The organism is Sphingomonas glacialis (assembly GCF_014653575.1).
GTDB lineage: Bacteria > Pseudomonadota > Alphaproteobacteria > Sphingomonadales > Sphingomonadaceae > Sphingomonas > Sphingomonas glacialis.
This window is the reverse complement of the sequence record NZ_BNAQ01000010.1, coordinates 1-56734: the sequence shown is the minus strand read 5'-3', so window position 1 is coordinate 56734 and position 56734 is coordinate 1. Positions and strand designations below refer to the sequence as shown.

Annotated in this window: 54 protein-coding genes and 3 pseudogenes (1 of these 57 cut by a window edge); 33 read left to right on the top strand and 24 right to left on the bottom strand. The window is 61.8% G+C overall.

Annotated features, from left to right (window positions below; translation table 11 throughout):
* The 4 genes from IE187_RS19700 to repC form a co-directional block, all read right to left on the bottom strand.
* Positions 1–262, bottom strand: partial view of a single-stranded DNA-binding protein gene (locus tag IE187_RS19700; RefSeq protein ID WP_189677708.1) — the 5' portion only. 65 nt of this gene lie to the left of the window's left edge; only the first 262 of its 327 coding nucleotides appear in the window; its start codon is at positions 260–262; its stop codon lies beyond the left edge, outside the window.
* A 51-nt stretch (positions 263–313) separates the two neighbouring features.
* The gene (locus tag IE187_RS19695; RefSeq protein WP_229839575.1) at positions 314–961 is read right to left on the bottom strand and encodes a hypothetical protein; all 648 of its coding nucleotides are present in this window, start codon (positions 959–961) and stop codon (positions 314–316) included.
* A gap of 348 nt (positions 962–1309) precedes the next feature.
* Entirely contained in the window at positions 1310–2209 is a 900-nt protein-coding gene (locus IE187_RS19690; RefSeq protein ID WP_010219642.1) for a replication initiator protein A, read from the bottom strand.
* 222 nt (positions 2210–2431) lie between these two features.
* Positions 2432–3784: a plasmid replication protein RepC gene (repC, locus tag IE187_RS19685; RefSeq protein WP_189677707.1), complete on the bottom strand. Its 1353-nt coding sequence runs from the start codon at positions 3782–3784 to the stop codon at positions 2432–2434.
* A 581-nt stretch (positions 3785–4365) separates the two neighbouring features.
* Here repC and IE187_RS19680 point away from each other — a divergent pair.
* A complete protein-coding gene (locus IE187_RS19680) occupies positions 4366–4656 on the top strand; it encodes a helix-turn-helix domain-containing protein (RefSeq protein ID WP_010219640.1) in 291 nt (96 codons plus the stop codon).
* A 136-nt stretch (positions 4657–4792) separates the two neighbouring features.
* On the opposite strand, the gene IE187_RS19675 is transcribed toward IE187_RS19680, so the two are convergent.
* From IE187_RS19675 to IE187_RS19655, 5 genes are all read right to left on the bottom strand, one after another.
* Positions 4793–5026 carry a hypothetical protein gene (locus IE187_RS19675; protein ID WP_189677706.1) on the bottom strand — a complete coding sequence of 78 codons (234 nt, stop codon included), beginning with the start codon at positions 5024–5026 and terminating at the stop codon, positions 4793–4795.
* Complete coding sequence (gene tnpC, locus IE187_RS19670; protein WP_189677705.1) at positions 5026–6672, bottom strand: IS66 family transposase; 1647 nt, start codon at positions 6670–6672, stop codon at positions 5026–5028. The genes IE187_RS19675 and tnpC (IE187_RS19670) overlap by 1 nt, the downstream gene beginning before the upstream one ends.
* A 49-nt stretch (positions 6673–6721) precedes the next feature.
* Entirely contained in the window at positions 6722–7063 is a 342-nt protein-coding gene (gene tnpB / locus IE187_RS19665; RefSeq protein WP_140850199.1) for an IS66 family insertion sequence element accessory protein TnpB, read from the bottom strand.
* The gene (gene tnpA, locus IE187_RS19660; RefSeq protein WP_189677704.1) at positions 7060–7401 is read right to left on the bottom strand and encodes an IS66-like element accessory protein TnpA; all 342 of its coding nucleotides are present in this window, start codon (positions 7399–7401) and stop codon (positions 7060–7062) included. Before tnpA ends, tnpB (IE187_RS19665) begins: the two co-directional genes overlap by 4 nt.
* An 85-nt stretch (positions 7402–7486) precedes the next feature.
* Positions 7487–8494 carry a LysR family transcriptional regulator gene (locus IE187_RS19655; RefSeq protein ID WP_189677703.1) on the bottom strand — a complete coding sequence of 336 codons (1008 nt, stop codon included), beginning with the start codon at positions 8492–8494 and terminating at the stop codon, positions 7487–7489.
* Positions 8495–8599: 105 nt separating this feature from the next.
* Here IE187_RS19655 and IE187_RS19650 point away from each other — a divergent pair, with 105 nt between their 5' ends.
* On the top strand, positions 8600–9802 hold the full coding sequence (locus tag IE187_RS19650; RefSeq protein WP_229839574.1) for a GNAT family N-acetyltransferase: 1203 nt from the start codon (positions 8600–8602) through the stop codon (positions 9800–9802).
* A gap of 161 nt (positions 9803–9963) precedes the next feature.
* On the opposite strand, the gene IE187_RS21505 is transcribed toward IE187_RS19650, so the two are convergent.
* Positions 9964–10605, bottom strand: a complete 642-nt coding sequence (locus IE187_RS21505; protein ID WP_229839573.1) for a helix-turn-helix domain-containing protein — start codon at positions 10603–10605, stop codon at positions 9964–9966.
* Between the two features lie 240 nt (positions 10606–10845).
* Between IE187_RS21505 and IE187_RS19640 the strand changes: the two genes are divergently transcribed.
* The 15 genes from IE187_RS19640 (at position 10846) to IE187_RS19570 (ending at position 25449) form a co-directional block, all read left to right on the top strand.
* Positions 10846–11649, top strand: coding sequence for a lysozyme family protein (locus IE187_RS19640; RefSeq protein ID WP_189677701.1), 804 nt, complete (start codon positions 10846–10848; stop codon positions 11647–11649).
* A complete protein-coding gene (locus IE187_RS19635) occupies positions 11646–11999 on the top strand; it encodes a hypothetical protein (RefSeq protein WP_189677700.1) in 354 nt (117 codons plus the stop codon). Before IE187_RS19640 ends, IE187_RS19635 begins: the two co-directional genes overlap by 4 nt.
* A complete protein-coding gene (locus IE187_RS19630) occupies positions 11996–12556 on the top strand; it encodes a lytic transglycosylase domain-containing protein (RefSeq protein ID WP_189677699.1) in 561 nt (186 codons plus the stop codon). Before IE187_RS19635 ends, IE187_RS19630 begins: the two co-directional genes overlap by 4 nt.
* Positions 12553–13917, top strand: coding sequence for an LPD7 domain-containing protein (locus IE187_RS19625; RefSeq protein WP_189677698.1), 1365 nt, complete (start codon positions 12553–12555; stop codon positions 13915–13917). The genes IE187_RS19630 and IE187_RS19625 overlap by 4 nt, the downstream gene beginning before the upstream one ends.
* 20 nt (positions 13918–13937) lie before the next feature.
* Positions 13938–14258 (top strand): TrbC/VirB2 family protein, encoded by a 321-nt coding sequence (locus tag IE187_RS19620; protein ID WP_189677697.1) that lies wholly within the window; start codon positions 13938–13940, stop codon positions 14256–14258.
* A gap of 1 nt (position 14259) precedes the next feature.
* Positions 14260–14595: a VirB3 family type IV secretion system protein gene (locus IE187_RS19615; protein ID WP_189677696.1), complete on the top strand. Its 336-nt coding sequence runs from the start codon at positions 14260–14262 to the stop codon at positions 14593–14595.
* Entirely contained in the window at positions 14588–16954 is a 2367-nt protein-coding gene (locus IE187_RS19610) for a VirB4 family type IV secretion/conjugal transfer ATPase (protein WP_189677695.1), read from the top strand. The genes IE187_RS19615 and IE187_RS19610 overlap by 8 nt, the downstream gene beginning before the upstream one ends.
* Before the next feature lies 1 nt (position 16955).
* Entirely contained in the window at positions 16956–17678 is a 723-nt protein-coding gene (locus IE187_RS19605) for a TrbJ/VirB5 family protein (protein WP_189677694.1), read from the top strand.
* 2 nt (positions 17679–17680) lie between these two features.
* Positions 17681–17959, top strand: a complete 279-nt coding sequence (locus IE187_RS19600) for an EexN family lipoprotein (protein ID WP_189677693.1) — start codon at positions 17681–17683, stop codon at positions 17957–17959.
* Positions 17960–18000: 41 nt separating this feature from the next.
* Entirely contained in the window at positions 18001–19068 is a 1068-nt protein-coding gene (locus IE187_RS19595; protein WP_229839572.1) for a TrbL/VirB6 family protein, read from the top strand.
* A gap of 430 nt (positions 19069–19498) precedes the next feature.
* On the top strand, positions 19499–20176 hold the full coding sequence (locus IE187_RS19590; RefSeq protein WP_189677692.1) for a VirB8 family type IV secretion system protein: 678 nt from the start codon (positions 19499–19501) through the stop codon (positions 20174–20176).
* Between the two features lies 1 nt (position 20177).
* Positions 20178–21185 carry a P-type conjugative transfer protein VirB9 gene (virB9, locus tag IE187_RS19585; RefSeq protein WP_189677691.1) on the top strand — a complete coding sequence of 336 codons (1008 nt, stop codon included), beginning with the start codon at positions 20178–20180 and terminating at the stop codon, positions 21183–21185.
* A 1-nt stretch (position 21186) separates the two neighbouring features.
* On the top strand, positions 21187–22497 hold the full coding sequence (virB10, locus tag IE187_RS19580; protein WP_189677690.1) for a type IV secretion system protein VirB10: 1311 nt from the start codon (positions 21187–21189) through the stop codon (positions 22495–22497).
* A gap of 3 nt (positions 22498–22500) precedes the next feature.
* Positions 22501–23523, top strand: a complete 1023-nt coding sequence (gene virB11, locus IE187_RS19575; protein WP_189677689.1) for a P-type DNA transfer ATPase VirB11 — start codon at positions 22501–22503, stop codon at positions 23521–23523.
* A gap of 12 nt (positions 23524–23535) precedes the next feature.
* A complete protein-coding gene (locus tag IE187_RS19570) occupies positions 23536–25449 on the top strand; it encodes a type IV secretory system conjugative DNA transfer family protein (RefSeq protein ID WP_189677688.1) in 1914 nt (637 codons plus the stop codon).
* Between the two features lie 292 nt (positions 25450–25741).
* Here the strand turns inward: IE187_RS19570 and IE187_RS19565 are convergent, their stop codons facing one another.
* From IE187_RS19565 to IE187_RS19550, 4 genes are all read right to left on the bottom strand, one after another.
* Positions 25742–27067 carry an erythromycin esterase family protein gene (locus IE187_RS19565; RefSeq protein WP_229839571.1) on the bottom strand — a complete coding sequence of 442 codons (1326 nt, stop codon included), beginning with the start codon at positions 27065–27067 and terminating at the stop codon, positions 25742–25744.
* 305 nt (positions 27068–27372) lie between these two features.
* On the bottom strand, positions 27373–28113 hold the full coding sequence (locus tag IE187_RS19560) for an ABC transporter ATP-binding protein (RefSeq protein WP_308435303.1): 741 nt from the start codon (positions 28111–28113) through the stop codon (positions 27373–27375).
* A complete protein-coding gene (locus IE187_RS19555; protein ID WP_229839570.1) occupies positions 28106–29263 on the bottom strand; it encodes an ABC transporter permease in 1158 nt (385 codons plus the stop codon). Before IE187_RS19555 ends, IE187_RS19560 begins: the two co-directional genes overlap by 8 nt.
* A 65-nt stretch (positions 29264–29328) precedes the next feature.
* The gene (locus IE187_RS19550) at positions 29329–30672 is read right to left on the bottom strand and encodes an efflux RND transporter periplasmic adaptor subunit (protein ID WP_229839569.1); all 1344 of its coding nucleotides are present in this window, start codon (positions 30670–30672) and stop codon (positions 29329–29331) included.
* Positions 30673–31229: 557 nt separating this feature from the next.
* Between IE187_RS19550 and IE187_RS19545 the strand changes: the two genes are divergently transcribed.
* Positions 31230–31619 carry a hypothetical protein gene (locus IE187_RS19545; protein ID WP_189677686.1) on the top strand — a complete coding sequence of 130 codons (390 nt, stop codon included), beginning with the start codon at positions 31230–31232 and terminating at the stop codon, positions 31617–31619.
* 10 nt (positions 31620–31629) lie between these two features.
* Positions 31630–32232, top strand: coding sequence for a hypothetical protein (locus IE187_RS19540; protein ID WP_189677685.1), 603 nt, complete (start codon positions 31630–31632; stop codon positions 32230–32232).
* Between the two features lie 406 nt (positions 32233–32638).
* On the opposite strand, the gene IE187_RS19535 is transcribed toward IE187_RS19540, so the two are convergent.
* Entirely contained in the window at positions 32639–32938 is a 300-nt protein-coding gene (locus IE187_RS19535) for a DUF2171 domain-containing protein (protein ID WP_268249539.1), read from the bottom strand.
* Between the two features lie 442 nt (positions 32939–33380).
* Between IE187_RS19535 and IE187_RS19530 the strand changes: the two genes are divergently transcribed.
* The 4 genes from IE187_RS19530 to IE187_RS19515 all read left to right on the top strand — a co-directional run bounded on the left by IE187_RS19530 (position 33381) and on the right by IE187_RS19515 (position 38606).
* The gene (locus IE187_RS19530; protein ID WP_229839568.1) at positions 33381–33563 is read left to right on the top strand and encodes an SHOCT domain-containing protein; all 183 of its coding nucleotides are present in this window, start codon (positions 33381–33383) and stop codon (positions 33561–33563) included.
* Between the two features lie 343 nt (positions 33564–33906).
* A complete protein-coding gene (locus IE187_RS19525; RefSeq protein ID WP_189677682.1) occupies positions 33907–36279 on the top strand; it encodes a heavy metal translocating P-type ATPase in 2373 nt (790 codons plus the stop codon).
* Positions 36280–36670: 391 nt separating this feature from the next.
* A complete protein-coding gene (locus IE187_RS19520; RefSeq protein WP_189677681.1) occupies positions 36671–37987 on the top strand; it encodes a glycosyltransferase family 4 protein in 1317 nt (438 codons plus the stop codon).
* Between the two features lie 166 nt (positions 37988–38153).
* Positions 38154–38606 carry a hypothetical protein gene (locus IE187_RS19515; protein WP_189677680.1) on the top strand — a complete coding sequence of 151 codons (453 nt, stop codon included), beginning with the start codon at positions 38154–38156 and terminating at the stop codon, positions 38604–38606.
* Positions 38607–38855: 249 nt separating this feature from the next.
* Here IE187_RS19515 and IE187_RS19510 read toward each other — a convergent pair whose 3' ends face one another.
* From IE187_RS19510 to IE187_RS19500, 3 genes are all read right to left on the bottom strand, one after another.
* Positions 38856–39155 carry a hypothetical protein gene (locus IE187_RS19510; RefSeq protein WP_189677679.1) on the bottom strand — a complete coding sequence of 100 codons (300 nt, stop codon included), beginning with the start codon at positions 39153–39155 and terminating at the stop codon, positions 38856–38858.
* On the bottom strand, positions 39152–41062 hold the full coding sequence (gene dnaK, locus IE187_RS19505; protein ID WP_189677678.1) for a molecular chaperone DnaK: 1911 nt from the start codon (positions 41060–41062) through the stop codon (positions 39152–39154). Before dnaK ends, IE187_RS19510 begins: the two co-directional genes overlap by 4 nt.
* 112 nt (positions 41063–41174) lie before the next feature.
* Positions 41175–41771: a nucleotide exchange factor GrpE gene (locus IE187_RS19500; protein ID WP_189677677.1), complete on the bottom strand. Its 597-nt coding sequence runs from the start codon at positions 41769–41771 to the stop codon at positions 41175–41177.
* A gap of 282 nt (positions 41772–42053) precedes the next feature.
* Here IE187_RS19500 and IE187_RS19495 point away from each other — a divergent pair, with 282 nt between their 5' ends.
* The 4 genes from IE187_RS19495 to IE187_RS19480 all read left to right on the top strand — a co-directional run bounded on the left by IE187_RS19495 (position 42054) and on the right by IE187_RS19480 (position 45914).
* Positions 42054–42959, top strand: coding sequence for an NAD(P)/FAD-dependent oxidoreductase (locus IE187_RS19495; protein WP_189677676.1), 906 nt, complete (start codon positions 42054–42056; stop codon positions 42957–42959).
* 150 nt (positions 42960–43109) lie between these two features.
* Complete coding sequence (locus tag IE187_RS19490; protein WP_189677675.1) at positions 43110–44606, top strand: FAD-dependent oxidoreductase; 1497 nt, start codon at positions 43110–43112, stop codon at positions 44604–44606.
* Between the two features lie 10 nt (positions 44607–44616).
* Positions 44617–45585 (top strand): DnaJ C-terminal domain-containing protein, encoded by a 969-nt coding sequence (locus IE187_RS19485; RefSeq protein WP_229839567.1) that lies wholly within the window; start codon positions 44617–44619, stop codon positions 45583–45585.
* Positions 45582–45914 carry a chaperone modulator CbpM gene (locus tag IE187_RS19480; protein ID WP_189677674.1) on the top strand — a complete coding sequence of 111 codons (333 nt, stop codon included), beginning with the start codon at positions 45582–45584 and terminating at the stop codon, positions 45912–45914. Before IE187_RS19485 ends, IE187_RS19480 begins: the two co-directional genes overlap by 4 nt.
* A 158-nt stretch (positions 45915–46072) precedes the next feature.
* On the opposite strand, the gene IE187_RS19475 is transcribed toward IE187_RS19480, so the two are convergent.
* Positions 46073–46231 (bottom strand): hypothetical protein, encoded by a 159-nt coding sequence (locus IE187_RS19475; RefSeq protein ID WP_189677673.1) that lies wholly within the window; start codon positions 46229–46231, stop codon positions 46073–46075.
* A gap of 29 nt (positions 46232–46260) precedes the next feature.
* Between IE187_RS19475 and IE187_RS19470 the strand changes: the two genes are divergently transcribed.
* The gene (locus tag IE187_RS19470) at positions 46261–46536 is read left to right on the top strand and encodes a hypothetical protein (protein ID WP_189677672.1); all 276 of its coding nucleotides are present in this window, start codon (positions 46261–46263) and stop codon (positions 46534–46536) included.
* Between the two features lie 55 nt (positions 46537–46591).
* Here IE187_RS19470 and IE187_RS19465 read toward each other — a convergent pair whose 3' ends face one another.
* The 4 genes and pseudogenes from IE187_RS19465 to IE187_RS19450 all read right to left on the bottom strand — a co-directional run bounded on the left by IE187_RS19465 (position 46592) and on the right by IE187_RS19450 (position 49033).
* Positions 46592–46825 (bottom strand): hypothetical protein, encoded by a 234-nt coding sequence (locus IE187_RS19465; protein WP_189677671.1) that lies wholly within the window; start codon positions 46823–46825, stop codon positions 46592–46594.
* A pseudogene (gene tnpC, locus IE187_RS19460) lies at positions 46825–48469 on the bottom strand (IS66 family transposase). Before tnpC (IE187_RS19460) ends, IE187_RS19465 begins: the two are co-directional and overlap by 1 nt.
* Before the next feature lie 49 nt (positions 48470–48518).
* Positions 48519–48860, bottom strand: coding sequence for an IS66 family insertion sequence element accessory protein TnpB (gene tnpB / locus IE187_RS19455; protein ID WP_140850199.1), 342 nt, complete (start codon positions 48858–48860; stop codon positions 48519–48521).
* Positions 48857–49033, bottom strand: coding sequence for a hypothetical protein (locus IE187_RS19450; RefSeq protein ID WP_189677670.1), 177 nt, complete (start codon positions 49031–49033; stop codon positions 48857–48859). Before IE187_RS19450 ends, tnpB (IE187_RS19455) begins: the two co-directional genes overlap by 4 nt.
* 105 nt (positions 49034–49138) lie before the next feature.
* On the opposite strand from IE187_RS19450, the pseudogene IE187_RS19445 reads away from it, so the two are divergent.
* The 5 genes and pseudogenes from IE187_RS19445 to IE187_RS19425 form a co-directional block, all read left to right on the top strand.
* A pseudogene (locus tag IE187_RS19445) lies at positions 49139–49821 on the top strand (IS3 family transposase); the annotation flags it as partial.
* A gap of 376 nt (positions 49822–50197) precedes the next feature.
* Entirely contained in the window at positions 50198–51979 is a 1782-nt protein-coding gene (locus IE187_RS19440; RefSeq protein WP_189677669.1) for a pyridoxal phosphate-dependent decarboxylase family protein, read from the top strand.
* A gap of 74 nt (positions 51980–52053) precedes the next feature.
* Complete coding sequence (gadC, locus tag IE187_RS19435; RefSeq protein WP_189677668.1) at positions 52054–53661, top strand: glutamine/gamma-aminobutyrate antiporter GadC; 1608 nt, start codon at positions 52054–52056, stop codon at positions 53659–53661.
* Complete coding sequence (locus IE187_RS19430; protein WP_229839566.1) at positions 53591–54463, top strand: MarC family protein; 873 nt, start codon at positions 53591–53593, stop codon at positions 54461–54463. The genes gadC and IE187_RS19430 overlap by 71 nt, the downstream gene beginning before the upstream one ends.
* 74 nt (positions 54464–54537) lie before the next feature.
* Positions 54538–55428 carry a hypothetical protein gene (locus IE187_RS19425; RefSeq protein WP_229839565.1) on the top strand — a complete coding sequence of 297 codons (891 nt, stop codon included), beginning with the start codon at positions 54538–54540 and terminating at the stop codon, positions 55426–55428.
* Positions 55429–55889: 461 nt separating this feature from the next.
* Here IE187_RS19425 and IE187_RS19420 read toward each other — a convergent pair.
* A pseudogene (locus IE187_RS19420) lies at positions 55890–56464 on the bottom strand (helix-turn-helix domain-containing protein); the annotation flags it as partial.
* Positions 56465–56734: the final 270 nt, after the last annotated feature.

The window sequence follows — 56734 nt, the reverse complement described above, 5'->3', positions numbered from 1 at the left end:
AAGAAATATCGTTGGCCTCTGCCTGGTGATTGCTTTCACGAACGCGGCCGGTGATGTGGACCAAATCCCCTTTGCCGGCCGCTTCGACCTGATTGGCGACATTCGAGAAGCACACCACGCTGTTCCAATGCGTGTCCGTCTTCCACTCGTCGCCGTCGCGGCGGTTATAGTTCGCGGCGACGCTTACATAGGACACCTTTTCCCGCGCCGTGATCTTGCCGATCCGGCCGATGATCCGAAATTCCGCGATATTCTGGGGCATCATCTTCTCCTTCGCTGGGGTGGAATGCAGGATCAGCGCGGTCCAAGGGCGCTAGTCGCGTTGCTCCTCGGTATGCTGGAAGTGGTATTTCTGGATGTTTTCAGGAGTCGCGTAGAGCTGGTAAGCCCGTGTCCAGTCGTGACGTATCTCGCGCTGCGCCGTCGCGAGCGGCAGCTGATGCGTGCAAACCAGTCGCCACAACACATAGGCGAGGACGTTTTTGTCGCCGGCATTGGCTTGGCCGTGCCGCGGCTGCAGCCACAGGTCGCGCGGATCGAGCGGCGCGCCGCCAATCGAGATCGGGATCAGATGATCCAACTCGTAGTCGGCGATGGGCTCGCCAGGATGCTGTGCGTCCATCATGCGGCGTTTCAGCGGGCCCGTGACTGCATAGGCGGGACGGGCCGACCGGGCGTAGCCCGGGCGGCAGATTGTCTCGTCGATGTTGCTTTGGGTAATGGCTGGATCCGTCGCGCCAGGAGTTTCGGGCGGCGGCAGCAGGATCGCGGCGTTGCTCGGCAGGACCGGACTATGAGCCACCTCGGAGAGGCCCGCGACGGCATCGCAGATCGAGCCGTCGCCGCGTGCGGTACAGCCGAAAGGGTTGGAACCGGGCGACGCGGGTTGAGCCGACGGTCGGTGCCATAGCACTATGGCGGCCAGGATAACTGCGCCGCCCAGAAGCGCGCGCGCTCTCAAGCGTTACTCGCCCGCGAGCGAGCCGCGCAGCAATATTCCGCAATGACGTCTGCCAGACCGCAGCTAGGGTTAAACGTCCAAGCCATTGTCCGATAATAACCCATAGTCGAAAATGGACAACCGTTTTCGTAAGATGGATGGAGGGGCGTTAGTGACGGACGACGCCGTTTGGGCGAGCTGAACCCGAAGCTGCTTCTGCGGGCGCGATGACCGCACTGGGTCGCCTTTCCCTATGGGAGAGGGGCGGACGCCGTGGCCGGCATGAATATGGGGCAGGAATTGATCCCGTGTCGCGCCTATGCTGCGGACACGGATCGGGCGCCGAAATGCGGCGCCGGTGCTGGAGCGTTATGCCGCCTGGGTCTCAAGACGAGCAATGGGCGCTCGGTTCCGCGGGGTCAGAACGACGACAGTGTCAAGCTTCGTCACCCGGCGACCGCGCGTATCGAGCCGTGGTTCGCTAGGCACGACGTCCTTAAGCGAGAGCTTGTACTCCGGGAGATCATCGCGGGCTTCGACCGCTTTAAGGTGCTGCTTGAATTTAGACGCTTCCGCAGTCGATCCAACCTTGCGCGACAACAGCTCGATCGGCAATTCGATCTCTTCGCCTTCGCAGTGGCAGTGGGCAATCTCGTAAAGACGCCGTTCGATCGTGCCGAGCCGAAAATAGTCGTGATGATAGTGGTAGATATGGCCGTCGAGCTGGATAGCCCGGTGCAGCCAAGGACACAGCCGGACCTTCACAACCCTAAGCTGCTGCTCGCCGTTGGGAAGAACGGCATACTCGGCCGTGGCTTCCGACAGCCACGAAAACCAACCCTTTTCGATCTTGGAACCGGTCTGGATGTTGGTCTTGATCTGCGTGCCCTGCAGGCGCTCCAGAGCATCGGTGAAGCGATCGTAGTCGCGCTTAGATGGACGCGCGACGCCGGTGATGCGGAAGAAATCATGGGCGGTGAAGGTGAAGTTCTGATCCACTTCCTCGCCCCGGCTGATCGCCTGGGCCATCAGCGATGCGACGTAGAGGATGATCTCCTTATCGTACATTGTCGCGATGCCGGTCGCGCTCGGCCTGATCTGGATGCTCAGCTTGCCGATCTTGAACTCGAGCTCTTTGTCGACCGGCACCTTGGAGAGCGCGAAGAAGGGAAAGTCCATGACGCTGCGCTCGCCGCGAACCTTGCCGTGCAGCGGGCTATCGGGTTCGAACAGATTGCCTTGGCGCGTGACGATGGCTTGCTTGCTCATGGCGGTCCCTCGGGCCCTGATTCTTATCAGTCAATCCTAACGTCATTTCGGACTCGATGCATCAGCTAAGCGCGACGATCTGCCCGAAAGCACGAGTCGAGCGGCAGCGTCGCGAGGTTATCCGGCCAAACGTAGCGTATCGAACAATCCAGCAGGGCGGGTGGGCTCGTGCTTTCGGGCAGATCGTCCCGAACGCGTTCATCTCGGTCCCGGCTACCCGGATCATGACGATCTGCCCGAAAGCACGAACTGGCTCATGGCACGACGGGCGATGTCGCCGACCGAGCGCGGGTCCCCTCCAGCCTGCATGGTCCGCATCGCACCCGCCTGCCGAAGATCCTTCAGGCCGTGAAAGGTCCGCCCGAGATTAAGTTCGCCCTTGGCGGCGCGCCCACTCATTCCGCGCAGATACGCACCGGGCCGCTCCACTTCGCCGGCCTGGTATTTGCGAACGGTGGCAATGACCGAGGCGGCAGCGCCCCGCTGGCCCATGATGCGACAGGCTTCGTGCCAAGCATGGCGATGAATATGGTTCTGGTCGGCGAGCTGCTCGGCAAGCTGGACAAGCTCTCCCCACCCACGCCGGCCCAACCCGAGCGAGCCACACAGCTCAGGCGTGACGGATTCGATGAAGTCCGGATCGACGCCGTGTTTTTCCAGGTCCTCCTCGACCTCGGATTGGGGCACGGCCGACCTCACATCATAATTCCCGCTACCCTTTTCCGCCAAGCGACTACTTGTAACTGCTTTAGCAGTTTGGGGTTGAGTTGTAGTTGTAGAGTGGATGCATTCGTTCACACCCATGGGTGCAATATCGTTAGATTCGGCAGAATGGTTGAGCGCTTCGCGCTCGAGAAGAAAAGCGGCGACTTTGCCCTCCAAATCCCGTCCACGCTGCTCGATCTGCTCGACACACCCGGTCAGCAAAGAGATGTCGCGGACGTTGCGCATCTGCCGAGCAGCACTCTGCGCTAACGCCAACTCCTCTTCTGCACCAGTGCCGACCACCATGCCATCCAGTGCGGCCTGGGCAAGGCTCGCCGTACGCCGGCGAGCGGCCGTCAACCGACGTTTAAGGGCGTCGATCTCATCATCTTCGCGCGCTCCCCGCGCCGCGATCGCCTTGAACTCCTCCAGACGGGTGCCGATCGGGCTGAGCACGATGCCGTAAGCCCATTTGATCGTGCCGTCGGGTGCCCTGACGCCGCCGCGGTGCCCGTTCGGACTGTCCTTATGGCTGATGAGGCGGAGAGCGATCGCCCGGTCGAGCAGATTCTGTACCTGCCGCACCTTCAGCCCCAGCTTGCGCGCGAGCTTGTCGTTACGCGGCCATACGACCGGTGTCGAAGCCGACCGCCAATCTTCGGGCTTTGTCCACGCAAACAGGACATCGACGAGCTGCACGACGCTCGGGGGAATCGCGAGATAGGCGGCCGCGCGCTTGAAGGCGGCAAGCGCATGTCCCGGGCCACTGCCCTCAGGCAGGCCGCGGAATGCCTGGGCAAGCTGGTCGGCAGAGGCTGCTGCGTTGTCGAAGCGGCGGAACCCTGCGCCGGGATGATAGGCATAGGTCATCGTTCGGTAACTCCCCCTTTGGAGCCCGTGCGGACACACAATTGCGTGGCGCAGAACGCGCATTTCGCTTGTGGATTTGGGGGCAATCGCTAGGAAGTGACTTCCACCTCGCTCCTAGTGAGCACCCCGAAAAGCCCGGCCTCGCGCCGGGTTTTTCATGTCAGCACGGCTTCTCCCTGGCACTTCGATGGCACCGGCTGGGCGTGCGTTATCTGCCGGCGACGCGGGGCACTCGCATCGCGCCGGACCCAGTTGGGCCGAATCGAGGAGTGTTGCGCAATTCGATTGTTACGGGTGAGAAAGCGAACCGGCGCGTGCGCATCCTCGTGCTATCGGGCAGAACGCCGCGGAAATCCTCGTGCTTTCGAGCAGTCCGTCTATCGTGCTGCGAAGGACGCTACCGCATGGACTCGTGCTTTCGGGCAGATCGTCTCAAAAGTCGTGTGACCCAAACCGGAGTCGCGGCGCCAGCGCCGGCGCACCGTAAGCGCATTTCGAATGCGCATTTAGACGGTTCGGTGTAAGGAACGGCGTACCACACGGGCGTTCCGCCAAGCCCTACCTGATATGAGAAATGTTCAATGTCCAAAAGTCTCCATCTCGAGGAGATTGCACAGCCTGCTGCGGTTCTGTTTGGCGCGCGGCTGAGAAAGCGCCGGAAGGAGCTTGGGCTAACCCAGGCTCAATTATTCGAAAAGACCGGCATCGCGCCCGGTTATGTGTCATTCATCGAGAACGGCCGTGCCAACCCGACAATCGACATGATGGTGAAACTGGCCGAGACTGTCGGTTTGGAAATCTGGGACATGCTGCGCCCAGACGCCAAACAAAGCGCCATCCAGATGGGACCGATACCGGATGTTGCGGAATGACACCCTAACCGGCGGTGTCTTTCTGCATGCATATCCTGCGGTGCGGAGCTTGTGCGCCCACTCCGTCGTAGGTCTGCCCACCCCATGTGACCGTCAGTCGAATTCGTCGTATCCATCCGGCGAGGGCCGCGCAGCCTCAGCTATCTCGCATAAGCTGCGAGCGTCGTTCATCGAGCATTTCGTTGAGGCGATCGAGGCCCCAAGGAGTGAACGCGATGACGGACTCGGCTGTTTCATCGAGGCTGTCGATGATGCTGAAGCAGCCGTCCTCGGGTGACATTTGTTCGGCCAGTTCCTCGATGAGATCGAGATCGACACAGAGTCGCAGTGCGGCGTAGCGACCTGTGAACACCATGGACGGGGCGGCCATCAGGCGGCTTTTGCGACCTGGTTCGAGGGTGACCAGTTCCAGGGAAGGAGTTCGTCGAGCCGGGCGGCGGGATGATCGGCGATACGGGCGAGGACGTCGGCGAGCCATGCCTGCGGATCGACGTTGCTGAGCCGCGCGGTCTGGATGAGGGTGTAGAGGATCGCGGCCCGCTGCCCGCCACGATCGGAACCGCAGAACAGCCACGCCTTGCGGCCGAGCGGGATACAGCGAAGCGCACGCTCGGCGGCGTTGTTGGAGAGGCAGACCCGGCCATCATCGAGGAACCGGGTGAACGCACCCCAGCGCCGCAGCATGTAGTTGATCGCCTTGGCGAGGTCGTGGTTGCGCGACAACGTCGCGTGCTGGGCGGTGAGCCAAGCGTGGAGCTCGTTCATTACCGGCGCGCTGAGCTGCTGCCGCGCGGCCAGGCGATCGGCGGGAGGCTTGCCGTTGATCTCACGCTCGATGTCGAACAGGGTGTCGAGCCGTCGCACCGCCTCCAGCGCAATAGGGTAGATCATGCCGGCGTGTTCGCCGCGACTCTTCTTGCGAGCGGCACCGGCGACATCGGCGAGCTCGAAGAACTTGCGCCGGGCGTGCGCGAAGCAACCAGCCTCGCGCACCGGACCGGGCAAGCGGCCTTCGCGATACAGCGCACCATAGCCACCATAAGCGTCGGCTTGCAGGATCCCGGACCAGGTCGCGAGATGAGCCTGGGGATGTTCGCCGCGTCGGTCGCGTGAGTAATGGAACAGTGCCGCGGGCGGACCGGCACCGGCGAACGGCCGATCATCGCGGACGTACACCCACAATCGACCGACATCGGTCTTGACCTTGGCCATGACCGGTACGGTCGTGTCGTCGCCGTGCAGCCGCTCGGCGGCGAGGACATGCGCCTCGATGCGCCTGTAAAGCGGAGTGAGTGCCAACGCGGCGGCGCCGACCTGATCGGCGAGCGTGGAGACGCTGAGCGGCACGCCTTCGCGGGCGAACCGTTCGGCCTGGCGGTTGAGCGGCTGGTGCTGCCCATACTTCTCGAACAAGAGCATCGCGAGAAAGCTGGGGCCAGCCCACCCGCACGGCACGACATGGAACGGTGCCGGCGGCTGGCTGATCTTCTCACAGTCCCGACAGGCGACCCTCTCGCGCACGGTCTGAATGACCTTCCACGCGCGCGGGATCACCTCGAGCGTCTCGGTCACATCTTCGCCGAGCTTCGACAGGCGGGTGCCGCCACAGGCCGGGCACGCGCACGGCGCTGCGATGACCAAGCGCTCGCGCGGCAGATGGGAGGGGAATGGCTGGCGCGCCGGTCGCTTGCGCTCGAACGAGGCGACGCCGGTCGCCCTGGCGGCGGCGACTTCGGCGACGAGGTCGTCCGTGCCGGCGTCCGCTTCAAGGTCCTCGAGCTGCAACTCCATCTGCTCGAGCAGGCGGCGACTGCGCTCGGCGCTCGCGCCGCACTGTTCACGCCTGAGCCTGGCGATCTGCAGCTTGAGGTGCGCGATCATCGCCTGGGTCGCGCTCTCGCGCGCCGCGGCGTCGGCGAGGCGCGCCTCAGCCTCGTCGGCGCGCTGGATCGTGGCAGCAAGCAACGCCTTGAGCGCTGCGATATCATCCGGAAGAGGCGAAATGACGGCTTCCATGACGCAGAGTGAATCATCCTCCACGCCCTCATGCAAGCCGCAAAATGCGCTATCCCGCGCTCGCCGGGCGCCAGCTATACTGCGGATTACGCCAGTCTATCCCGTCGAGCAGGCAGGCCAGCTGCGAGCGCGTCAAGGACACCACGCCATCCTTCGCCGAGGGCCAGATGAAGCGGCCGCGCTCGATCCGCTTGGCGTAGAGCGATGCGCCGATCCCGTCGTGCCAGATGATCTTCACCAACGATCCGGCACGACCTCGGAACACGTACAGGTCGCCGCCATGGGGATCGCGGCCGAGACCTTGCTGCACCAGCAGAGCCAGACCCTGCATCCCCTTGCGCATGTCGGTGTGGCCCATCGCGATCCACACCCGCGCATCCGACGGGATCATCGCATCGCCTTCAAGGCCGCCGCAACCAGAGCCGGTGACGCTGAAGCAAAGATCTTCAGCCGCCCGCCGTCGGGCAGATCGAAAACGGCAGCGACAACGGGCTCGCACACTTGTTGGGGTCGCTCATCCACCAGCACCGCCGGCACGAAGGCCGGGTCCGCCTGGCGCCGCATCGCTCGACGCCACTCGTAGATCAGGCTGCGGGCAACGTCATGGCGCCGCGCCACGTCACAGACCCGCGCGCCCGACTGAAACGCCTCTGCGACAATCTGCTCGCGCTGCTCATCGCTCCAGCGACGGCGACGCTCCGGTCCCGCCAGTATCGTTACCTGCGCCATGATCGAAACCGACGTCCTTACGTGCGACTGTAAGGACGTCCTCTAGCTCCAGCTCACAATCAGCAAGGCGGCCCCCGCCGGATGGCTACAATTCGTCGAACGTATTTGGAAATAGGTTGACGATGTTCGTGTCACCGGAATCCCGAATAAAACTTGTTGGTTCGATAAAAGTATCGGCAAAGCAAGGGTGGGCCGTTCGATCAAAACATTCACGAAGCCAGCGGACTGTTGCTAGGATAGCTGGTGAGGGTTTTGCCTTAGAACGATATACGAGACGAAGTTCCCGTCGTATCCTCAGTTCTGGAGGGACTGGAGCCACAGCATTTGTAATTTCGCTGACAAAGGTAGGCAAGGCACCGATACCAACCCCCTTCGCGACCGACCAAAGCTGAGATAGCGAAGAGTTGGTTCGCATGGCGATGAGGCCTTGAGGGCGTTCCGTACCGATCAGAAAGTCGAGTTGCTCCGAGCATACGCCAAGGCCGACATGCTCAACGATCCGATGGTCTTTGAGCGAGTCCACGGTTGATGGGACGCCATGGCGTTGGATGTAGCTCGCGCTCGCATATACAGCGAAATGAATGGTAGCCAATTTCGAGGTAATGAGATCGGACTCCGCTGGCCGTTCGTACGTCAGCCAGATGTCAGTTTCGTGCGTTCGGTCGCGACCGAGATTGTAATCGAAATCCAAGCCGATGGCCTTGTCCGGGAGGGCTGCCTGGAGCCGCGACATCCTCGGCGTCAGCCACAGGGTTCCAATACCTTCCGTACAGGCTATGGTGATCTGTCCCGGCTTCACGAGAACGTCTTTGGTGCCTTCTGAGGCATCCCACTCTGCGGCGTCGCTCATCGCCTGGCCAATTCGAAGAAGCTTCTCTCCGTCTTCAGTTAGCACGATCCCGTTGACGCTACGACGTGCGAGATGCAGGCCGAGCCGTGTCTCGACGCGCTCTATTCTCCGACGGATCGTGTTGACCACAACCCCATGATCTGACGCGACCTTTCGCATGCTGCCCAGGCGCTGAATGGCGCGGAACAGCCTTACGTCGTCCCAATGCAGATCCGCGAAGTCGACCTGTTCGTCAGTGTTCACCCCTGGAACACGAGGTTCAACTTTTGTGAGCCTGCCGGCCGGGTGCCTTCGCAATATCACCTCCCGCTACGACGCCGTTCGCACGACCGCCCCGGGAGGTATCAAATGTTTCAAAAAGTTGGCAATCCGCTTGGCTCCCAACCGACCTATTTTTGGGATGGTTGCTTCAACAAGCGCATGGATACGCTCATCGCGCGTAATCACCCTCGGCAAGTCCGGCTGCAGCGCCTGTCTTCCGGCGGCACCATGAAGATTATCGATGACGTGCGCGATCTGCTTCCTTTGGCGGACCGCATCCATGTCGCCCGAATGCTCGAGAAAAACCCCGATGTCGTCCGATCCGTAACGGTGCCCGGGCAAAGCGGGACCGCGGGCATCTTCGCCTACCTGCCGCTCAATGCGTACGGAGCTTGGGCGCTGATGACCGGCCGGTATGATGGCAGTAAGCCCGACCCAGCCTGGATCTGCTCGGCAGGCGAAAAACCGGCGGCTATCGCTATCTGGCTGATCGTAGCGCCAGGGCTGCTTCTCCGTCTGTTCGAGCCCATCGCTCGGCTCTTCCGTGAGCTGTGTCCGGAGGGCTGCGCCATATTCTCGTACGGAGCGACGGATGCTTCGGCGAGCATCCAACGTGCGGTCGGTTTTCGTCCGGCCCGGGAGATGTTTCCCGGCGCTTCCGCTCACCTGGTCGCGGCTTGCCCGGACAATGCCGTGCCGATCGACATCGCCCGCAGCATCGAACGGGCACGTCGGGCGCATGTGCACGTCAGCGTCGCCCGTTCAATTGAGGACATGGCGAGGGTCTTCTCCGTTCGCTCCGCCACTTTTCAGGCTGAACAGGCATGCCCTTACGAGGAGGAGTTTGACGGAAACGACTTTTGTGCGACGCAGCTTTTGGCTTATGTAGGAGACGATCCGGCTGCATGCATTCGCATCCGCTATTTTGGTGAATTTGCGAAGCTAGAGCGCCTTGCCGTTCGCCGCGAATACAGGAGCCGACGTCTCTCACGTCCGTTGGTCGAAGCGGCGCTAGCGCACTGCGCACGTAAGGGCTTTCGCCGGATTTACGGACATTCACGGGCCGATCTTGTGGAATTTTGGCAACGTCTAGGCTTTGATGTCATTCCGGAGCGCCCACCATTTTGGTTTTCCGACGTTGAATATGTCGAGATTTCTGCGGAGTTGACCGCAGACCCACTTGAGATCCGGTTCGGGATCGACCCGATGATGGCGATCAGGCCTGAGGGCAGCTGGGACGAACCCGGCCCACTCGATATGTCCCTTGTCCGTTGTTCGCTAGCGGCATGACTAGGTTGCCATCACGCCGTCATCCGGAACCGCCCGTCCATAGCTTGCAATGGCGGTCCCGGGTTGCGGACCAAATTCGATCGTTGCTTCGAGCAAAGGGGCTATCCGCGCAGGATCTGACGGAACGCGTCACACTTCCCGCCAAGCAGGTCGAGGCGATCTTAGACGCTCGCGTTGTCAGCGTCAGTGCACGCGACCTCGACCTCATCGCAGCCGTCCTTGGAACGGCTGCCTTCGCCCTTTTTCTGCCGGTTGACGCGCCGATCGAGATCGTGCCGTTCGAGGTAGTTGAAAAGGGTGGATCGGGCGACGCCAAGCGATAGCGCAACACCCGTCGTCGTTGCGCCCGGTTCGTTCAGTTTCGCACGGATCTCGGGAAGCATGTCCGGATCAAGAAGGCGTTTACGGCCCGCCTGCGCCATTTCTTTCGGGTGCGTTTTGATGCCGTGGATGTGCCGGTAGTGGTTGTCCAAGGCATCAAGCATGACGTGCAAGCGATCGACGCCGTTGGGTTCGATGACCATTGCTGGAGAGCACAATTCGACACTGACACCTGTCTTGAGCAACTTCGCGATCGCACGGATAAGCATGGGAGTTGTCAGAGAAAGACACGAGAGATCGTGCACCTTGATCCGGTCTCCGGCGGTGAGACGAATGTTCATTCGAGCCAGAATAGTGCCGAGTTGGCTGAACGTTTTTCGGCCGGCAAATACCTGGATGTCATCAGACTTGAGGCAGGTTTGTTGATCCCTGACGGAGGCCGACCCTGGGGTTTCGGCGAGGAAAGCGATCGTCGTTGTCAACCTTTTGGCCTTTGCCCGAGAAGCCTTATGCTGAGAGTGCGCAGTCACCCCGCGTAGCCATCCCTCAAGGGGACATTTTCTATGCGACCCTGCCACGTTGGGCAACCTTGTGTCCCTCCTGCTGCCTGAGCGAGCAGGCCTAGGCAATTGATATTCATGCCCAAGCGACCGGAATGGGAGTTGCCAGCCTTGTCATTATCGATCATAGGACATTAATGAACAGGCGACGGGACGGCAGTCATGCTTCCAGTAGGTCTCACGGCAAAGGCGATTCAGCTCTGCGCAGCGGGGTTTGCAGCCGCTGTAAGCCCGCCGCCAACAGCGTATGCGATCACCGTACACACCGGTGCGATGCTGCGTCAGCAGCCTGCAACCGCGGCCGACGCCGAGGCAACGGTGCGTGATCTGATCGCACTGGGTGCCGACTTTAACGCCGGCCCTTTGGAGATCGCCGGTCGCGATTTCGCGACCTACGGCGTGACGCCCACATCGGTGTTTGACGCTTGCGCGCTTGCTCACGCCGATGAAGGGCAGGGCGCTGTCCCTCCGTCGAGCGCAGCCTCAGTATCGAGTGTGGCGGCACTTGTCCGCCGCGCCTTTGGCGCCCGGATTACCGACACGATCCGTCCGATGAACGCGAGCTACGGCGCGCGGTATAGCTGGCACAAATACGGCCAGGCGGTCGATTTCGTGCCTGCGGGCGGGGTTAAATCGATCAACCGCGACCAGATCCGCGCCCTCATGGGGCAGAGCGGCATACGCTTGATCGAGCTGCTGGGGCCCGGCGATCGTGGCCACTCAAATCACTGGCATGTCGCCTTTGCCCGGCCCGGACAGGTCATCGACCGGACGCGGCCAATCGAAGAGGACGAGGACTGGATCGTCAACGTCGCGCAAGCCGACGTGCCGTCCTCGACGACGCCGCTCGATCCTGAGGCGCCCCCTGCGCCCGCCTCGGATCTCGTCTCCGCTGTGAAGGCGCCCCCGGGGTGGGACGTGTTCGGACGCGAGGAATGGCGCGCAGCGCATGGAGGTGGCTCATGATCGGACGTCTGATGAACAAGCTGGGAGGCGGCACGGGCGCGCTCGCGCTGTGCGCGGCCGGCGTAGTCACGGTTGCGGGACCAGGGCCCGCCTACGCCTCGGATTGGGGGTGCCAGGTGGTACTCTGCCTCGCCACTCCGGGCTCGCCCACCAAGTACGCGGAGTGCGTGCCTCCAATCACGAAACTCTGGAACGCGCTGGCGACGGGCGGTGGGTTTCCCTCCTGCACGGGGGTCGGCATCAAAACTAAGTCGGCAAATCACGGGTACATCATGACCGTGACGCAGACCGACGGCACCACGTCGCGCTATTCGCTCGATACGCGCTACCAGACGGTCACGCAGCAATGATCCACGCTGTCGCCGCCATCACTGTGCTCGCGCAGCAATGCGCGCCTGAAGTCGCAACCGAGGCGGTGGTGCCGCTGGTTGTGACCGAAAGTGGCGGCGACGATCTGTCGATCAACGTCAATCGCGGGCCGCGCGTGCGCGCCAGCACGGTCGCCGAAGGCGCCGCGCTGGTGCGCCGCTACATGGCAGCCGGCTACACGGTCGACGTGGGGCTGGCCCAGGTGAACTCGGCCAATTTCGCGCGGCTCGGCGTCACGGTCGAGCAGGCGTTCGAACCCTGCACGAACCTGCGGTTGGCCTCCTCAATGCTGCAAAAGGGTTACGGGCTGGCGAGCCGGCACTACAGCGGGTTGGACGCAATCTCGGCGACCTATTCGCTCTACAACACCGGCACGCTGACGCGCGGCTTCCGCAACGGCTATGTTGGCCGGGTCTGGTCGACCGCGAGCGGCATGGGCTCGATTGCCGCGCCGCCCCCGATCCCCGCGTCGCCCTCGCAGGGCGATAGCTGGGTGGTAGGGCAAATCGCTTCTACCGCCGTCGAGGTGTTCAAGTGAGCGCCGAGAACACCGCCACGCGGGGCGGCCGCGATCCCGAGACGACTGCCGAGCAGCCGTCCAATTTCCAACTGCCGCTCGATCTGGCGTCGCAGTACCAGGTTCGGGTAATCGAGCGGACCGACGGCAGCGAGCGTCGTGTCGGTATGTTCCTGCCCAAGGATCGCGACATCCCCTCGATCGAGATCGGGGGGAATGGCGACCGGATCGTTGCGCGCAACGAGAATCCGGAGACGATCGCCGCGCTGGTCAAGATCGCCAAGCACAATGGCTGGGAGGGCATCGACGTCGATGGATCGCCCGAGTTTCGCAAAGCCGTGTGGGCGGCAGGTTCGCGCGAGGGTTTGACGGTCCATGGCTATGAGCCCGAGTTCGGCGAACAGGCCCGTATGAAAGAGTTGCGCCGCTCCGACGCGACGCGTCGCGATCGCGGAGCGCCTGAAGCACCGACTCCCGTGCCCGAGCAAGTCGCACCGGCGCCCACGCCTGAGCAAGCGGTGCCGAAACCCGCGGTTGAGGTTGGTGAGCTGATAGTTGCTGCGAGGCCGGTCGATCCCGATCGCGTCGCAGATCCGCAGGATCGCGCGACGGCGAGCAACGGCGCGGAGCTGTCGGACAGCGATCGCCGACTGCTGCTGACGCTGAGCGCCTTCACCCAAGACCGCAAGGCGCTCACCAAGAACGTGCGCGCGGGGCTAGACCCGATGGAGCGCGAGTTTCAGTACGAGCGCCTCGACCGGAACCGAGAGGCGCTTGATGGCGCGCTGGAGCGGGCGCTGGAAAGCCCGACGTTAGTCAGCTCCTTCTCGAAGTCGGGATACGACCCCGACGATCTCCGGCAGATGGCGCGTGACGGCGCGTGGGATAACGAGGTTGCGGACGCGGTCTACCTCGTTCGCTCCGCTCAAAATGGGCACGACGTCGCCAAAGATGGGGCGGGCCTCACCGCGGCCGATGAATTGGTCGGGACCCGTGAAGACGCGCAAGTCGCTGAATCGACGCGCGCGCCGGAGCGGGAGCCCGCCTTCGAGCCGCAGATCGTCCGCGAAAAGCGCGAGCACGACGCCGCAGCCGAACGTCGGCATGAGAGCGAAGATCTAGCGGAGCTGTTTCTACACGGCTCGGCTGAGCAGGTCTCCGCCGAGCCCAGGCTCGCCAATGCACTCGCAGCGCAGGCGACCATGGAAACGCATCTCAATCAGGCATTCGATGGTGATGCGAGCCGCGTGACGGCCGCCACCCTCGAGAGCCGTCAAATGATCTCGGACGTGCTCCGGCGCGGCCTTGATGTCTCGGTGCGTGAGCCAACGCCAGTGCGGCAAATCGAACCACTCCAGCGCACCCCCGACCTGGAGAGGTAACCCAAGCCATGGAGAGTCGTATGAAGTTCACTACGGAAATGGGCCGGTTGATGTCGGACGCCCGTGCTCGGCAGGTCGTCGGCTTCGCCGGCGCGCTTGCCCTGATCGCGATCGCGCAGCCCGCAGTCGCACAGACTTCAATCGAGACCGGCCTCGGCACGATCAAGACGTGGATGACCACGGTCGCCTCGGTCGTGGGTGTGATCGCGATCATGGCGGTCGGCTACGCCAAGCTGACGGGCCGGATGGATTGGGGTCGCGCGGTGACGGTGCTGATCGGTATCGGCATCATCTTCTCGGCGACCACCATCATCACCTGGATGGGCGGAACGGGTAGCTGAGATGGAGGACAAGCTCGCCGAGGATAAGGTCTTCCTCGCCCTGACTAGGCCATCGGTTTTCATGGGATTGCCGCTCGAGGCAATCCTGCCGATCATCATGGTCTGCATGGTGTTCTGGGGGGTGATGCATAATCCCTTCTACCCCCTGGCCCTGTTCGGGGCGCTCTACTTCCCGGCGCGTATGATCGCGCATTACGACTTCAATGCGTTTCGGTTGTGGGGCCTGTGGTTCCAGACCGGCTTCCTGTCCAAAAACCGCAAGTTCTGGGGGGGCGGGAGCTACTCTCCCGTCCGCCTCTCCAAAGGCGTGAAGCGGAAGCAGTTCGGCAATGACTGAGTTCAAGCTGAAGCATAAGAAGATCGCGGTTCGGGAGGCGGATGACATCAAGTTCATCCCTTACACGCGGCACGTCGACGACACGTTGGTTGCTCTTGAAGACGGCTCGGTCATGCGCATGTACCGTGTCGATGGCCGGCCGTTCGAAACCAGCGACATTGGCGATCTCAACACGTGGCATAACAAGCTCAACATTGCGTGGCGCTCGATCGGAGACGATCGCGTTGCGCTCTGGACGCACCTTGTTCGGACGGCGACCGATCCGCTCCTTGAAGGAGAGTTTCACTCGGACTTCGCTCGCGGCTTGCAGGAACGCTACGCCGAGACGCTGAGGGAGAAGGTTCTCTACCACAACGAGTTCTACGTCACGATTCTCGTACGTCCGTCGCAGATGGCCGGCGACCAGGTCTTGAAGCTGTTTGCGAAGCGGAACGCGAGCGGCGAGGTCGATGACCGCGCGCTGACCATCATGGCGGACAAGTGTCGCGACTTTGAATCCCTCCTCGCCGATGTCTCGCCCGAGCCGCTGTCGCTCTATGAGCGTGAAGGCGTGATGTTCTCGCGGCCGATGGAGGTGCTGCACTTCATCCTGACTGGCGACCGCATCCGCGTGCCGTTGCTCGATGGTCGGTTGGGCCAGGCGCTCTACACGTCGCGGGTGGTGTTCGGGCGCGAGGCGGCGGAGATCCGGCTGCCCCACAAGTCGCATTACCTTGGTATGTTCGGTGTGCGCGAGTATGTCGCGTCAACGCGGACCGGACAATTTAACAGCCTGCTGACGCTCAATTTCCCGTTTGTGCTGACGCAAAGTTTCGCGCCCTTGGTAAAGTCGGTCGCGAGCGAGCGATTCACCAAGAAGTATAAGCAGATGGTGTCGTCCGACGACGCCGGCGTCAGCCAGGCCGAAGAGCTGCTCGACGGCGTGGACGATCTGATGGCGAACCGCTTCGCGATGGGTGAGCATCACCTGTCGATCGCGGTGATCGACGAGAACCCGAAGCGGTTGCTGGAGCGCCTGTCCATTGCGCGATCGGCCGCGGCCGATACCGGCATGGTTATGGCGCGCGAGGACGTGGCGCTGGAAGCCGCGTTCTGGGCGCAGCTTCCCGGCAACTTCAAGATGCGGGCGCGACCGGCGGTTATCAACACGCGCAATTTCGCGGCGCTGAGCCCGTTCTACACCTTCCCTGCAGGGCGTAAGTCCGGGAACCATTGGGGCGAGGCGGTCACGCTGCTCAAGACGCGCGCCGGCTCCTCCTTCTGGTTCAATTTCCACCGCGCCGACATCGGCCACACGCTCATCATCGGACCGACGGGCGGCGGCAAGACCGTGCTGCAGAACTTCCTGCAGGCGCAGCTTGAGAAGACCGGCGCCAAGCAGGTCTTCTTCGACAAGGACCGCGGCGCGGAGATTTTCGTGCGCGCCTGCGGCGGGACCTACCTCGCGTTGCGAAACGGCGAGCCGACCGGATTTGCGCCGCTAAAGGGTCTCTCGCCTACCCCCGCCAACATCGCCTTCCTCCGGCAGTTCATCCGCGTGCTGGTGCGGCGGGAACACCGGCCGTTGAGCGTCGCCGAGGAGAGGATGATCGACGAGGGTATCGAGGCGGTGATGCGCCTGCCGGCGCCGTCGCGGTCGTTCAGTGCGCTGCGCGAAATGCTGGGCTATTCTGATGCCGAGGGCGTCGGTGCGCGTCTCGAACGCTGGTGTCTGGGCGGGCCGCTTGGTTGGGCGTTCGATGGCCCGGCAGATGAGGTGTCGATGGCGGCGCGATTCGTCGGCTTCGACATGACGGATTTCCTAGAGAACCCGGAGATCCGTACACCCACGATGCTCTACCTCTTCCACCGCGTCGACGAGCTGCTGAACGGCCAGCGTGTCGTGGTCGACGTCGACGAGTTCTGGAAGGCGTTGGAGGACGAGGCTTTCCGCGCCTTCGCGCAGGACGGGCTCAAGACCTTCCGTAAGCGCAACGCCTTCATGGTGTTCGGGACGCAGTCGCCGGCTGACGCGCTGCGCTCGCCGATCGCGCACTCGATTATCGAACAGTCGGCGACCAAGATCCTCCTGCCAAACTCGGAAGCCAAGCGGTCGGACTATTGCGATGGGCTTGGTCTGACGGACGCCGAGTACCGGCTGATCCGTGAGGATCTGACGCCGGAAAGCCGGACGTTTCTGGTGAAGCAGGGCCACACGTCGATCGTCGCCAAGCTCGACCTCGGCGAGATGCCCAACGAGTTGAAAGTGCTTTCTGGCCGCGAGGAAACGCTCGTCGCCATGGAGGAGGCCATTGCCCGTGCGGGCACCGATCCCGCGGCGTGGCTGCCGCACTTCTATGCCAACCAAAGGAGAAGCTGACATGTCGTTCAAGCGCATCATCATGTTCGCGAGCGCGCCTGTTGCGCTCGCCGCCTTCGCGTCGCCGGCCTGGGCCCAGGGCATCCCTGTGTTCGACTCCTCGAGCTACCTTCAGGCGCTCGCGACGGTGCAGCACACCGCCACGATGATCCAGCAGGGCGAGCAACAGATCACGCAGGCGACGAACACATTCAACTCGTTGTCGAAGCTGACTAACGTGAACACCATCGCGCCGCAGCTCCTCAATTCGCAGGTCCGCAACATCCTGCCAAATACGACGATCGATGCCTCGACCTTGTTGAGCGGCGATCTGACGAAGCTCGGTTCGCTCAGTTCACTGGCGACGAGTATGCAGTCGAAATACGGGCTTTCGTCGACTGGCTCGACCGTAGACGCGGCCTATGCTCAGGCGCTGAAGGACGCGACCGGCTCTTCCGCGGCCACTGCCGCGCTAGGACAGAACACGCTCAGCATCACCCAGACGCGGATGCAGGGCCTCGATCAGCTCCGCGAGCAACTCTCCAGCGCCAAGGATCCCAAGGACGTGATGGATCTGCAAGCGCGGATCACGGTCGAGCAGGCGCAGCTCCAGAACGACATGCTCAAGATGCAGGCGATCCAGATGTCGCAGGCTGGTCAGGCGAACTTGCAGATAAGTGCCTCACAGGTCGCTGCCGGCCGGGATGAGGCAGCGTTTTTCGAGGCCAACACAATCAGGAAGTGATGATGCGCAAGATATTCTCCCTCTGTGCCCTGCTCGTCGTTTGTGGGTGCCAGCAAAAGCAAGATGTTGCGGTGCCTACGACCAAGGAGCTGATGGCGAACCCTCAGCTGCTTTCTGAGTGGCAGGCGAAGTGCAACACAAGCGATTATAGTCATCTTCCGGCTGATCAGAAGGACAACCTCTGCTTCACTACCCGCGAAGCCGCCCGATCACTCGCGGTAACTAAGGTAGGAAACGAAGAGGCCGACTTCTTCGATCAGAACACTCGCAGAAAGAAATAAAGCCGCTGAGTATGGATCGTTGAAGATCGGAACCCGACACGATGCCCGCACCCAATCTCATGACGCTCTTCACGACGATGTATACGTATGTCGAGACCGCCATAACGACGGCCGTCGCGAGTTTCGGGTCGGGACTGGTGAGCTTTGTCGCAGCGCCGTTGGCGCTCGCGGCGACTATCTACTTCCTGCTGCTCGGCTTTGCCGTGCTTCGGGGCGCCATCCAGGCGCCGCTTCGCGAGCTGGTGTTCCAGGCGGGTAAAGTCGGGTTCGCCCTCGCTGCCGCCAGCGCGGTCGGGTACTCGGCCTTCGTCGTCAATGTGGTCACGAATCTGCCGAACGAGATCATCGCCGCTGGGTCAGGTACGCCAGTCACTAATCCGGGCACCACCTTCGACACGTATGTCTCTGATACGGGCAAACTATCGGGCAAGTTGATTGCTGCAAACGTGCAGGTTCAGTCGCAAGAGCAGAAGGGATTTACCGACTTTCGCACACCAGTGATCCAGTTAGGGGCAACCCTCATCACCTATCTGTGCGTCTTCATACTCTATGTTTTTGCCTTTCTGTCGGCGTGCATCGGCTTCTGTATCGTTATATTCGCGAAGCTATCGGTAGCAATATGCGTAGCTCTCGCGCCGCTCGCGCTTGCCTCATTGCTTTTCAATTCGTCACGCTGGCTGTTCGATGGCTGGCTGAAGCAGACGGTCAATTTCATTCTGCTGATGGTCGTTATGGCGATCATGACGAAGTTCATCGTCGGACTGCAAGAGGCGACGATGGATGGCATTATGGGCTCCATCCCCGCTGACGGGTCGTCCTTCCTCGTCATGGAGAACAGCTACATCACGCTGAAAGCGGGCGTAATGATCGTGGCAACGCTGGCGTGCTGCGCGATCTACATTGTCGGAACGATCTTCTTCTTCCAGTCGCCTGCGATCGCCGCAGGCATTGCGGGCGGGGCATCCTCGGGCGGACACGGCTTCCTGCAAACAGGCGCGAACATGTTGACCAACCGTCTCATGTTCCGCCGCGCGACCCAGCAACCTCGGCAGCCCGCGAATTCGGGAACTACCGGGGGCTCGGCGTCGCGCTCGGGCCGAGGAGCCTGAGCAACGTCTTTGACCCATCAACTTCGAAAGCCGCCAGCGCGGAACGATACCAACGGAGACCGTATGAAAAGGCTTACTCTCGTAGCGTTAGGTGCGCTCGCACTTAGCGGCTGCGCCGGGACTCACATCAAGCCGCCTGCCGTCTGTGATGGCAAGCATCGCCGTCCGGCGAACCTCTACGGCTCCATTCTTCCGAGCCTGCCGGTGCCCTTACCGGCATCGCAGCAAGGCGCGGGGCAGTCGATGGTAGCTCCGCCAACAGGCGCGGTGTCTCCGGCACCCGCGCCGTCCCCTGATCTTGCTCCCGGCGCCGGGAGCACCGGCTCGGCGCCATCGGGACCGGGCGCCATGAACGTGCCGCGATCGGCACCGCGTAAGTCCCTGCGGGACGCTGCGCCTACCTACTTCTCGTGCTGAAGGGATCGACGCGATGGGCGCGGTGAAGGTCGAAGATAAAGAGAAATACTTCGAGACGTCTCGGACGTGGGAATACGACCGGATGCGCGCGGCGATCCAGTCGAAGCGCCTCGCCTGGGGCATCGCGACAGGCGCTTGCGCTCTTGCGGTGGTGTCGGTCGGCGCGGTCGCAATGCTGGCACCGTTGAAGACCGTCGAACCCTATGTGATCCGGGTCGATAAGACCTCCGGCGAAACGGAGGTCGTGACAGCCCTCAAGGGCCCGCAGGCGCGGACCTACGAGGATGCGGTCAACCGCTACTTCATCTCGCAATATGTGCGGTTGCGCGAGGGCTGGCTGAACGATGCCGCCCGCGAGAACGCCTACGCCGTAATGCTGATGAGCGATCAGGCCGAGAGCGGGCGCTACCTGAACAGCGTCCAGTCGGGCAACAAGAACGCGCCCTCCAATATCTATAGCGACAAAGGGTACGTCTCGATCGCGATCCGGTCGATCAGCTTCCTGAGCCCGACGGTCGCGCAGGTCCGCTACACCAAGATTATCAATTTCGGTCAAAACACGCCGGTCGCGCAGAATTGGAACGCGATCATGACCTTCAAATACACCACGGCGCCGGAGCACGAAAAGGATCGAAACATCAATCCGCTCGGCTTCCAGGTCGTCAACTACCGCTCTGACCCGGAGGCGTGACATGAGCAATCAGCCGAACATCTCGGACGATGGCGATCGTGCCGTCGTTCCCTTCATGCCCGCGATGCGTAAGAAGCTCGGCGTGCGTCTATCGCCGCCGGCGACCAAGCTGGTGGTGACGGACAGCGGCGCGAGGAGCCGCTTTTGGCGCGGTGTCGGTGCAATCTGGCACCGGCTAGTCGCCTTCTCGGTTGTCGGAGCCGCGGCGGTCACGCTGTTGCCGCATCCCGCATATGCCTCCCAGACCCCTGTATCGGGGGGCAAGGACGCCCGCGTCCGCAATGTGAATTATGATCCGGACCAGGTGGTGACGATCGTCGGCAGCTTCCGCCACGCGATCGAGATCCAGTTCGGCCCCGGTGAGACCGTCACGCAGGCCGCCTTGGGCGACACGGTTTCCTGGCAGATCGCGCCGGTCGGCAACATCGTCTTCCTGAAGCCGCGCGAGCGGGCAGGCGGGACGAACCTGATCGTTGTTACGAACGCGGGCGGAGCGCCGCGGACCTACCACTTCAGTCTCACCCTCGGCACCGGCCAGCAGATGTACGGTGTCCGATTCCGCTATCCTCGCGAGGAACGCGCGATGGCGGCGCTGCAGGTGCAGATCGCCCAGGCCCAGACTGCCAGGGCGATCGAGACCAACGTCGCGCAAGCGGCGCTCGATCATGCCGTGATCGAGGGAACGCGGAACATGAAATACACGGTGCAGGGCGATTCCGCGCTCCAGCCGACCGAGATCTCTGACAACGGCGAGTTCACGGTGCTGCGGTATCCCGGGCACGCCGACATTCCGTCGATCTTCGCGGTCGACGTCGATGGGACCGAGACGATCGTCCCCTACGACGTGCGAGAGGATTTCGTGGTGATCCATGCCGTCTATCGTCAGCTCCGCCTTAGGCGCGGGACGACCGTCCTATGCGTCTACAACGAAGCGCCTTTGCGCAACGATCGCGGGGATCGGACAGGCACCGTTTCCAATGTCGTCGAACGCAAAGTGAAGGGGCAGTAAGATGGTCGGCAATGTGATTGACCGGGGCGGCGATGTTGCCATCGACACCGTTCCCCCCGGCGAGCAGGATACGGTAGTCGCGCGCAGCGGCGGTTGGGGCAATATCGCCTTCATCGGCGCTGGCATCGGACTCTTGGGCGCGATGGGCGGCATCATGATCGGCTATAGCGCGTTTCACCACAGCGCCAGCGCCACGGCAGCGACGCAGCCCGCCAAGGCGAGCGAGCGGTCGGTTGACGATGTGATGGGCTCGCAGAATGCCCAGCGGGCGGCGCTGGCAGGGCAGCTTGGCCAGCCGGGCGTGCAGACCGATATTTTCGGTCGACCCATCGCGCCGACGCCGGCTCAACCGACCGTTGCGGCTGATGGGAGCACCATGCCAGCTACGGCGACGCCGACGACGCCCACGAACGGTCAGCAGTCTCCCGAGCAGCGTCGCGCCGAGGCTGCGCGCACGATGGCGGATGCCGCACGCCGGTCGCCCATCATGGCGTTCGGCACTACCGGCACCTCGGCCGTGGCGCTTCCGGGCACATCGATGGCCGAGGCGCAGCCCCAACAACAGGGGGCTGGCCAAGAAGATGGCCAGGGCCGGCCAGGTGGTCAAACGACCGCTGGACGGCAGGGCTTCGGGGCTAGTGGCTTTGGCGCTGCCAATGAGGAGTCCGGACCGACGGGCAAGGGTACGACCGATTTCAGCGATCAGCTCGGCCATGCATCGATCCAGACGGTGCGGGCGACGATAGTCGCCGATCGCAATCTCCTCCTGAGCGCAGGTACGGTCATCCCCTGCACGCTCCAGACGGCGATCAATTCGACCCAAGCGGGCTTCGTGTCGTGCGTCATCAATCACGACGTCTATTCCGAGAACGGTCGCATCGTCCTCCTCGACAAGGGGACCAAGGTGCTCGGCCAATATTCGGGCGGTATCACGCAGGGTCAGGCACGGCTTTTCGTCCTTTGGACGCGCGCGCTGACGCCTCGCGGCGTGGCGATCGATCTCGGGTCGCCCGCGGCCGATAGCCTCGGCCGCGCCGGCCTGCCAGGCGGCGTCGATACGCAGTTCTGGGCACGGTTCGGTGTGGGGTTGGTGATCTCGGTGCTGGAGGATGCCTCGCAGATCGCAAGCCCATCGCTCGCGGGTGAGGGCAGCAACACCACCCAGGTCCCCAGCAACACGGGATCGACGGTCCTTAACCAGACGATGCAGATCAGGCCGATCCTCAAGAAGAACCAGGGCGACACAGCCGCGATCTTTGTCGCCAAGGACTTCGATTTCCGCTCGGTCTATGACGTGGGATTGAGGCGCTAAGCGATGGCTTCCAATGTCACGTCGCTGATCTACGAGCATAATGCGGCGCCGATCCAGCGGCACCTCGAACGCGACGACGTGACTGAGCTGGTCATCAATGGGCCGGGTATGATCGGCCTCGAGACCCGTGAGGGGTGGGAGTGGCACGAGGAGCCGGCGTTGGACAACGCCGCGCTCATGACGCTGGCGAAGCTGATCGCGGGTCTGACCAAGCAGGACATCAACTCGGAATATCCGATCTGTTCGTCGGTCCTGCCGGGTGGCGAGCGCGCGCAGGTCGTGGTGCCCCCGGCCGTCGAGCAAGGCTTCATCTCGATCACGATCCGCAAAGCGTCAGGCGTGACGATGAACATTAACGATTTCGAGCGCGCGGGCCTCTTCAGCGAGGTTCGCGCGCATGGCCTGCACGCGGACGTCGATGGGGAGTTGCTGAGGTATCGCGACGCCGGCGACTGGAAAGCGTTCTTCAAGCTCGCGGTCGAGGCTCGCAAGAACATCCTGATCTCGGGCGCCACAGGGTCGGGCAAGACGAGCTTCTCCAAGGGGCTCATCAAGCTGATCCCCGACTACGAGCGGATCCTCACGATCGAGGACACGCGCGAGCTCGTCGTGCCCCAGCGCAATCACGTCCACATGATGTACGCCAAGGACGGAAAGAGCCTCCAGAAGGCCGGTGCGAAGGAATTGCTTGAATCGGCACTGCGTATGCGGCCCGATCGCATCCTCCTCCAAGAGCTGCGCGACGGCACAGCCTTTTTTTACCTGCGCAACGTCAACAGCGGCCATCCCGGGTCGATCACGACGGTTCACGCCAACACGGCCGAGGGCGCGCTCGAGCAGCTCACGCTGCTGGTAAAGGAATCGGAAGGCGGCAACGACCTCGACCGCCACGACATTCGCGCGTTGCTCCGCTCGCTGGTCGATATTGTCGTGCAGATGCACCGCCTTCCTCCCGGTGAAGGACGGCCAGCCCGCTATCGCATGACTGAAGTCTGGTTCGACCCGGCGAGCAAGCCGAACGACTGAGAGGATGCCACTATGAGCGGTAAGTGGGTTCGTAGCGACGAGGGATCGCAGCCGGGCGCTATCGTGTTCCTGGCCCTGATCGGCTTCGCAGTGAGCGCGGCGATCGGCGCGATCGCGGTGCTGTGGAGCTCGCACCTCCTCAGCGTCCATACGCCGTGGCGCAGGGTGCCGGCCGCCCTGTGGGCGATGAAGGGCTACCCGATCGTCTATAAGCCCTTCATGGTCGGGTTCGGGATCGGCCTGGTCCTGACCGTCATCACCATCATCTCGACGCTGTTCCAGCGGCAGAAGCTCCACGGCGAGGCGCGTTTCGCGCGCGTGGGCGAAGTCCGCAGGGGCAAGATGCTGGCGCCTGCCGGCATCGTCCTGGGCAAGTTCGGGGGTAAGGTCATGCGCTTTGGCGGACCCGAGCATGTCATGCTCGAGGCGCCGACCCGCGCCGGTAAGGGCGTCGGCGTCATAATCCCCAATCTGCTCGACTGGCCCGACTCCCTCGTCGTTCTCGACATCAAGCAGGAGAATTACGACAACACGGCAGGCTATCGTCTGAAGGTTCTCGGCCAGCAGGTCCTGCTCTTCAACCCGCTCGATTCAACAGGTCGGACTGTCCGCTGGAACCCACTCAGCTACATCAACCGGCGCGATCCCGTTGAGGTCATCAACGAGCTGCAGAAGATTGCAGCGATGCTCTATCCCGATCCGCTGACCGGCGAGAAGTTTTGGGCCGAGGGCGCGCGAACGGCGTTTCTCGGCATCACGGCCTATATCGCGGCGACAGTCGATGATGGCGAGGATGCGCTCCCCTTCACGCTTGGCGAGGTCTATCGCCAGTTTGCGGCTGGGGATGCGCAGCGCCGCTTCCCGAAGATCATCGCCGATCGGAAGAAAGCCGGTAAGCCCCTGTCGGAAGGGTGCGTTTCGGCGATCAAGGATTATACCGGCTCGTCCGCGAACACGTTCTCCGGCTTGCGCCAGTCCGTCACTTCGAAGATCAACGGCTGGCTGAACCCCTATGTCGATGCCGCCACGTCAGAGAGCGATTTTGATCTGAACGATTTCCGCGACAAGCGGATCTCGCTCTACCTCGGCGTATCGCCTGACGACTTGGACCGGGTTGCGCCCATCTATGGCTTGCTGTTCCAGCAGCTCATCGACCGCAACGTGCGCGAGCTGCCGAAGGACGACAAGCACCAGATCAAGGTTCTCCTTGCCCTCGATGAGTTCGCGAGCCTGGGCAAATGCACCGTGTTGGCGAACGCCTTCAGCTATGTCGCGGGCTACGGGCTGCGTATGCTGCCGGCGTTTCAGTCGCTCGAGCAGATCCAGGGCGTCTATGGCGACAAGGTGGCGGCCGACATCGAGCGAAACTGCGCAGTGCGCCTCGTCCTTCGCCCGGCTGGGCTGGCGGAGGCCAAGAAGATTTCCGACCAACTAGGGAGCTACACGTTCCGCGCGCGCTCGCGCTCCATGGGGACGTGGGGTAACGGTGGCGGCTCCACGTCCGATTCCGATCAGCGCCGGCCGCTGATGCTGCCACAGGAGGTCGAGCTACTGCCGGAGAACGATCTGATCGTCTTTCGGCGCGGCATGTACGCGACCTACGGCAAGAAGGTCCGCTACTATGCCGAGAAAAAGCTTGCCGAACGGACCAAGATCCCGGCGCCGGAGATGCCCACAATCCGGGTCGACCCGGCGATCGCCGCTAACAGCCTCCGCGTCATCGAGGCGTCTGCTGCCGATGGTAGCTCAAACACGCCGGCGGCGGCCTCAGCTTCTGCTACTAAAAACGCGCGAGGCATCGGAGCGCGGCCTTTGATTCGGTTGAATGATAGTGCGATTGCGGCGGCTAAGGCGGTTCCCGCGAACGAGCGCACGGGCGTCCTCTTCGATCAGCTTCTTTTCATCGGAGTTGCGGAGGCAGCGTAGGTTCGGGCTGCCGATCCGCAACACATGTAGCGTGCCGTTCAGGAACCGCCGGTTGTCGTCGGATGGACGGGCTTTGCGGTCGCACTCTGAAAGCAGCTGCCCAGCAATCATCAGCGGGGCGGGTTGGCCCACTATCATGCGTTTCATGTCCTAACAGCCGTAGCCTGTTATCAAGTGTTTAGAGCCGGCCGATCCTAGTGCAGCAGCAGCGCTTATCCCGACCCTCGCCGGCTTCGCTGCTAGGCAATGGTCATCGCCCACTGCAATCCGATAACCTTCTGTACGCAAAATCTCACAACCCAGACGGATAGGTTTCACTCTCACTGGTCGTGACGGTCGTCGGTAGCGGCTTCACCGCATGTGTCTCGTCAAACCAAGCAAAGGCGTCATATTGCTCTGGCAGCGTCGCGAGGCTGTAGTGACTCCAGCGCTCGGTCTCTGGACGATAGATGACGCCGATATAGCGCTCGAGCCGCGCTTGAGCCAACATCCGGCGGAGATCGTTATGCTCGCCCGCCCGCAAGTCGAGCAGGAAGCGTTCCATGCCCACCGCGTGGCATAAAGCTTCGTAGCTGTCGGGGCGAGATTGCCGAACGGCCTTAATCTCCATTGGTCCATCCCAGTCACTGGCAGCGGCAACGGTTCCGGCATGGGTTCCAAAGCCGATTAGGACCGCATCTTGGCCATAAGCCTCGCGACATAGTTGGCCGATGTTAAGTTCGCCGCGCTCCCAGCCCATGTCGGTGAACCGGGCATCCCCGATATGGGAATTGTGCGCCCAGACAATCGCTTTGCTGGCAGCGCCTGCCTCGGCCAAGATATTCTGCAGCGTTTCGAACATGTGCCGGTCACGCTCGTTCCAGGACAGGTGCGCGCCGAAATACATCGCCCGGTAATAGCGCTCGGCATCGGCGACCAGACGGGCGTTCTGCGCTGCATCGAAAAACTGCCCGGTGTCGGCTTCGGCATATTGTCGCTCCTTCTTAAGAAGATCGACTAGAATACGAGTCACCGGCACCTCGCAAAGGGCGTAGCCCTCGGTGAGTGACGCCTGCCCGTAGGCAGCCGGCTGCCCCGACCAAGGCGACAGGCAGGCATAATGTTCACGCGCTGCAGCAGCGGCTTCTGGGTCAACGCCATCGAGATAGGCCAGCACAGCGGCCATTGATGCGGTCATGTTATAAAGGTCGAGACCGTAGAAGCCGACCTTTTCGGCCTCAGGCTTCGTAGAATTGTGGACGCGCAGAAAGCCGACAAACGCCTCGACATCGGTGTTGCGCCACATCCAAGTCGGGAAGCGCGAAAAGGGAATGGAGGACATCTTTTGATGCGGGCGCTGCCGCACATGGCGGTCGACCGCGGCAGCGTCGGGCCAGTCGGCCTCAACCGCCACGATCGTAAAGCCATGACGCTCGACCAAGTGACGAGTTATGGCGGCACGGGCACGATAGAATTCGGAAGTACCATGCGACGCCTCACCGAGCAGAACGACGCGTGCGCTGGCGAAGCGATCGAAGGCCGCACCAAAGGCGGGGTCGTCCAGCGCAGGCAAGGGTTCGGCGGCGGCTTTGGCTGCATCTGCCAATGGCACAATCAGCGGCGCGTCAGCAAAACCCATCGAAAATTCCCAAAGGAGAAGGGCCGAAGCGGATAGATCGCCCTCACGTCTCTGTGCTGCGGCGAAAGCTTTGGGGACCACCCCACCTCAGTGCCCGACGCTTGCCTGACACTAACCCAATGCTTGCTGTGCCGTCAGTTTCGGAAACTACGCAGAACGGGAACATAGCCCGGCATGATGTCGCCAACACCTTGGTCGACAGCCCTGCCGTCGTCGTACGAACACTTCCGGCCTACGCAGATGAGCGGCGGCGAGGCGGCATTGCCAAGCGGCCCACTGTCGAAATGCGCAGTTATCGCACTTCGTTATGGTTCAAGGTGTTCGGTCGGCATGACAAGCCGACCGTCGGCAACATCGATGATTCGGTCACAGCGCTTGGCCAGCTCCAGATTATGCGTGACGATCAGGAAGCTGGTGCCGCTGTCGCGATTTATCTGGCGCATCAGGGTCAGGACATTGTCGGCGGCTTCGCTGTCAAGGTTGCCGGTGGGTTCATCGGCCAGCACGAGCGCCGGTCGCATCGCCAGGGCCCGTGCGATGGCAACGCGTTGCTGCTCGCCGCCGGACATATTCATCGACTTATGGTCGGCGACATGATCGAGCCCAACCTGACCCAAAAGTGCACGCGCGCGAGCGATAATTGCCGGGCTGCTGAAATCGTGATCCACGACCATCGGGAGCATGACATTTTCGGCGGCGGTGAACGCGGACAGGAGATGATGCTCCTGAAAGACAAAGCCGATGGCATGACCGCGGAGGCGGGTGATATCGGCATCGCCGAGCTTTGACGTGTCCTCACCATTGATGAAGACTTCGCCCGCTGTGGGTCGATCGAGCAAGCCGACGATGTTGAGCAGCGTGCTCTTGCCCGATCCAGAAGGCCCCATCAACGCCAGGAACTCACCGCGATGAAGCACCAAATCGATTCCGTGCAGAATTTCAATCTGGGACTTTTTGCCGAGCCTGTAGGACCGGCGAATGCCTTTGAGTTCCATGACGGGAACACGGGGTAGCACAGCACGCTTGGCGGTAGGGTCTTCAGCCACGGATCGCATCAACGGGGTCAAGCCGAGCCGCGCGCACTGCCGGAGCGGTTGCCGCGAGCAGGCCAGTCAACGGCGCAAGGATCAGCGTAACGATAAAGAGCTGACGGTCGAGGATGAGCGGGAAGAGTTCAGATCCATCGGCCTGACGTACGAGCGAATGGTACCAGACCAGCCCGCCGATGCCGACGCAACTGCCGATGATGGCACCGGCAAGCCCAAGCAAGCCACCCTGCACCAGAAAGACGCGCAAAATCTGGCCGCGCGTGGTCCCCATAGCCCGCAGGATGCCAATGTCCTTGGATCGCTGGATTACCGACACCACGAGAACGGCCGCAATACCGAACGCGACGGAAAGAGCGACGAACGCCCGGATCAGGGTGTTCGAGGACTTTTGCGCATTTACCGCCGTGAAGAATTGCGCGTTGGTTGCGATCCAGCTCTCGGCGCGCACCGGGTTGGCGGCTGCGATCTGCCGGGCAAGCGTCTCGGCGGCATAAATGTCGCTGATCTTGAGTTCGATCGTGGTCACGGCGCCCGCCCTGCCAAGCAGAGATTGGGCGGTGCGAAGCGATACGTAGCTATTGCGTTCAATGGCCGCCTTGTTGCCTAGATCGAACAATCCGGAGATGCGCAGCACGGCGGCGTTGCCATTGGCCGCCTGAACGTTGAGCTTGTCGCCGAGCGTCGCGCCGAGATCTTCGGCGAGTTGCGTGCCCACAATGATTTCGTCACTCGCTAGGGTGGCCTTGCCCGTGACGATGTAGTTAGGAATTCGGATGATCCGGAAATAGCTTTCTGGCATCACCCCGGTGAGGCCGATCGCACGGCTCGCATCGCCGCGTACCGCGAGCGCCGAGCCAGACAGGGTCGGCGCCGCCACCAGAATGCCGGGTAGTGCCAGCATGCGCTGCTGGATCTTTTGCCATTGATCGATCGAGACGATGCGCTGTGCGGGACGTTGAACCACCGAGTCCTCAAGTTCACGGCCAAGCCCGCGCAGGGGCCGGGCAACCTGATCGGGCGGCAGCAACTGGATTTGTGCGGACGAGTTCAGCACCCGGCTCAGAAAATTGACTTGCAGCCCCGAGAGCAAGGCCGACATAAACACGATCACGGCGACGCCGATGGTAATGCCCAGGATGATGAACATAGTCTGCAGACGCCCTTCGCGTAGGAACCGGACTGCTGCGATCCATTCAAACGGGAGGAGACGGTTCATGGTGCCTGCGCTCGCACCCGTCGGCCTGCAGTGATCGAAGCCGTCGTGGGAACCGCGGCGTTGCCAACGGCCACCCCGCGCAAGATTTGCACCTGAAGGTTGCCTTGAAGACCAAGCGTGACGTTCTGGCGGACCGCGCGACCGTTGCGGACGAGGAGCACCCAGGGTTTGGTGGATAAGGCATCGTGGACGGCAGTGCCCGGTAGTACGATCGCCGCCTGTCGCCGGGCAGTCTCGATATCGACCGACACCGTCATGTCCTGCCGGAGATACGCTGGCGGCGTGGCAACGGCGAGCTTAACAGTCGCCGACGCACGCGTGATATCAACCCCGGGGTTGATGAACACGATCGTCGCCGGAAATTGCTTGTTGGGATAGGCGTCAGCCGAGGCCAATGCCGGCTGTCCGAGAGCGACCTTGCCCAGATTGCGTTCATCAATTTGCACGACGAGCTGCACACTTCCTGCCGGCGCTAAGACCATCAGTGTCTGGCCGGGCGTTACCACGGCACCGCGTTCGACACTGCGCGCGATCAGCACCCCGTCTCGCGGCGCCAGGATCGTCGTATAGGCGAGCCGGGAGCTGGCGGCTGCAAGCGCCGCGCGAGCCTGATCAAGCTGCGATTGGGCGGTCGCATAGTCGCTGCCGCCCACCTGCGCACTCTCGATCTGGGCGTTGGCTGTCCGCACCGTAGCGCGAGCCATGTCGAGATTCTTTTGCGCATCGTCCAAGGCTGCCCGCGTCATAAAGCCTTTGCGCATCAGTATCGTTGCGCGGTCGTAGATTTGCTGCGTCGCCAGCAGACTGGCAGCCGCAGAACGACGCGCTTCGCGCGCGGTGGGCAAGGAGAGTTCGCGCAATTGCCGAATGTGCGCCTGTGCTTGCACCATGACGTCGCGCGCTTGCGTTTGCGTATTCGTCAGTTCGTCGGACGCCAGGACGATGAGGGGTTGTCCCTTGCGAACTGTCTCCCCCTCCTGAACCGAAACCTGCTCAACGGTCCCGGTCATCTGACTGCCGATATCGACACGGAATCGGGATTCGACGTGGCCGCTGGCAACGACGGTTTCGACGAGATTGGCCCTGCGTGCGATGGCCACGGGAACCGAAATGCCACGAAGCCAGGTGACGCTTGCAAAGACTACGGCCGCAACAAGGGCAAAGGCCATCAACAAGGTCCATTTGTGCGACTTTACGAATGCCGGCGTGTGCAGCTCGTCCGGTGATACTGACGTTCCGTTCGCTGGGTCAGGCGGCGCCGGTGCCGTCGACGCAGGTGGTTTAGTGCACGTCGTGTCTTTGCCCGACATCTCGACCAGAAGTTCGGGATGATCGATCATTGAGGCTGCATCATCCGGTTCATCGGCGATTGCGTAGAATCAACGACACCCCGGCAACAGGCTCGGCATCTACCTACCGAAGCCGCATGATCTGACACCGCACGCTTCACCCGCAATTTTTTCAGGGTTTTCAAGCACAGCCATGACGATGGATCGACAATGCTACGGCGCGCGAAGCATCGCAGAAGCCTGTCGCCGGGGCGGTCTGAGTGCGCCATCAATGCCTGGTCCGCCAGCCGAACCTCAACCCTGCGGCAATTGATCGATCGGGCGCTTGGTTTTTCGCAGTTGCTCATGAGACGCTCGCGGACCCGGATGGTGCGGCTGCCTTGTGTGCGCTGGCGTGGCGCTGAATTGTCTGCCGCCATTCGTCAGGACAGTTTCCTGACTGGTCCCGCCGTCAGCTATGGCTTCGACCCTTGTGGCGGGGATGAAATTACCGCCTCCCATCCAGTGCTGGCGCCTGGGTAGTTTCCGACCCTTCCGGTCGTCGTCAGACCTGCCTAGCTGCCTCTCGACTCCCATCCGGTTACCCATAGTATCGAGAGATTTTTCCGATGACAGACAGAATTACGATGCTCGATGTTGCGCGCCGCGACGCACAGGATCTTCACCAAAAGATCAGTGAGAACATTGCCAACATCGAGAGGACCACCGATGCGGACTTCAAAATTGTGTCGGACAAGGCGCATGCGCTCGGCGAACGGCTGAAGGCCGACGCGATGACCCAGAACGAGAAGGTCAAGGGCTTCATGCTCAATGCCGCCGAAAAGCTGAAGGCGGCACCTCAGCAGGCAAAGGACAATCTTGCCACTGGCGCGGCGCGGCTGAAGCAAGCCAACCTGACGTTGTTGGACGGCAGTCACGCAGCCGCACAGAGCATTAGTCACGCTGTTGCCGAGCTACGTGGCCAGGCCACCGCCGCTTCCCCCGCCCCCGCAAATTAACGGTAATATCATGGACAATTATGTCGCGATTATTTTTGATGATCATGAGCAAGCCCGAGCTGGTCTCCAGGCGCTGTGGGTCATGGACAAGGTCGGCGATCTGACCGTGCATGGCGCATCGATCGTGCGCCGCAGCGATCTCGGCGGCTACGTCGATGTCTCAAGCAAGAAAACCCATAACGGCTTTCGCACGGCTGCCGGGATAGGATTGGGCGCGCTCCTCGGCGCAGTGGCAGGACCTATCGGTATGGTATTGGGGGCCGCAGGTGCGGCGACCATCGCGACGGGAGCTGCCGTGGCTATCGGCGGCGTAGTCGGCGGTGCGGTCGGCGGTGCTGCTGATCTGGCACATGTCGCTGAAAACGAAGCCGCCGAGGAGGCAATGATCTTCCTGCTCAAAAGGGGTCAGTATGCCGTGCTGACCGAGGTGTCGGAGACTGCGGAGGATCGTCTCGATAATCGCATGAAGGCCCTCTCCGGCACGATCCGTCGCCGATCGAGGACAGACGTCCTGAATGACGATTTCGGCGCCAGCTACTATAATGATGGACTCCGCTACCCGTACTACAATACCTATCTATATCCTTACTATTATGATCCATACTATCTGTAACGGGGGTTTCGCATCATCTAAGGCGTCGCCAGCATCGCGCTGGCGACGATCATCGTAAGCTCTTGGTCAATGCCATCGATGATTGTATCAGCAGATTCTTGGCTTGATGCCGGATTAGCCTGCTGGAAGCGTCCGCCATGGCGATCGAAGAGCCGCCTCGCACCATCAGTATAGCCGGAAAATGACGTCGAGGTTAAAACTAACGTAGAACTGGCGGTGACAAATGTGGGTCCAAGCAACGACGACCTGTTTCAACATCGCCCGCTACAATAAAGCTTGCTAACCCATAGGTCCAAGGTCGCGTTTTTAATCCCCAAGCGATCGACTCGGAGCCAAGCCAGGGACGCGTGCGAGCCAACTACTACGCCTTTATGGTGCAGCTGGCCCGGCGTCTACGCCAGAACGGTCATCGAGCGCCCCAACCGCCCATGCCACTGGCATCTCCGGGTGTACCGAAGACCGCGTCCGACCGATTTGTCATAGACGGGTGCCCGCGCGCGTAAGCGACCGCGCCCTCCACCGCTTCGATCGTCGTTGCGTGGCCCGGATCAACGAGCATCGCGTTACCGTCGACGTTCGTAACGGCAGCAAGCGGCACGAAATGGTGGAGGCCGTCGGCAAACCCTTCGCGGGTTAGCTCGACTACATAGTCTCTAACCTTATCCACGGTACCGATATGGAGACCGTGGGTGTCGTTCACTGTCATTCCGTGCCTGATTTGCTGAGCTGTAAACATTGCGATTTCCTTCTGGAATCTAGCCGATTCGACCGAACTTGATAGCGGCCGTCGACGACGGACTTGAAGCGCCGACACCAAATTTGCCTGACAGGCTTAGGAGGCGGGCACACCCGAGTGCAGGGCCGGAAAATACCTACAGCAGGGCGAAGGTCCACGCCGATCAGAAGAGCCGTCGCAGATCGCAGATCAAAGCGTTTATATCGCTCGCACAGGATCACGTCTTTGCACACGACCCTGCTGCAACGGACTAGGTAGATTCCGTCCGTCGTTTTAACGCGCACTAGGCGCCATCGGGGATCATGAACGCCCATACTGAGCGCTCAACAATCATGGCCCGATGCCTGGAGAATTCTCGATGTCGTATATGAACGCGAATGGATCCTTTTTCCTATGGGACTGGATCTTGTGGATGGGGTTCATCTTCCTGGTGTTCTCGAGCATCGGCACTTGGGGGTACACGTACCGCGCACACCGCAAATTTGACGGATCGCAACGCAAGGACGCGGCCACCATCTTGAACGAGCGTTATGCCAGTGGCGAGATCACGCGCGACCAGTATCGCGAGATGAAAATCGAAATGGCCACTGTTTAGTCTAATAGCTTCTTTAGCTGCATCATAGTCGTATGCTGCTGAGGCTTGCTTCTGATGCGGCCGAACGACTTGGCACGTCGTCGGCCGTGGGCCACGCGCAATTCGAACGCGCGGATTTAAAGTCTGCATCGACTTGGATGGTTCTCCATACGCCGGTGTGCGCCCATGCGAATTGCCGTCCGAATGCGGATACTCGCTATGGGTCTTGCATAGGCACGATTTCGGACTGCCGCTTAACCGCTCCGTGACGGCAACACGAAAATACCGCAACGATCCACCCAACGAGCGTTTCGACCTTGAACATGGCAGCCGGCCTCAAAAACCAGTGAGTCGGAGAAGCGGCATGACGAAACTCATTAACGAGCATGATCATGAAGTTTCCGCCAGCTCTCGAGCTTGCAGTCATCTAACAACAGGCAAGGATGCCACCGCCGCGTGGAGGGATCCGGTCTGTGGCGTGGAGGTTGATCCCACCAAGGTGCCGCATCATACGATGCACGGGAACATTCAATTTCATTTCTGTTCAGCTGGCTGCAGCTCGAAATTCGTCGCGAACCCCCAGAATCATGTCAGCGGTCAATACAAGTTTGCTGTCGGAGCAAAGCCAGGCGGTGTGTGGACCTGCCCGATGCATCCGCAGATCCAGCGAAATGGGCCCGGAACTTGCCCAATCTGTGGTATGGCACTCGAGTCGGAAGAGCCAACGCAAGACGACGTCCCGAACCCGGAACTGGTCGACTTCACGCGTCGTGCCTGGATAGCCGCGGCACTCAGCGTGCCGTTACTTGCTATCTCCATGGGGGCGGAGATGATTGGGCGTCAGCTCGTCCCGTCAGGGATCGACCCCTGGGTCCAACTTGTGCTGACAGCGCCGATCGTTTTGTGGGCCGGCTGGCCGTTTTTCCAACGCGGCTGGAAGTCGATCGTGACCCGGCATCCCAATATGTTCACCCTCGTCTCGATCGGCGTCGGCTCTGCGTTTTCCTATAGCCTCATCGCGACCATCGCGCCGGCGCTCTTCCCGCCGTCGTTCCGGATGCACGGTATCGTGCCGGTTTATTATGAAGCCGCAGGCGTCGTCGTGACGCTCGTGTTAATGGGGCAGGTGCTCGAATTGCAGGCGCGCGCTGCTACCGGCCGTGCGATCCGTGCGCTGATGGATCTCACACCCAAGACCGCGCGGCGCCTTCGAAGCGATGGCAGCGAAGAGGAGGTCGGGCTCGCCGAGGTTGCGACGGGCGACCGTCTGCGGGTGCGGCCCGGTGAAGCGATGCCAGTGGACGGCGTGGTCGTCGAAGGGAAATCGTCAGTCGATGAATCGATGATCACTGGCGAGCCGACACCCGTTCTGAAGCATAGCGCTGCCCAAGCGACTGGCGGAACGATCAACGGCACCGGATCGCTGCTCATCGAGGCTCGTGCCGTCGGCGCCGACACCGTCCTTTCCCGCATCGTCAAAATGGTGGCCGAGGCACAGCGCAGTAGAGCGCCGATCCAGGCGATCGCCGATCGCGTCTCGGGGTGGTTTGTCCCACTCGTCGTGGGAATCGCGGTGCTGACGTTCGTCATATGGAATTTCGTCGGACCAGAGCCCCGCTTCGGCCATGCGCTGCTCAATGCCATCGCGGTCCTGATTATCGCCTGTCCCTGCGCGCTTGGCCTTGCAACGCCGATGTCGATCATGGTCGGCACGGGCCGCGGCGCGCGCGCAGGTGTCCTCATCAAGAACGCCGAGGCATTGCAGATGATGGACAGCGTCGACACACTCGTGATCGACAAGACCGGGACTCTCACCGAGGGGCGGCCCAAGGTAGCCGCGATTGAGCCGGTTAAAGGCATTGATCGCGACGCCCTGCTGGCAGCGGCTGCGGCGGTAGAAGGGCAATCGGAGCACCCACTCGCCCGCGCTATCGTGGTGGCGGCGCAGGAAGAAGGGCTGGTGCCGGGCAACGTGGAGCAGTTCGAATCCCAGACCGGGCTCGGCGTCAGTGGCTGCGTCGATGGCAAGGTAGTTGTGCTGGGCAACGCTGCACAGATGACCCGTATTGGGCTCGACGCTGCGCCGCTGGCCGAGGCCGGGGCGCGCTATCGCGCCGCCGGTGCCGGAGTGATGCTGGTCGCGATTGATGGGCACCTTGCAGGACTGCTCGCGGTTGCTGATCCGATTCGCGCATCCGCACGCGATGCGATTGCCGCACTGAAAGCCGAAGGGTTGCGGATCGTGATGCTTACCGGCGATGCCGAGGCCACTGCGCAGGCCGTGGCCAAAGCCATTGGCGGGATCGACGAAGTCCATGCCGGGCTAAAGCCCGAAGACAAGGCGCGGATCATCGGCGAACTCAAAGCCAAGGGTGCCAAGGTGGCGATGGCCGGGGACGGTATAAACGATGCGCCCGCGCTCGCTGCGGCCGATGTCGGCGTGGCGATGGGCACCGGTACCGATGTCGCGATCAAAAGCGCGGGTATGACATTGACGAACGGCGATCTTTCTGCCATGGTGCGAGCTCGTCGGTTGGCCAAGGCGACAATGCGCAACATCCGCCAGAACCTTTTTTTCTCGTTCGTGTTCAACGGCGTTGGCGTACCCCTGGCTGCAGGTGTACTTTATCCAATGACCGGTTTGTTGCTCTCACCCATGATTGCAGGCGCTGCAATGGCGCTATCGAGCTTCACCGTCGTAACAAATGCTCTACGGCTCAGCAGGGCAAAATTATGAGCATTGGTGCGGCATTGTCGGCCAGCACAGTCCCGAAGCCGATGATCCGCCAGCTTGAGCCGCTCGTAGTGCATTCGGCTCCAGGGATCGAAATATCGGTCAGCGCCCGCAGCTGACCGTCGCTGCGTACGCAAAATCCAGCAAAGTCTTGAGACATAGTTGGTTTTGGCCCGCGCCTTGGGCGCCGCCAGCTAATGTCATCGGGCAAGATGCGTAGTTTCCGACCCTACGAATCGCGCGGAATTAAAGTCTAATGTTTTGTGGGTTCAGGTCCGGTCCCAGCTGCGTCAAGATCACAACCGCTTCTCACGCACGTTGTCATCCGAATTAGCAGCGTTTTGATGAAGCCGTTTCCAGACCGACGGTTTGCCTTTCGTCGAAGGAACATCGGATGTACGCTATCGCTGACATTCGCAGGCCGCTTCTACAAACCGGCGGGCTAGGGTCAGCCGCCAATCATTCGAAAACGGTTACGCGCCCAACGCGGATCGCCTTGATTGGCAACGCTCTGCCGCGCCTTTGTGGTTTGGCGACGTTTACCAGCCATGTTTATGACGCGCTGGTTACCTGCTTTCCCGAGTGCTCGATCGATCACTATGCAATGGTCGATCCGGGGGGGCACTACTGTTTTCCAGAGTCGGTTACCCGATCAATCGAACAGACAGACGTCCAGAGTCACAGGTACGCCGCACAGGCAATCCGCGCCAGCGATGCAGACCTTATCTGGGTTCAACATGAGTTTGGGATCTTTGGCGGTCCAGCGGGATGCTACTTTCTTCAGATACTTGAGCAAACTGATACACCACTCGCCGTATCACTTCATACGGTGCTTGAAACGCCCGACTCCGATCAGCGCGAGGTGATAGAGCGCATTGCTGATCGTGCCGCGCTCCTGATCGTCATGGCCGAGCGTGCCCGCTCGATCCTGATAGGGAGCTATGGGGTCTGCCCAGCCAAAATCGCGGTGATACCGCACGGGATACCGGATCGAGCTTACGTCGAGCCTGCCCTGGCACAACGCTGCTTTGGCTTGGAGGAGCGGCCGACAATCCTCACCTTTGGCCTGCTTTCTCCAGGGAAGGGTATCGAAACCATGATCGAGGCTTTGCCGGCGATCCTCAAACGTTGCCCTAGTGCGCTGTACGCCGTCATAGGCGCTACGCACCCTCATCTGCTTGCATCCGAGAACGAAGCCTATCGTGAACGATTGCAGGCGCTCGCGACTGCGCTTGGCGTCGCGGGTCACGTGCACTGGGTGAACCGGTTTCTATGCGAAGCGGATCTGCTTGAACGGATTGCCGCCGCAGATGTCTATGTCACGCCTTACGGCAATCCCGCACAGATCACGTCTGGAGCGCTCGCTTATGCATTTGGGCTCGGGAAACCGATCGTCTCCACGCCCTATATCCACGCATGCGAGCTCCTCGCTGACGGTGGGGGGCAGCTGGTTTCGTTCGGGGACGTAGCCGGTACGGCAAAGGCCGTAGCGAACCTGCTAACCGACAATCCCCTGCGCGCTAAAACGGCAAAAATTGCCTACGCGCACGGCCGCTCCATGACGTGGCACAATATGGTCCGGCATGCGATGGACCACTTCGCTTTGATCACGGCCGCAGCAGCACCTGTTCCGGTTTCTACAGCCCGGCAGGCGGGTTACTCGAACGGTGCCACACGGCAAGTCGCGCTCGAGTTTGCCGCCTCCTATTGAGCTATCGCTGCCGGTCGGCAAGCCTCATCCAAATTCTACCAACTACTGGCGATTACCGCATAAAATACGGTGAGTACTTTCCGATGCTGCTCGCAGCCAGGCATTCCTCTTAGCGAAGATATCTCGCGCCGCGAGATTGTTCGTGCCCGCGAAACTGGAGATGATCGTGAAAAAACTCTATTCGGCTTTCGCCGCACTTGCCGTTGCGGGTACAATCGTAGCAACCGTCGCGATAGCCGCTCCGGCTGCTCGATCAGATCAGCCCAATGCGACCGCGACGTTCTCCACAGAAACTGTCGCGGTTGGCGCTCGATACACCTGGGGCCACGGAATCTTGAAGTATAATGGGCATAGTTATCCCTTCAAGGTTGAGGGTCTTGGAGCCGTTGGTGTCGGAGTCGACAAGGTTCACGGGGTAGCTGAAGTCTACCATCTGAAATCACCGTCGGAATTCGCGGGTACCTATGGCAGGGCAGCTATTGGAGCCTCGCTCGGCAAAGCCGGTGGTGAGAGTTCGACAATGTCGAACGAGCACGGTGTCGTGATGAACGTCCACGCCCGCGAGCGCGGCATTCAAGTTAATCTTGGCGTTGGCGGCGTGCACATCAAGATGTCCTAGCGCCAGCCAGATCGGACGAGAGTGCGCCGAAGGAATCGTCTTCGGCGCACTTTTCGTTGTATCGGACGAAATGTCGTGGGCTGGGGCAGGCCGCACACCAAATCACTGATTTAACTATCGTTCCTTCATCCTAAACCGTCTGGAGTTCGTTCGAGGATCGCTGCAACGCCTAATCTCGCGCCGCTCAAGCACGTCGACATCCACCGGCGGACGCGGACAATGTCACTCAGCGCCTGTGCAAATGTTGGGTCATGATACCCATGCCCTTACGAGCTTCTCCGCGTCATTCATCGTGTAATCGACCGCATTCATTGTCTCGAGATGCGTGAGATCGATCTCGCCCAAGAAGGTTACCTCGTGCCTCTGCTGGGTACGGACGCCACCCGGATAGTCGTAATAGATACCGTGACCATTGCAGGTCACACGGACGGTTACGGTGCGCGGTGACTGAGGCAGCACGCAGGCAGAAACATCATAAATTCTGCCTGCATGATCAAAACTACGCATCCTTACGGGCGGGTTTGGCTCACCCAGGGCCGCAGGAATCATCGTCCCGCGCCCGGACTGACATCTTCGAACTCTGCATCCACCGCGTGCTCGTTTGACGGGCCTGACGAAGGTTCGCCCGCCTCGGCTCCCGAAGAGCCGGTGGCGGCAGCCTTCTGCACGGCGTCCTCGATCCGGACCGCCACTTCCGCCAGATGCTCGGTGGCCTGAACGAGGCCGGGTTCAACACCCGCTTCGATGGCGGTTCGCACAGCGTCGAGCGCGGCCCGACCATCGGCTCGGTCGCCGGCGGCGATGCCGTCACCATGTTGGGCTAGCGTGCGTTCGACCTGGTGAGTCAGCGCATCTGCCTTGTTCTTCGCTTCGACGAATCCCCGCCGTACCTTGTCGGCCTCGGCATTGGTCGCAGCTTCCATCACCATGCGTTCGATATCGGCATCGCCAAGGCCGCCATTGGCCTGGATGCGGATCTGCTGTTCCTTTCCGGTAGCCTTGTCCTTGGCCTGGACAGCGACGATTCCGTTTGCATCAATGTCGAACGTCACCTCGATCTGCGGCATGCCGCGCGGGGCGGGCTGTATGCCCGTCAGGTCGAAATTGCCGAGCGCCTTGTTGTCGACGGCCATTTCGCGCTCGCCCTGGAAGACCTTGATCGTCACGGCGGATTGATTGTCATCGGCAGTCGAGAAGGTCTGGCTCTTCTTGCTCGGGATGGTCGTGTTGCGATCGATCAGCCGGGTGAACACGCCGCCAAGCGTCTCGATCCCGAGGCTGAGCGGGGTCACGTCGAGCAGCAGCACATCCTTGACGTCGCCGCGCAGGACCGCACCCTGGATCGCCGCACCGATCGCCACCACCTCATCGGGATTGACGTTACGGGCGGGTTCCTTGCCAAAGAACGCGCGTACGACCTCGATCACCTTGGGCATGCGCGTCATTCCGCCGACGAGCACGACCTCATCTATGTCGGCCGCCGTCACGCCGGCATCCTTGAGCGCAGCTTTGCACGGCTCCATCGTACGCTGGATCAGGTCGTCGACCAACGCTTCGAGCTTCGCCCGTGTCAGCTTGATCAGGAGGTGCTTCGGGCCCGATGCATCTGCGGTGATGAAGGGGAGGTTGATCTCCGTCTCCTTGGCCGATGACAGCTCGATCTTTGCCTTCTCGGCCGCCTCCTTGAGCCGCTGCAAGGCGAGCTTGTCGGTGCGCAGGTCGATGCCTTGCTCCTTCTGGAACTCCGTTGCTAGGAAATCGATGACGCGGACGTCGAAATCTTCGCCCCCGAGGAAGGTGTCCCCGTTGGTGCTCTTGACCTCAAACACCCCGTCGCCGATTTCGAGGATCGAAATGTCGAAAGTCCCGCCGCCGAGATCGTACACCGCGATCCGCCCACTGGTCTTCTTGTCCAGGCCGTAGGCGAGCGCCGCCGCGGTCGGCTCGTTGATGATGCGCAGGACCTCGAGGCCGGCAATGCGGCCAGCATCCTTCGTTGCCTGGCGCTGGGCGTCGTTGAAATAGGCCGGGACGGTGATGACCGCCTGCGTCACGGCCTCGCCGAGATAGGCTTCCGCTGTTTCTTTCATCTTGCCCAGGATGAACGCGCTAATTTGCGACGGCGGATATTTCCGGCCGCGTGTCTCTACCCAGGCATCGCCATTGTCACCACTGACGATGGCGTAGGGGACCAGGCTCTTGTCCTTTGCTGCGACCGGGTCATCGTACCGCCGCCCCATTAGACGCTTGACGGAATAGATGGTGTTTGCCGGGTTGGTGATCGACTGCCGCTTGGCGGCCTGGCCGACGAGCCGTTCGCCGTTCTCGGCAAAGGCGACGATGCTGGGCGTGGTCCGCGCACCTTCGCTGTTTTCGATGACGCGCGTTTCCTTGCCATCCATGACGGCAACGCACGAATTGGTGGTGCCGAGATCGATTCCGATGACTTTGCTCATGATCGTGGTCCTTATGGCTGGCTGATGCAGGAGAGAGGGGCAAATTGACGTGGCGGAAGCTGTGTTGAGAGCGATCGGGCGAGACGCCGCAAACCTGACTCGGTTCGATCGCCTAGCGAGGCTGTGCGGGGTTGTCGGTCGGGGGTTTGGCAACGACGACCATGGCCGGGCGCAGTAATCTGCCGTTGAGCGTCCAGGTGGGCGAGAGCGCCTGAAGGATTGTACCCGGCGTCTGTCCGTCGGCGACCAACTCCGCCATCGCCTGATGCAGATTTGGATCGAACGCGGTGCCGGTAGGATCGACCCGCTTGATTCCGTTCCGATCGAGCAGGGCGACAAAGCCGCGCTCGGTTTCGGTCAAACCTGCCCGTATTCCGGCGATGCTCGGAGCTTCCTCATCCGAAACCGGGGGCAATGTCTCGCGCCCGCGCCGGAGATTCTCGGCAGCCTCTACGACATCGCGCGCGAATGTCTCGATCGCGAAGTGTCGCATGTCGTCCAAGTCTCGTTTGGCGCGGGATCGGACGTTGGCATTCTCTGCCTCGGAGCGAACCCAGCGCTCGCGCATTTCGGCAAGCGCTGTCTCTAGGTGCGCGATCCGGCCGGCGCCCCCCCCATCGGGAGCAGCTTCGCCGGTAGGTTCGGTCCATACTGAGTCTTCGTGGGATGTCTCTGCGTCCTGCCGGGTTTTCTCGTGATCGGTGATCATCATTTCATCCCTGCAAAACCCGGCAAGCGCGTACGGAGCGTGCGCGAACCGGCCCCTTGGATGTAGGCCAGGCAACAGCTCTTCCGGCAGGATCGGAAACTACGCACCGGCTGCGATGCCATTGTGACGTTGTCGTTGGACGGGCTTCATCCGGAACGGAGTGCGACGGTTCTGTCCCCGATACCGACTAGGTAGTTTCCGCCGCTTCCGGGGGATCCCCGATGCAGCCAACCCGAAGCAGACTTAGCGGTCGCTCGCTCGCTGCGTATCGGAGTTTGCACAATGCTTGCCCTGGACTGTCTGATCATTGGTGGCGGGCCTGCGGGCCTGACCGCGGCGCTCTATCTGGCGCGATTCGAGCGCCGGGTCGTGGTGATCGACGGCGGGTGGAGTCGCGCCGAATGGATCACGCTCAGCCACAATATCCCGGGTTTTCCAGAAGGAATTTCGGGCCCGACGTACCATGACCACCTGCGTCAGCAGGTGCAGCTTTATGGCTGCACGCCGGAGAAAGGCTATGTGCGCACCCTGCGCTGGCGCGACGAGAGCGGATTTCTCGCGGAGTTGGAGGGGCGAACGATCTCGGCGCAGACCGTTATCCTCGCAACCGGCGTGGTCGAGAACAAGCCGCCGGTGCCGCATCTGGCCGATGCCGTTAAGAGTGGTCTGATACGGACATGTCCGATCTGCGACGGCTATGAGAGCCGGGACAAGCGTATCGCCGTGCTGGGCAACGGCCCCCATGCCGCGACTGAGGCGCTCTTCCTCAGAACCTATTCGAGCAAGCTGACGCTATTGTTGGTCGGCGATGTCGCCTTGACCTATCCGACGCACGAGCATTTGATCCAGAACGGCATCGAGATTCTGCAGATCGGCTCTGAGGCGATCGAGATGCAGGAGCATGGCGTTGCCGCTTTCTGTGCCGCTGATGGCCAATCGCACAGCTTTGACGTGGTCTACACGGCGTTCGGTACGACCGCGCAAAGCGATCTGGCCGCTTCGCTCGGAGCGCGGATGGACGATGCGGGCCGTCTGTTTGTCAGCGCGCATCAGGAAACGTCGGTCACCGGCCTGTATGCGGCCGGGGACCTTGTCCGCGGGCTCAACCAGATCAGCGTCGCAAACGGCGAGGCGGCGATCGCCGCGACCGCCGTCCACAATGCGTTGCCCAGGGTGCCGGCCGCTTGAGGCGGCGACCGGGCGCTGAGGGCGCCGCCCCGTAGGTAGATTCCGACGCTTTCGATCGACCCTCCCCACCCGCAACGTCGCGCGAGGAACTCAGCGCCTTTGCCAGATGCCGGGGTCGCCAAACGGTCCCGCTACCGAGATGGAAACACGATGATCGATGTACCGACCACATGGGACGAAGAGACAGATATCGTCGTCATCGGCTATGGCTTTGCCGGCGCGACTGCCGCGATCACGGCCTGTGACACGGGTGCGAAAGTGGTCCTGCTCGAAAAGGCACCCGAGGCGCATAAGGGTGGCAACAGCCGGGTGTCCGCCAATATCGTCTTCTGGCCTTCCGACGTCGCACAGGGCGCTGCCTATTTCAGGGCGCTTGCCGGGCCGTATCTCGACAATATTCCGGACGCCATGATCGCGGTCTGGGCGACGGAGATGCATGCGAACAAGGCATGGCTCGAGGGCCTCGGCATGACGCCGGTCGAGATGCCTTATGTGGAGTTCCCGCAGGCAGACGGCGCGGCATGCGTCCGCGTCCTGAAAAATGGCGATGGACCGATAGGGGGCGAGCGCCTGTGGCGCGTGATCGAGGCGGCCGTCGCGTGCCGACCCATCGCCATTTCCTATCAGACGCCTGCCTTCGCGTTGGTCAAGGATGGCGCAGACGTGGTTGGCGTGATCGCGGAGCGTGACGGCAAAAGCGTTTCCATCCGCGCGCGCCGCGCTGTGATCCTGACCTGTGGCGGGTTCGAAGCCAATCCAACGATGCTTCGGACCTTCGTCGATGGGCTGCCGAACCTCTATCCGGTCGGGACGCCCTATAATACCGGCGACGGCATCCGGATGGCGTCCGAGATCGGTGCCGAGCTGTGGCACATGAACAATGTCTCGGGCCCCATCCTCGCGTTCAAGGCGCCGGAGATCCCGGTCGCGCAATGGCTGAACCTTCCGCACGGCAGGAGCTATCTCTTCGTGGCAGCGGATGGCTCCCGCTTCACGATGGAGGGCGAACCCTGCTCAGTTGGCGACTTTCACGGCAAGGTCGAGCGACACGGTGTGTGGCAGCAGCAGACGCTGCCGACGCCCATCCATATGATTTTCGACGAGCCGTACCGACTGTCCGGGCATATCGGCAAGGCCACCACCGACTGGGATGTCGTTCACGGCAACTATTACGACTGGAGCGACGACAATCTGCGGGAGATCGAAAAAGGCTGGATCAAGAAAGCCGATACGGTGGCCGAGCTCGCGCGCCTGATCGACATTTCGCCCGAGGCCCTGGAGCGTACGGTCAGCCGCTTCAACGAGGCAGCCGGGCAGGGCAAGGATCACGACTGGGGGCGGACGCCAGACAGCTTGGCGGCACTTGTGTCGCCGCCTTTCTATGCGATGGAATTGACCCCGGCGCTGGTCAATACACAGGGCGGCCCTCGGCGCGATAAGGAGGCGCGGGTGATCGGATCCGACGGGGCGCCAATCGGTCGCCTCTACTCGGCGGGTGAACTCGGATCGATTTACCCGTTTCTCTACCAGGGCGGCGGCAATATCGGCGAGTGTTTCGCCTTTGGGCGCATTGCTGGAATGAATGCGTCGAAGGAGGTGTCCATCACTCCCGCCGCAGCCGAAGACCGCGTGGCGGTGCCCGCTTAAGCATCGTTGATTGCGCAAGATTGGCGCCGAAGCCGCCGCGGAAAGGGAAATTGTGGACGACCCCTACAAAACGCTGGGCGTTGCCAGCGACGCCAGCCAGGACGCCATCCGCAAGGCGTATCGCAAGCTTGCCAAGCAGCATCATCCCGACCTCAACCCCGGCAGTCCCAAGGCCGAAGAACTCTTCAAACAGATTGCTGCCGCCAACGCCCTGCTGTCCGATCCCGAGAAGCGCGCGCAATATGATCGCGGCGAAATCGACGCGGCGGGGCAGGAGCGCGCGCAGCGCCCGTCCTACCGTGAGCATGCCGACGGCACCGCCGGTGATCGCTATAGCCGGGGTGCGGGCGGGCAGGGGAGCTGGGACGCCGGTGATCTTGGCGACATCTTTGGGTCAATGTTCGGTGGTGGCAGGCGACCCGGCGGCGCGTTTCGGACTGACGGCAGCGACGAACGCTATGTCCTCACGACTGACTTTCTTGAAGCCGTCAACGGTGCAACACGCCGGCTCACATTGCCCGACGGTCGGGTTCTCGACGTGAAGATCCCACCGGGAGCCACTGAAGGGCTGGTGATGCGGCTACGCGGGCAGGGCGGACCCGGTCGCAATGGGGGGAAGGTCGGTGACGCGCTCATTGAAATTCATGTCGCACCGCACCCCTTCTTCGAGCGCCGCGGCCAGGACATAACAGTGACATTGCCGATATCGCTGTCGGAGGCCGTGCTCGGTGGTCCCATTGAGGTGAAAACTCCGCGAGGCCCGGTCAAGATGCAGATTCCACCCGGGTCCGATAGCGGGACCGAACTCAGGCTGCGGGGTCGGGGTGTTCCGCAATCCCCCGGCCATGCCGCGGGCGATCTCTATGCGACGCTGCGCGTCATGATCGGCAAACCCGATGACGCGCTGAGCGATTTCGTCAGGGATTGGAAACCGCACGACGTCGTCAATCCGAGGGGCAAAATGGAGAGCGTGGCATGATGAGCTTCGACCTACTTGTCCGCGATGTCGACGGCCTCGAAGACGCGGATCTGGCGCGTTGGATCGCCAACAGCTGGGTCAAACCCGAGCGGGCGGATGGACGATATGTGTTCGAAGAAATCGATATTGCGCGCGTGCATCTCATCTACGAACTGCGCCAGGAACTGGACGTCAACGAGGCCGCGTTGCCGGTCGTCCTCTTGCTGCTTGATCAACTCTATGACGTGCGCCGTCACCTCCTTGAGATTGGCGTCGCAATCGCTGAAACGGAGCCTGCTGGCCTGCACCGGGTACTCCAAGTGATTGCCGAGCGGCGGTCCGGCCGATGACGCTGCAACTGAACCGTTGACCGGCTGGTCATGGGCGGACGCAATAGAAGGCCAGCCACGTCGCCGCGTCAGCTCCTTCAACGATTGGTTCAGAAGGTGCGTCGTTGAGTTGCCCGGCGTTCACGCGGAACGCGCCACGCTGGAGGAAGTGGGCTGACTTATGATGCGATGCGCATCTGCCGGTGGCGAGTAGCCTGCGGTAGGCGGTAGAACTGATCTGCCATGCCGAAATGGCGGAACTTCGGGTCGTATGATGCGCTTGATAAAAGGCCGATCCAGCATCGCTCGACACCGGCGATCCCCGTCTTGTTCGGCATGCCCTTTTCGACCAATCTAGGAGGAAAGCATGATTCTCAAGAAACTTGCCCTTGGGTCCATTGCCCTCGTGCTTGCAACGGGCGCGCCGGCTTTCGCGCAAAACGGCATGATGAGTTCCGGCGGCATGCAGCCGGCCGGCATGAAAATAACAAAGTCGCAGATGGCGAGCATGAACCGGTGCAAGAAGATGTCACATCACATGATGACGAAGAACCGGACGTGCATGAAGATGATGAGAATGCACCCGGACATGATAAGCGAGGATGGCATTATGAATGACGGCAAGATGGACAAGAAGCACTGATAGGAGAGGGAAAGCGTACTTGGAGACGTATTCATCCGGCGAGGGCCGCGTTACCTCAGCTATCCCGCTTAACCTGCGAGCGTCGATCATCGAGCATTTCGCCGAGGCGGTCGAGGCCCCGTCGCGTGAACGCAGTGACGGACTCGGCTGTTTCGTCGAGACTGGCGATGACGCTGAGGCGGCCGTCTTCGGGTGACATCTGGTCGGCCAGTTCCTCGATGACGTCGAGATCGACCCGGAGTGGAAGTGCGGCGTAGCGACTTGTGAACACCATGGACGGTGCGGCCATCAGGCGGCTTTTGCGACCTGGTTCGCGGGCGACCAGTTCCAGGGTAGGAGTTCGTCTAGCCGAGCGGCGGGATGATCGGCGATACGGGCGAGGACGTCGGCGAGCAGGCCTGTGGATCGACGTTGCTGAGCCGTGCGGTCTGGATGAGGGTGTAAAGGATCGCGGCACGCTGCCCGCCACGATCGGAACCGCAGAACAACCACGCCTTGCGGCCAAGTGGGATGCAGCGAAGCGCACGCTTGGCGGCATTGTTGGAGATGCAGACTCTGCCATCATCGAGGAACCGGGTGAACGCCCCCAGGGCCGCAGCATGTAGTTGATCGCCTTGGCGAGGTCGTGGTTGCGCGACAACGTCGCGTGCTGGGCGGTGAGCCAAGCGTGGAGCTCGTTCATTACCGGCGCGCTGAGCTGCTGCCGCGCGGCCAGGCGATCGGCGGGAGGCTTGCCGTTGATCTCACGCTCGATGTCGAACAGGGTGTCGAGCCGTCGCACCGCCTCCAGCGCAATAGGGTAGATCATGCCGGCGTGTTCGCCGCGACTCTTCTTGCGAGCGGCACCGGCGACATCGGCGAGCTCGAAGAACTTGCGCCGGGCGTGCGCGAAGCAACCAGCCTCGCGCACCGGACCGGGCAAGCGGCCTTCGCGATACAGCGCACCATAGCCACCATAAGCGTCGGCTTGCAGGATCCCGGACCAGGTCGCGAGATGAGCCTGGGGATGTTCGCCGCGTCGGTCGCGTGAGTAATGGAACAGTGCCGCGGGCGGACCGGCACCGGCGAACGGCCGATCATCGCGGACGTACACCCACAATCGACCGACATCGGTCTTGACCTTGGCCATGACCGGTACGGTCGTGTCGTCGCCGTGCAGCCGCTCGGCGGCGAGGACATGCGCCTCGATGCGCCTGTAAAGCGGAGTGAGTGCCAACGCGGCGGCGCCGACCTGATCGGCGAGCGTGGAGACGCTGAGCGGCACGCCTTCGCGGGCGAACCGTTCGGCCTGGCGGTTGAGCGGCTGGTGCTGCCCATACTTCTCGAACAAGAGCATCGCGAGAAAGCTGGGGCCAGCCCACCCGCACGGCACGACATGGAACGGTGCCGGCGGCTGGCTGATCTTCTCACAGTCCCGACAGGCGACCCTCTCGCGCACGGTCTGAATGACCTTCCACGCGCGCGGGATCACCTCGAGCGTCTCGGTCACATCTTCGCCGAGCTTCGACAGGCGGGTGCCGCCACAGGCCGGGCACGCGCACGGCGCTGCGATGACCAAGCGCTCGCGCGGCAGATGGGAGGGGAATGGCTGGCGCGCCGGTCGCTTGCGCTCGAACGAGGCGACGCCGGTCGCCCTGGCGGCGGCGACTTCGGCGACGAGGTCGTCCGTGCCGGCGTCCGCTTCAAGGTCCTCGAGCTGCAACTCCATCTGCTCGAGCAGGCGGCGACTGCGCTCGGCGCTCGCGCCGCACTGTTCACGCCTGAGCCTGGCGATCTGCAGCTTGAGGTGCGCGATCATCGCCTGGGTCGCGCTCTCGCGCGCCGCGGCGTCGGCGAGGCGCGCCTCAGCCTCGTCGGCGCGCTGGATCGTGGCAGCAAGCAACGCCTTGAGCGCTGCGATATCATCCGGAAGAGGCGAAATGACGGCTTCCATGACGCAGAGTGAATCATCCTCCACGCCCTCATGCAAGCCGCAAAATGCGCTATCCCGCGCTCGCCGGGCGCCAGCTATACTGCGGATTACGCCAGTCTATCCCGTCGAGCAGGCAGGCCAGCTGCGAGCGCGTCAAGGACACCACGCCATCCTTCGCCGAGGGCCAGATGAAGCGGCCGCGCTCGATCCGCTTGGCGTAGAGCGATGCGCCGATCCCGTCGTGCCAGATGATCTTCACCAACGATCCGGCACGACCTCGGAACACGTACAGGTCGCCGCCATGGGGATCGCGGCCGAGACCTTGCTGCACCAGCAGAGCCAGACCCTGCATCCCCTTGCGCATGTCGGTGTGGCCCATCGCGATCCACACCCGCGCATCCGACGGGATCATCGCATCGCCTTCAAGGCCGCCGCAACCAGAGCCGGTGACGCTGAAGCAAAGATCTTCAGCCGCCCGCCGTCGGGCAGATCGAAAACGGCAGCGACAACGGGCTCGCACACTTGTTGGGGTCGCTCATCCACCAGCACCGCCGGCACGAAGGCCGGGTCCGCCTGGCGCCGCATCGCTCGACGCCACTCGTAGATCAGGTGACCTGCTGCCCGTTTCCTGGACCGTTTTGAGCTGGAAAATTCCAGTATAGGATTGAGGGTCAGGTAATGGAGTGAGCGATGAAAAGATCGAAGTTCAGCGAGGCGCAGATCGCGTTCGTGTTGAAGCACGCCGAGGACGGCACGACGATCGGCGAGGTATGTCGCAAGGCTGGGATCAGCGACGCGACATTCTATGCGTGGCGTAAGAAGTACGCCGGGCTGATGCCGTCGGAGATGCGGCGACTTCGGCAGCTCGAGGATGAGAACGCGAAGCTCAAGCGGCTGGTGGCCGACCTGAGTCTCGACAAGGCGATGTTGCAGGATGTCGTCTCGCGAAAGCTCTGAGGCCTGATCGGCGGCGTCAGCTCATCGATGATGTCCGAAGCATCTGGTCCGTCAGCATCAGACGGGCGTGCAGCGTGCTTCGGGCAGAGCGATCAAGCTACCACTATCGTGGATGCCGTGCGGATCAGGCCGACCTGAAGAAGCGGATGCGGGAGATCGCCGAGACGCGCGTGCGCTACGGCTATCGCCGGATCCATGTGTTGCTGCGGCGGGAGGGCTGGGACGTGAACGCGAAGCGAGTATATCGTCTTTACAAAGAGTTGGGGCTGCAGCTGCGCCAGAAGCCACCGAAGCGCCGGGTGAAGGCGAAGTTGAGGGAAGGCCGCTGCGCGGCGTCATGTTCGAATGAAGTGTGGGCCATGGACTTTGTCCATGACCAGCTCGCGACGGGATCGAAGCTGCGCGTCCTGACGGTGAGCGCGGGAGGGCGGCGGCTGACGCGGCATTGACACTAGCCCGCCTGCTAAATCAGCGGCGCGGCTACAGAACTTGTAAGGGATACGCTCATCCCTCCTGCGCTGCTTACCGTCTCAATCCGTGCGCCGAGCTGTTTAGCCAAGGCCTCCACGATTGTCGTGTTCAGCCCAGAGCGACTGGCAGTAGCGCCCTCCAGCTTGCCGACGCCATTGTCCAACACCCCGAGCTTCCAGCTTGCATCGCTGATGTTGAAGATTACGGCAACGCGCTCGAGATGCGTATTTTCCGATACTGCCGCTCACCAGCGTTGTGGCTCAGAGAGGACGGGACTGCCGTCTCCGGCTTCCCTGCGGACGGTTTATCTCGAGGACAGTCATGGAAAATCTCAGCACTACGGCGTCAGCGATCAAGCACGCTTCTGCAACGTCCGACGATGGGGAGGTGGTCATCAGCTCAGCGGTCGACAGGCATGAACCGCGGTGGGCGAATTATCATGCCAAGATGGCAAGCGAATTCCCGTCACCCTTCCGCGGTGGCAAGGATCCCCTTGCGGCTCAGCTTGAGAAGTTCGTCGAGAAGCTCGATCTGCTCCGGCCGGAGAAGAACGGTCCTGCCTATCTCGGCAAGAGCGGGGCGCTCAGCTACGCTTACCCCGACGTGAAAAACGTCACGGTTCCCCAAGAAATGGGTGATCTCGACGCTGTGCTCGACGACGTAGTCAAGCTGTTCGAGGGGGCACCTAACTGGGGCCACCCGCTCACGATGTGCAACGTTATCCCGCAATCGAACACGGCGGCGATCATCGCCTCGATGCTGTCACAGGTTTTCTCGGCAAATATCCTTGAGGGCGAATACGCGTGGAATGTCCATCGTGCGGAGCTTGAAACCGCGGGTATGCTCGGCAATATGTTCGACTGGAACCCGGTCAATACGGGCGCGATCTACACTTACGGTGGCGGGGGATGCTGGACCTATGGGCTGAAATACGGCCTGACCCGCGTACTCACGGACTCCCGCAACAAGGGCATCCGCACCGACGCCAAGGTGATCTGTTCGCAGCAGGCGCACTATGTCCAGCAGAACGCTACCGACTGGCTGGGGCTCGGCATGGACAATATCGTCCACGTCCGCACAGATGTTGCGACCAACCAGATGGATCTCGGGCATCTTGAAGAATTGCTGCGCGATTTCGCAGCGCAGGGCGTTCCGGTGGCAACCGTCGTTTGCACCATGGGCACGACAGATGCGAGCGCGTTTGACCCGATTGGAAAGGTCCGCGAGGTCATGGATCGCCATCCCAACCCCGAGGGGTTTGGCAAGGCAGTGCTATACGCCGATGCCGTGGTCGGCTGGTCGTGGATCTACTTCAAGGATTACGACTTCGACACCAACCCCCTCCAGTTCTCGGACCGGATCCTGCCGGTGCTCAAAGCTAACGGCCAGGCCATGCGAGAGCTAAGTTATGCCGACGCCGTCGGCATTGATTTTCACAAAGTGGGCTGGGCACCCTATGTCAGCAGCTGCTTTCTCTACCAGAACGCGACTGAGTTCGAGTCCATCCATCGCCGCGGTGCTGACGCTTATTTGCAAGCCCGCACGCCGTATAACCCAATGTATTACACGCTCGAGGTCTCGCGCACGGCGTCCGGCTCGCTCGCCGGTTGGGCCACGCTCAAGTACTTCGGTAAGGAAGGCATGCAGGCCGTTCTTGGCGGTATTCTGGAGTCCAAATATTACCTCTACGATGTGCTGAGTGCGCATCCGGACATGGTCTGCGTCAACCCGGATGACAGTGGACTGATCACGCTCTTCCGGGTCTACCCGAAGGACGTCGACGCCAAGGTCCAATATGGTCGCGAGCTCAACGATCCAGCGATGCGCAGCGACCTGATCAAGCACAACCGCCTCACCGAGGCGGTTGGTAACAAGCTGTTCGAGTGGTTCCGGGCCGGGAAGCAGATCGATGGCAAGCACACTCCGTACATGAGCTTCAGTACGGGTTTCAGGGACGCTTGTTATAATCGCGACGGAACTGATGCCGAGGCGGTGGTTTACGCGCTGAAGTCGTTCCCGATGAACGTCTTCATCACGCCAGAGACAATGAAGTGGGCATTACGCTGCGTCGAGGAGGCCCGTGACGAAGTCCTGAACGCCTGACGCTGTCGCGTGGCGCCTGACACCGCCGGGCCTCGCGGCCCGGCGGAACCGCCTCTTTCGAAGGTTGAACCCCTATGTCCGCTCCGATCGCTCCCCCGATCGCGCCGCCCGGCGAGAAACCTGGCGTCGCGAGCTGGCTCGCCCATGGCGGCAAGGCCAAGCCCGCCAAGGCGAAGGCGGTCATCGGCATGATGGCGTTCGCGATTATGAACGTGACGACGATCGTGAGCCTGCGCGGCATGCCGGCGCAGGCCGAATATGGTCTCGCCTCCATCTTCTACTATCTTTTTGCTGCCGTCGTCTTCCTGATCCCGGTATCGCTCGTGGCCGCGGAACTCGCCGCCGCGTTTCCCAAGCAGGGAGGGGTGTTCCGGTGGGTCGGTGAGGCCTTCGGCCCGCGCTGGGGGTTCGCCGCTGTTTACTATCAGTGGCAGGCGATCGTGATCTGGTTTCCTACCGTGCTCATCTTCGCAGCCGCTGCGCTGGCATATATCTGGTGGCCACCAACCTTCGACGAGGCGCTGTCCAACAACAAGCTTTACACGATCATTGTCCTGCTCGCAGTCTACTGGTTCGTGACGCTGTTCACATTCCGCGGCATGCAGGCGTCGGCCCGGTTGAGCTCGCTGGGAGGGCTTTTCGGCACGATCATCCCAGGGGGCATCCTTATCGCGTTGGGCATCGCCTATGTCGCGATGGGCAAGCCGATGCACCTGGCTCTCGACACCGGATTCATTCCGGATTTCGGCAACTTCCATAACATGGTGCTGGCAGCCGGCATTTTTCTCTACTTCGCCGGCATGGAGATGCAGGCGGTACATGTTCAGAGCCTCGCTAACCCCTCGCGCAACTACCCGCTCTCGGTTCTGATCGCGACGGTCATGGTCGTGGCGATCTTCGTGCTGGGCACACTCGCGGTGGGTGTCGTGATCCCGCGTGAGGCGATCGATCTAAATCACGGGCTGCTCGTCGCCTACAGCGCGCTTTGGTCCTCGTTCGGCTTACCTTGGCTTGGCAATGTGATGGCGGCGATGCTCGCGTTTGGCGTGCTCGGACAGGTCAGCGTCATCGTCGCCGGCCCCTCGATGGGACTGCTGGCGGTCGGCAAAGCGGGCTATCTCCCGCATCTTCTGCAGAAGACTAACACTCACGGCATACCGGTGGCCATCCTGGTGCTCCAGGGCCTGCTCGTGACCCTGCTCTGCGTTAGTTTCACCGTGTTGCCCTCGGTTCAGTCGGCCTATCAGCTGCTCAGCCAGATGGCCTCGATCATCTACCTTGTCATGTATCTCATCATGTTCGTGGCGGGCATCCGGCTACGCTATACCCAGCCTGACCGGGTGCGGCCCTTTCGGATCCCGGGTGGCAATGTCGGCATGTGGCTGGTCGGCCTTGTCGGCCTGGCCGGCGCCGTCGTCGCGATCGCCTTCAGCTTCATACCGCCGGGCCAGATCAACACGGGCAATCCCGCGCTGTATGTCGGTAGCCTGCTGCTGGGCTCTGTGATCTTCCTCTCCATTCCCTTCATCATCTACGCGTTCCACAAGCCCAGCTGGAAGGCCGCGGACTCGGATTTCGAACCGTTCGAAGCCGAAGCTCCCGCTCCCGCGATTGCGGCCGCAGGTCCACCGGCGCGCGCCGCGCCTGGCCAGTCTCCTCGTCTCGTCCCAATCGGATCGTGACGGCGACGACCACCCGGTCCAAGGCCAGGCTCGTCCGCCGACCGCCACCGCTCCCCTCCTGTCTCGAAAGCGTTTGGTGATGAACGAAGGCTCCTTCCTTGCAATGATCGTGGGTCTGTTCGCGATCACCGCGCCGATCGCGGTCCTCCCGCTCTTCATCGCTGCGACCGACGGCCAGTCTGGCGCGGGCCGACGCAAGACCGCGCTTGTCGCTACAGCGACCTACGTCGTTGCCGGTCTCATCGCACTATTCGTCGGCAATGCGGTATTGGGCGTGTTCGGCGTGAGCGTCGCTGCGCTACGGGTTGCCGGAATGGCCGTGATTGGTGTGATCGGCTGGAAAATGCTGAACGCGCCGACGCCAACGTTAGCGTCCGGTGAAGCGCCTGGGTCGAGCGGTCGCGCGACCCGCAACCATCATCACCATTCGGCATCGAACACGACGGTTGCCATTGCCGCGACAGTACCGACCGAAGGCGGACCGTCGCCTGTCTCGGTTGGGATCATGCCATTGGGCTTTCCGATCTATGCAGGGCCAGGTGTTTTGTCAGTGATCATCGCCTGGGGCAGCGGCGCCAGGCAGGTCTATCTCGCCGCGATCGTCGCGATCGTGGCAAACGGTGCTATCATCCTGCTGCTCGACTTGCTTGCCGAGCCGATTACGCGGGTTGTCGGCGCAGAGGGGCTCCTCGTCACCGAGAAGGTGTTTGGCCTGATCGTTGTCGCAATCGCGATCGGCGGGATGGCGGCGGCCCTGCTCGTGCTCTTTCCTGGACTCGCGGGCGTGGGGGCGGTCCGATGAGGCGCGTCCTGGCGCTGAGCGTCTGTCTGATCCCGCTCATCATGGAGTCCCCCGCTTGTGCTCAGGAGGCAGACTTGGCGGTTCGCAACCAGTGGTTTACAGGATCGCTGGAAGCGTCATCGCCCGCGTTGAGCAAGGCGGGCACGCTCGCGCTCGAGCCCTATATTATCTATCAGATCAACACGGGCGCCTACGACAACCACGGCCATCATGGCACTGTCGCGCACGACGTCGATCAGCTTCAGGCGGTCATCGTCCTTAAGTATGCAGTGACCGACCGGCTCAGCATCCAGGCCCTGCCATCGTTCGATCATGTATCGAATGATCAGGGGTCATCGAGCGGGCTGGGCCTGGGCGATCTGCCGCTGGAGTTGGAGTACCGATTCAAGGACGAGAATGGCCGCACCGGTTCGCCGTCGATCACGGGGAGCATCGGGATTAACCTTCCGACGGGCGATTATCAGCATCTGAGCAATCAGCTGAACGGGATCGGCAGCGGCGCCTATTCTGCCAAGCAAGGCATCGTCGTTGAATCTCTATTCGATACAAGAGGCGGCCACCCGGTGCGGGTAAGGCTTTTCGCCTCCGTTTACGAACCACTAGCGCCAACGTCGATCAGGGACGCAAGCGTCTATGGCACCGATGCGGGGTTCCGCGGGCGGGCAAAGCCCGGCGTCTCTGGTCAGGTCGGCGTGGCAGCTGGATATGCGATCGATCAACGCTGGGTTCTGGCCTTAGACGTGGTGCAGAACTATGTCGCCCGCTATCGCCTGACCGGCGTCGACCGGACCAGTGACCCGGTCGCTGCTTATGGCAGGGATCGAAGCACTACGGCATTAGCCCCGGCAGTCGAATATAACTGGTCTGCAAATGCTGGCCTCATCGCAGGCGTGGAGTTCTCGGTAGCCGGGCGCAACACTTCTTCTTACATTGCCCCGCAGATTGCGTTCGCCTTTTCATTTTAAAGCGATTTCGGCGATGTCGGCCTTCTCCAAAACCGATCTCGCGACGGCCATCGCAGTCGGGCGTCCTGTCATAAGTCTCTTTAGCGCCGCGTCGGTCGCACCAGTGGGTCGCCCTTCGTCGTCATGCCAAAGGGGCAGCTCTGTCTCGGTCGTTACAGCGTGAATTTGCACGGCGCCTCGGCTGCGGCCCGCGAAGTCGTTAATTTTCGGAGCGATAGGTCGGGCTCGCCTACCTTAAACGCATCCCGCTCAAGCCGGCGTTCGAGCGGTCGACAATGAGCGACGATCGTGCGTGGGGCACGGCAGCGACGTGGTTCGTCAGTGCGGCGGCAAGCCGCAACCGGCGCACGCGGATCTACAGGGGTGGACGTCGAGATTGGCGGATGCCTCCACTCGCCGATTTGCGAAGGCCGAAGATGGCGTTGCGCGAGCGGGCATGGATGGCCTTGTCCCTGGAACTAGATTTCTGTCGGTGTGCCCCGCGCGAGCGTGGCTATGACCTTGTCCAGCTCGGCGGCAAAGCCCCCTTTTTGAAAGCTTCGATCGCCTCTGGATCCTGCGCGTGGTGCTTGGGCCGAGCAGACAGTTTGCGGTAGCCCAACGCGCGAAGCTCGCGGCTCCGCGTCGGCCTCGAAACCGACACGGAAAAATCGTCCCACAGCATCTGCGCCAGGTCGATGATCCGCCAGCGCACCACGCCGTGCGCGGCCGGAATCGGACCCCCCTCGATCGCCTCGAGCAGAGCCGCGCGGTGCGTCGCATTTAGGAGCGGCGGCTTGCCCGGGGCCTTTCGATCGATCAATCCGTCAGGCCCCGACGCACTGAACTTCAACACCCAGTCCCGAACGATCTGCACCGTAACGCTACCGAGGCGCGCGGCCTCCGTCCGGCTCGAACCCTCATAGATCGCCGCCAACGCGAGCAGGCGTCGCGCCTGCGCACCATCCTTCGATTTACGAGCAGCGGACCGTACCGTGACAGCGTCGAAATCGGTGCGAAGCGCGGTCGGCATGGCAAACTCCTGTCCGTTTGCCATGTTGAATCAAACCGAGCCGCCGGGGGACAACCCCCTCCGAGTCACGATCAACGGATCTTGGTATTAAGCGAATTTTGGCGGTCCCGCTTCAGCGCTTATCTACACCTGACAGCTTCTAGACCGTTCATCACCACCTCGCGACGTTCGCGACCGACGAAACAAATACAAGAGTGGTTGGGCAGCAAGCGGCCTAAGAGCCCGACCGAAAATTGAGTTGAGCGATTTCAGTAGCTTGTGATTCACCGGGGTTTGCGAAGACCACGAGGATCA

Bases quoted from the DNA above. Each gene is read 5' to 3' on its own strand.
- IE187_RS19530 (WP_229839568.1), top strand. From the start codon at position 33,381: ATGGGGTTCATCTTCCTGGTGTTCTCGAGCATCGGCACTTGGGGGTAC.
- IE187_RS19565 (WP_229839571.1), bottom strand. From the start codon at position 27,067: ATGGGTTTTGCTGACGCGCCGCTGATTGTGCCATTGGCAGATGCAGCC.
- dnaK (WP_189677678.1), bottom strand. From the start codon at position 41,062: ATGAGCAAAGTCATCGGAATCGATCTCGGCACCACCAATTCGTGCGTT.
- IE187_RS19510 (WP_189677679.1), bottom strand. From the start codon at position 39,155: ATGATTCCTGCGGCCCTGGGTGAGCCAAACCCGCCCGTAAGGATGCGT.
- IE187_RS19630 (WP_189677699.1), top strand. From the start codon at position 11,996: ATGATCCACGCTGTCGCCGCCATCACTGTGCTCGCGCAGCAATGCGCG.
- IE187_RS19440 (WP_189677669.1), top strand. From the start codon at position 50,198: ATGGAAAATCTCAGCACTACGGCGTCAGCGATCAAGCACGCTTCTGCA.
- IE187_RS19495 (WP_189677676.1), top strand. From the start codon at position 42,054: ATGCTTGCCCTGGACTGTCTGATCATTGGTGGCGGGCCTGCGGGCCTG.
- IE187_RS19545 (WP_189677686.1), top strand. From the start codon at position 31,230: ATGACAGACAGAATTACGATGCTCGATGTTGCGCGCCGCGACGCACAG.
- IE187_RS19480 (WP_189677674.1), top strand. From the start codon at position 45,582: ATGATGAGCTTCGACCTACTTGTCCGCGATGTCGACGGCCTCGAAGAC.
- IE187_RS19490 (WP_189677675.1), top strand. From the start codon at position 43,110: ATGATCGATGTACCGACCACATGGGACGAAGAGACAGATATCGTCGTC.
- IE187_RS19500 (WP_189677677.1), bottom strand. From the start codon at position 41,771: ATGATCACCGATCACGAGAAAACCCGGCAGGACGCAGAGACATCCCAC.
- IE187_RS19605 (WP_189677694.1), top strand. From the start codon at position 16,956: ATGTCGTTCAAGCGCATCATCATGTTCGCGAGCGCGCCTGTTGCGCTC.
- IE187_RS19450 (WP_189677670.1), bottom strand. From the start codon at position 49,033: ATGCGGCGCCAGGCGGACCCGGCCTTCGTGCCGGCGGTGCTGGTGGAT.
- IE187_RS19570 (WP_189677688.1), top strand. From the start codon at position 23,536: ATGAGCGGTAAGTGGGTTCGTAGCGACGAGGGATCGCAGCCGGGCGCT.
- IE187_RS19610 (WP_189677695.1), top strand. From the start codon at position 14,588: ATGACTGAGTTCAAGCTGAAGCATAAGAAGATCGCGGTTCGGGAGGCG.
- IE187_RS19525 (WP_189677682.1), top strand. From the start codon at position 33,907: ATGACGAAACTCATTAACGAGCATGATCATGAAGTTTCCGCCAGCTCT.
- IE187_RS19470 (WP_189677672.1), top strand. From the start codon at position 46,261: ATGATTCTCAAGAAACTTGCCCTTGGGTCCATTGCCCTCGTGCTTGCA.
- virB10 (WP_189677690.1), top strand. From the start codon at position 21,187: ATGGTCGGCAATGTGATTGACCGGGGCGGCGATGTTGCCATCGACACC.
- IE187_RS19475 (WP_189677673.1), bottom strand. From the start codon at position 46,231: ATGCCGAACAAGACGGGGATCGCCGGTGTCGAGCGATGCTGGATCGGC.
- tnpC (WP_189677705.1), bottom strand. From the start codon at position 6,672: ATGGAAGCCGTCATTTCGCCTCTTCCGGATGATATCGCAGCGCTCAAG.
- virB11 (WP_189677689.1), top strand. From the start codon at position 22,501: ATGGCTTCCAATGTCACGTCGCTGATCTACGAGCATAATGCGGCGCCG.
- repC (WP_189677707.1), bottom strand. From the start codon at position 3,784: ATGACCTATGCCTATCATCCCGGCGCAGGGTTCCGCCGCTTCGACAAC.
- IE187_RS19680 (WP_010219640.1), top strand. From the start codon at position 4,366: ATGTCCAAAAGTCTCCATCTCGAGGAGATTGCACAGCCTGCTGCGGTT.
- IE187_RS19600 (WP_189677693.1), top strand. From the start codon at position 17,681: ATGCGCAAGATATTCTCCCTCTGTGCCCTGCTCGTCGTTTGTGGGTGC.
- IE187_RS19520 (WP_189677681.1), top strand. From the start codon at position 36,671: ATGTACGCTATCGCTGACATTCGCAGGCCGCTTCTACAAACCGGCGGG.
- IE187_RS19640 (WP_189677701.1), top strand. From the start codon at position 10,846: ATGCTTCCAGTAGGTCTCACGGCAAAGGCGATTCAGCTCTGCGCAGCG.
- IE187_RS19690 (WP_010219642.1), bottom strand. From the start codon at position 2,209: ATGAGCAAGCAAGCCATCGTCACGCGCCAAGGCAATCTGTTCGAACCC.
- IE187_RS19550 (WP_229839569.1), bottom strand. From the start codon at position 30,672: ATGATCGATCATCCCGAACTTCTGGTCGAGATGTCGGGCAAAGACACG.
- tnpA (WP_189677704.1), bottom strand. From the start codon at position 7,401: ATGGCGCAGGTAACGATACTGGCGGGACCGGAGCGTCGCCGTCGCTGG.
- IE187_RS19535 (WP_268249539.1), bottom strand. From the start codon at position 32,938: ATGACAGTGAACGACACCCACGGTCTCCATATCGGTACCGTGGATAAG.
- IE187_RS19635 (WP_189677700.1), top strand. From the start codon at position 11,646: ATGATCGGACGTCTGATGAACAAGCTGGGAGGCGGCACGGGCGCGCTC.
- IE187_RS19650 (WP_229839574.1), top strand. From the start codon at position 8,600: ATGTTTCAAAAAGTTGGCAATCCGCTTGGCTCCCAACCGACCTATTTT.
- virB9 (WP_189677691.1), top strand. From the start codon at position 20,178: ATGAGCAATCAGCCGAACATCTCGGACGATGGCGATCGTGCCGTCGTT.
- IE187_RS19620 (WP_189677697.1), top strand. From the start codon at position 13,938: ATGAAGTTCACTACGGAAATGGGCCGGTTGATGTCGGACGCCCGTGCT.
- IE187_RS19555 (WP_229839570.1), bottom strand. From the start codon at position 29,263: ATGTTCATCATCCTGGGCATTACCATCGGCGTCGCCGTGATCGTGTTT.
- IE187_RS19540 (WP_189677685.1), top strand. From the start codon at position 31,630: ATGGACAATTATGTCGCGATTATTTTTGATGATCATGAGCAAGCCCGA.
- IE187_RS19590 (WP_189677692.1), top strand. From the start codon at position 19,499: ATGGGCGCGGTGAAGGTCGAAGATAAAGAGAAATACTTCGAGACGTCT.
- tnpB (WP_140850199.1), bottom strand. From the start codon at position 7,063: ATGATCCCGTCGGATGCGCGGGTGTGGATCGCGATGGGCCACACCGAC.
- tnpB (WP_140850199.1), bottom strand. From the start codon at position 48,860: ATGATCCCGTCGGATGCGCGGGTGTGGATCGCGATGGGCCACACCGAC.
- IE187_RS19675 (WP_189677706.1), bottom strand. From the start codon at position 5,026: ATGGCCGCCCCGTCCATGGTGTTCACAGGTCGCTACGCCGCACTGCGA.
- gadC (WP_189677668.1), top strand. From the start codon at position 52,054: ATGTCCGCTCCGATCGCTCCCCCGATCGCGCCGCCCGGCGAGAAACCT.
- IE187_RS19465 (WP_189677671.1), bottom strand. From the start codon at position 46,825: ATGGCCGCACCGTCCATGGTGTTCACAAGTCGCTACGCCGCACTTCCA.
- IE187_RS19595 (WP_229839572.1), top strand. From the start codon at position 18,001: ATGCCCGCACCCAATCTCATGACGCTCTTCACGACGATGTATACGTAT.
- IE187_RS19615 (WP_189677696.1), top strand. From the start codon at position 14,260: ATGGAGGACAAGCTCGCCGAGGATAAGGTCTTCCTCGCCCTGACTAGG.